54 protein-coding genes (2 of these 54 running past the window's edge) are annotated in these 57,671 nt (G+C 38.1%); 43 read left to right on the top strand and 11 right to left on the bottom strand.

Annotation, left to right across the window (positions count from 1 at the left end):
• The 4 genes from BMSHG_RS12805 to rarD form a co-directional block, all read left to right on the top strand.
• A protein-coding gene (locus tag BMSHG_RS12805; protein WP_019154859.1) for an alpha/beta-type small acid-soluble spore protein crosses the window boundary here: on the top strand, positions 1-174 show its 3' portion. It extends 30 nt beyond the left edge of the window; the window shows 174 of its 204 coding nt (coding positions 31-204); its start codon lies beyond the left edge, outside the window; the stop codon is at positions 172-174.
• 262 nt (positions 175-436) lie between these two features.
• The gene (gene mbcS, locus BMSHG_RS12800) at positions 437-2,023 is read left to right on the top strand and encodes an acyl-CoA synthetase MbcS (protein WP_019154858.1); all 1,587 of its coding nucleotides are present in this window, start codon (positions 437-439) and stop codon (positions 2,021-2,023) included.
• 276 nt (positions 2,024-2,299) lie between these two features.
• Positions 2,300-3,922, top strand: coding sequence for an amidohydrolase (locus tag BMSHG_RS12795; protein ID WP_019154857.1), 1,623 nt, complete (start codon positions 2,300-2,302; stop codon positions 3,920-3,922).
• 87 nt (positions 3,923-4,009) lie between these two features.
• Positions 4,010-4,939, top strand: a complete 930-nt coding sequence (gene rarD, locus BMSHG_RS12790) for an EamA family transporter RarD (protein WP_019154856.1) — start codon at positions 4,010-4,012, stop codon at positions 4,937-4,939.
• A gap of 230 nt (positions 4,940-5,169) precedes the next feature.
• Here rarD and BMSHG_RS12785 read toward each other — a convergent pair whose 3' ends face one another.
• The gene (locus BMSHG_RS12785; protein WP_019154855.1) at positions 5,170-5,970 is read right to left on the bottom strand and encodes an NAD kinase; all 801 of its coding nucleotides are present in this window, start codon (positions 5,968-5,970) and stop codon (positions 5,170-5,172) included.
• 289 nt (positions 5,971-6,259) lie between these two features.
• On the opposite strand from BMSHG_RS12785, the gene sppA reads away from it, so the two are divergent.
• The 7 genes from sppA (at position 6,260) to BMSHG_RS12750 (ending at position 12,749) form a co-directional block, all read left to right on the top strand.
• Entirely contained in the window at positions 6,260-7,270 is a 1,011-nt protein-coding gene (gene sppA / locus BMSHG_RS12780; RefSeq protein ID WP_019154854.1) for a signal peptide peptidase SppA, read from the top strand.
• Positions 7,271-7,314: 44 nt separating this feature from the next.
• Complete coding sequence (locus tag BMSHG_RS12775) at positions 7,315-7,773, top strand: RDD family protein (protein WP_051030935.1); 459 nt, start codon at positions 7,315-7,317, stop codon at positions 7,771-7,773.
• Between the two features lie 94 nt (positions 7,774-7,867).
• Positions 7,868-8,563: a DUF2953 domain-containing protein gene (locus BMSHG_RS12770; RefSeq protein ID WP_019154852.1), complete on the top strand. Its 696-nt coding sequence runs from the start codon at positions 7,868-7,870 to the stop codon at positions 8,561-8,563.
• Between the two features lie 15 nt (positions 8,564-8,578).
• Complete coding sequence (gene ytfJ / locus BMSHG_RS12765; protein ID WP_019154851.1) at positions 8,579-9,046, top strand: GerW family sporulation protein; 468 nt, start codon at positions 8,579-8,581, stop codon at positions 9,044-9,046.
• A gap of 143 nt (positions 9,047-9,189) precedes the next feature.
• Positions 9,190-9,690, top strand: a complete 501-nt coding sequence (gene tpx / locus BMSHG_RS12760; protein WP_019154850.1) for a thiol peroxidase — start codon at positions 9,190-9,192, stop codon at positions 9,688-9,690.
• 155 nt (positions 9,691-9,845) lie between these two features.
• A complete protein-coding gene (locus BMSHG_RS12755) occupies positions 9,846-10,832 on the top strand; it encodes a class I SAM-dependent methyltransferase (protein ID WP_019154849.1) in 987 nt (328 codons plus the stop codon).
• Positions 10,833-11,561: 729 nt separating this feature from the next.
• Positions 11,562-12,749, top strand: coding sequence for an acetate kinase (locus tag BMSHG_RS12750; protein WP_019154848.1), 1,188 nt, complete (start codon positions 11,562-11,564; stop codon positions 12,747-12,749).
• A 47-nt stretch (positions 12,750-12,796) separates the two neighbouring features.
• Here the strand turns inward: BMSHG_RS12750 and BMSHG_RS12745 are convergent, their stop codons facing one another.
• From BMSHG_RS12745 to modA, 3 genes are all read right to left on the bottom strand, one after another.
• Positions 12,797-13,426, bottom strand: a complete 630-nt coding sequence (locus tag BMSHG_RS12745; protein ID WP_019154847.1) for an ATP-binding cassette domain-containing protein — start codon at positions 13,424-13,426, stop codon at positions 12,797-12,799.
• Between the two features lie 15 nt (positions 13,427-13,441).
• The gene (gene modB, locus BMSHG_RS12740) at positions 13,442-14,119 is read right to left on the bottom strand and encodes a molybdate ABC transporter permease subunit (protein ID WP_019154846.1); all 678 of its coding nucleotides are present in this window, start codon (positions 14,117-14,119) and stop codon (positions 13,442-13,444) included.
• Positions 14,120-14,282: 163 nt separating this feature from the next.
• Positions 14,283-15,068, bottom strand: a complete 786-nt coding sequence (modA, locus tag BMSHG_RS12730; RefSeq protein WP_019154844.1) for a molybdate ABC transporter substrate-binding protein — start codon at positions 15,066-15,068, stop codon at positions 14,283-14,285.
• Between the two features lie 202 nt (positions 15,069-15,270).
• Between modA and BMSHG_RS12725 the strand changes: the two genes are divergently transcribed.
• From BMSHG_RS12725 to BMSHG_RS12715, 3 genes are all read left to right on the top strand, one after another.
• Positions 15,271-16,203 carry a helix-turn-helix transcriptional regulator gene (locus BMSHG_RS12725; protein WP_019154843.1) on the top strand — a complete coding sequence of 311 codons (933 nt, stop codon included), beginning with the start codon at positions 15,271-15,273 and terminating at the stop codon, positions 16,201-16,203.
• A gap of 81 nt (positions 16,204-16,284) precedes the next feature.
• Positions 16,285-17,121: an EcsC family protein gene (locus BMSHG_RS12720; protein WP_019154842.1), complete on the top strand. Its 837-nt coding sequence runs from the start codon at positions 16,285-16,287 to the stop codon at positions 17,119-17,121.
• Positions 17,118-17,630 (top strand): MogA/MoaB family molybdenum cofactor biosynthesis protein, encoded by a 513-nt coding sequence (locus BMSHG_RS12715; RefSeq protein ID WP_019154841.1) that lies wholly within the window; start codon positions 17,118-17,120, stop codon positions 17,628-17,630. The genes BMSHG_RS12720 and BMSHG_RS12715 overlap by 4 nt, the downstream gene beginning before the upstream one ends.
• Positions 17,631-17,674: 44 nt before the next feature.
• Here BMSHG_RS12715 and BMSHG_RS12710 read toward each other — a convergent pair whose 3' ends face one another.
• Positions 17,675-17,989 (bottom strand): hypothetical protein, encoded by a 315-nt coding sequence (locus BMSHG_RS12710; RefSeq protein WP_019154840.1) that lies wholly within the window; start codon positions 17,987-17,989, stop codon positions 17,675-17,677.
• A gap of 250 nt (positions 17,990-18,239) precedes the next feature.
• Here BMSHG_RS12710 and BMSHG_RS12705 point away from each other — a divergent pair, with 250 nt between their 5' ends.
• Positions 18,240-19,445 (top strand): argininosuccinate synthase, encoded by a 1,206-nt coding sequence (locus tag BMSHG_RS12705; protein WP_019154839.1) that lies wholly within the window; start codon positions 18,240-18,242, stop codon positions 19,443-19,445.
• A complete protein-coding gene (gene argH / locus BMSHG_RS12700; RefSeq protein WP_019154838.1) occupies positions 19,442-20,821 on the top strand; it encodes an argininosuccinate lyase in 1,380 nt (459 codons plus the stop codon). Before BMSHG_RS12705 ends, argH begins: the two co-directional genes overlap by 4 nt.
• Before the next feature lie 24 nt (positions 20,822-20,845).
• Here the strand turns inward: argH and BMSHG_RS12695 are convergent, their stop codons facing one another.
• Complete coding sequence (locus tag BMSHG_RS12695; protein ID WP_019154837.1) at positions 20,846-21,295, bottom strand: universal stress protein; 450 nt, start codon at positions 21,293-21,295, stop codon at positions 20,846-20,848.
• 112 nt (positions 21,296-21,407) lie between these two features.
• On the opposite strand from BMSHG_RS12695, the gene BMSHG_RS28690 reads away from it, so the two are divergent.
• A complete protein-coding gene (locus BMSHG_RS28690; RefSeq protein ID WP_173391063.1) occupies positions 21,408-21,575 on the top strand; it encodes a hypothetical protein in 168 nt (55 codons plus the stop codon).
• A gap of 296 nt (positions 21,576-21,871) precedes the next feature.
• Complete coding sequence (ald, locus tag BMSHG_RS12685; RefSeq protein ID WP_019154835.1) at positions 21,872-22,990, top strand: alanine dehydrogenase; 1,119 nt, start codon at positions 21,872-21,874, stop codon at positions 22,988-22,990.
• Between the two features lie 41 nt (positions 22,991-23,031).
• On the opposite strand, the gene BMSHG_RS12680 is transcribed toward ald, so the two are convergent.
• Complete coding sequence (locus BMSHG_RS12680) at positions 23,032-24,126, bottom strand: M24 family metallopeptidase (protein WP_019154834.1); 1,095 nt, start codon at positions 24,124-24,126, stop codon at positions 23,032-23,034.
• Between the two features lie 171 nt (positions 24,127-24,297).
• Here BMSHG_RS12680 and BMSHG_RS12675 point away from each other — a divergent pair, with 171 nt between their 5' ends.
• From BMSHG_RS12675 to BMSHG_RS12665, 3 genes are all read left to right on the top strand, one after another.
• Positions 24,298-24,978 carry a metal-dependent hydrolase gene (locus tag BMSHG_RS12675; protein WP_019154833.1) on the top strand — a complete coding sequence of 227 codons (681 nt, stop codon included), beginning with the start codon at positions 24,298-24,300 and terminating at the stop codon, positions 24,976-24,978.
• 214 nt (positions 24,979-25,192) lie between these two features.
• Positions 25,193-25,429: a hypothetical protein gene (locus BMSHG_RS12670; RefSeq protein ID WP_019154832.1), complete on the top strand. Its 237-nt coding sequence runs from the start codon at positions 25,193-25,195 to the stop codon at positions 25,427-25,429.
• A gap of 105 nt (positions 25,430-25,534) precedes the next feature.
• Positions 25,535-26,854 (top strand): CBS domain-containing protein, encoded by a 1,320-nt coding sequence (locus BMSHG_RS12665; RefSeq protein ID WP_019154831.1) that lies wholly within the window; start codon positions 25,535-25,537, stop codon positions 26,852-26,854.
• Positions 26,855-26,905: 51 nt separating this feature from the next.
• Here the strand turns inward: BMSHG_RS12665 and BMSHG_RS12660 are convergent, their stop codons facing one another.
• A complete protein-coding gene (locus tag BMSHG_RS12660) occupies positions 26,906-27,208 on the bottom strand; it encodes a YtpI family protein (protein ID WP_019154830.1) in 303 nt (100 codons plus the stop codon).
• Positions 27,209-27,419: 211 nt separating this feature from the next.
• On the opposite strand from BMSHG_RS12660, the gene BMSHG_RS12655 reads away from it, so the two are divergent.
• Positions 27,420-28,361 carry a DHH family phosphoesterase gene (locus tag BMSHG_RS12655; RefSeq protein ID WP_019154829.1) on the top strand — a complete coding sequence of 314 codons (942 nt, stop codon included), beginning with the start codon at positions 27,420-27,422 and terminating at the stop codon, positions 28,359-28,361.
• Between the two features lie 43 nt (positions 28,362-28,404).
• Here BMSHG_RS12655 and ytrI read toward each other — a convergent pair whose 3' ends face one another.
• Together ytrI and BMSHG_RS12645 are read right to left on the bottom strand one after the other, a co-directional pair.
• Positions 28,405-28,908, bottom strand: a complete 504-nt coding sequence (gene ytrI / locus BMSHG_RS12650; RefSeq protein ID WP_019154828.1) for a sporulation membrane protein YtrI — start codon at positions 28,906-28,908, stop codon at positions 28,405-28,407.
• Positions 28,905-29,243: a YtrH family sporulation protein gene (locus BMSHG_RS12645; protein WP_019154827.1), complete on the bottom strand. Its 339-nt coding sequence runs from the start codon at positions 29,241-29,243 to the stop codon at positions 28,905-28,907. Before BMSHG_RS12645 ends, ytrI begins: the two co-directional genes overlap by 4 nt.
• Positions 29,244-29,506: 263 nt before the next feature.
• Between BMSHG_RS12645 and dnaE the strand changes: the two genes are divergently transcribed.
• From dnaE to BMSHG_RS12605, 8 genes are all read left to right on the top strand, one after another.
• The gene (gene dnaE / locus BMSHG_RS12640) at positions 29,507-32,875 is read left to right on the top strand and encodes a DNA polymerase III subunit alpha (protein WP_019154826.1); all 3,369 of its coding nucleotides are present in this window, start codon (positions 29,507-29,509) and stop codon (positions 32,873-32,875) included.
• A 142-nt stretch (positions 32,876-33,017) separates the two neighbouring features.
• The gene (locus tag BMSHG_RS12635) at positions 33,018-34,256 is read left to right on the top strand and encodes an NAD(P)-dependent malic enzyme (RefSeq protein ID WP_019154825.1); all 1,239 of its coding nucleotides are present in this window, start codon (positions 33,018-33,020) and stop codon (positions 34,254-34,256) included.
• Between the two features lie 9 nt (positions 34,257-34,265).
• Positions 34,266-34,883 carry a FadR/GntR family transcriptional regulator gene (locus BMSHG_RS12630; protein WP_019154824.1) on the top strand — a complete coding sequence of 206 codons (618 nt, stop codon included), beginning with the start codon at positions 34,266-34,268 and terminating at the stop codon, positions 34,881-34,883.
• Positions 34,884-35,031: 148 nt separating this feature from the next.
• Positions 35,032-35,910 (top strand): acetyl-CoA carboxylase, carboxyltransferase subunit beta, encoded by an 879-nt coding sequence (gene accD / locus BMSHG_RS12625; RefSeq protein WP_019154823.1) that lies wholly within the window; start codon positions 35,032-35,034, stop codon positions 35,908-35,910.
• Entirely contained in the window at positions 35,895-36,872 is a 978-nt protein-coding gene (gene accA / locus BMSHG_RS12620) for an acetyl-CoA carboxylase carboxyl transferase subunit alpha (RefSeq protein WP_019154822.1), read from the top strand. Before accD ends, accA begins: the two co-directional genes overlap by 16 nt.
• A 286-nt stretch (positions 36,873-37,158) precedes the next feature.
• Entirely contained in the window at positions 37,159-38,121 is a 963-nt protein-coding gene (gene pfkA, locus BMSHG_RS12615) for a 6-phosphofructokinase (protein ID WP_019154821.1), read from the top strand.
• Positions 38,122-38,400: 279 nt separating this feature from the next.
• The gene (gene pyk, locus BMSHG_RS12610) at positions 38,401-40,161 is read left to right on the top strand and encodes a pyruvate kinase (RefSeq protein ID WP_019154820.1); all 1,761 of its coding nucleotides are present in this window, start codon (positions 38,401-38,403) and stop codon (positions 40,159-40,161) included.
• 105 nt (positions 40,162-40,266) lie between these two features.
• Positions 40,267-40,653 carry an FxsA family protein gene (locus BMSHG_RS12605; RefSeq protein ID WP_019154819.1) on the top strand — a complete coding sequence of 129 codons (387 nt, stop codon included), beginning with the start codon at positions 40,267-40,269 and terminating at the stop codon, positions 40,651-40,653.
• A 35-nt stretch (positions 40,654-40,688) separates the two neighbouring features.
• On the opposite strand, the gene ytvI is transcribed toward BMSHG_RS12605, so the two are convergent.
• Positions 40,689-41,804: a sporulation integral membrane protein YtvI gene (ytvI, locus tag BMSHG_RS12600; protein ID WP_019154818.1), complete on the bottom strand. Its 1,116-nt coding sequence runs from the start codon at positions 41,802-41,804 to the stop codon at positions 40,689-40,691.
• A 203-nt stretch (positions 41,805-42,007) separates the two neighbouring features.
• Here ytvI and BMSHG_RS12595 point away from each other — a divergent pair, with 203 nt between their 5' ends.
• The 13 genes from BMSHG_RS12595 to coaE all read left to right on the top strand — a co-directional run.
• On the top strand, positions 42,008-42,469 hold the full coding sequence (locus BMSHG_RS12595) for a DUF441 domain-containing protein (RefSeq protein ID WP_019154817.1): 462 nt from the start codon (positions 42,008-42,010) through the stop codon (positions 42,467-42,469).
• A 523-nt stretch (positions 42,470-42,992) separates the two neighbouring features.
• A complete protein-coding gene (citZ, locus tag BMSHG_RS12590) occupies positions 42,993-44,111 on the top strand; it encodes a citrate synthase (protein ID WP_019154816.1) in 1,119 nt (372 codons plus the stop codon).
• Positions 44,112-44,432: 321 nt separating this feature from the next.
• Positions 44,433-45,698, top strand: coding sequence for an NADP-dependent isocitrate dehydrogenase (icd, locus tag BMSHG_RS12585; RefSeq protein ID WP_019154815.1), 1,266 nt, complete (start codon positions 44,433-44,435; stop codon positions 45,696-45,698).
• A gap of 80 nt (positions 45,699-45,778) precedes the next feature.
• On the top strand, positions 45,779-46,717 hold the full coding sequence (mdh, locus tag BMSHG_RS12580; protein ID WP_019154814.1) for a malate dehydrogenase: 939 nt from the start codon (positions 45,779-45,781) through the stop codon (positions 46,715-46,717).
• 631 nt (positions 46,718-47,348) lie between these two features.
• A complete protein-coding gene (locus BMSHG_RS12575) occupies positions 47,349-47,825 on the top strand; it encodes a MaoC/PaaZ C-terminal domain-containing protein (RefSeq protein ID WP_019154813.1) in 477 nt (158 codons plus the stop codon).
• Between the two features lie 252 nt (positions 47,826-48,077).
• Positions 48,078-48,830, top strand: coding sequence for a response regulator transcription factor (locus BMSHG_RS12570; RefSeq protein ID WP_051030934.1), 753 nt, complete (start codon positions 48,078-48,080; stop codon positions 48,828-48,830).
• On the top strand, positions 48,827-50,614 hold the full coding sequence (pnpS, locus tag BMSHG_RS12565) for a two-component system histidine kinase PnpS (protein WP_019154811.1): 1,788 nt from the start codon (positions 48,827-48,829) through the stop codon (positions 50,612-50,614). The genes BMSHG_RS12570 and pnpS overlap by 4 nt, the downstream gene beginning before the upstream one ends.
• Positions 50,615-50,742: 128 nt before the next feature.
• Positions 50,743-51,723 carry an FtsH protease activity modulator HflK gene (hflK, locus tag BMSHG_RS12560; RefSeq protein ID WP_019154810.1) on the top strand — a complete coding sequence of 327 codons (981 nt, stop codon included), beginning with the start codon at positions 50,743-50,745 and terminating at the stop codon, positions 51,721-51,723.
• On the top strand, positions 51,723-52,661 hold the full coding sequence (gene hflC / locus BMSHG_RS12555) for a protease modulator HflC (protein WP_019154809.1): 939 nt from the start codon (positions 51,723-51,725) through the stop codon (positions 52,659-52,661). Before hflK ends, hflC begins: the two co-directional genes overlap by 1 nt.
• A 193-nt stretch (positions 52,662-52,854) precedes the next feature.
• Positions 52,855-55,479, top strand: a complete 2,625-nt coding sequence (polA, locus tag BMSHG_RS12550) for a DNA polymerase I (protein WP_019154808.1) — start codon at positions 52,855-52,857, stop codon at positions 55,477-55,479.
• Between the two features lie 20 nt (positions 55,480-55,499).
• A complete protein-coding gene (mutM, locus tag BMSHG_RS12545) occupies positions 55,500-56,351 on the top strand; it encodes a DNA-formamidopyrimidine glycosylase (RefSeq protein ID WP_019154807.1) in 852 nt (283 codons plus the stop codon).
• Between the two features lie 131 nt (positions 56,352-56,482).
• A complete protein-coding gene (gene ytaF, locus BMSHG_RS12540; protein WP_019154806.1) occupies positions 56,483-57,115 on the top strand; it encodes a sporulation membrane protein YtaF in 633 nt (210 codons plus the stop codon).
• Between the two features lie 43 nt (positions 57,116-57,158).
• Positions 57,159-57,671, top strand: the 5' portion of a protein-coding gene (coaE, locus tag BMSHG_RS12535; protein ID WP_019154805.1) for a dephospho-CoA kinase. It continues 93 nt past the right edge of the window; the window shows 513 of its 606 coding nt (coding positions 1-513); its start codon is at positions 57,159-57,161; its stop codon lies off the right edge, out of view.

Here is a 57,671-nt window from a genome sequence, read left to right as displayed (position 1 = left end):
GTTGTATCAGGTGCTCAGCAAGCTTTAGATCAAATGAAGTATGAGATTGCTACAGAATTTGGCGTAAATCTTGGTGCTGACACAACTTCTCGTGCTAACGGTTCAGTTGGTGGAGAAATCACAAAACGCCTTGTATCTATGGCAGAATCACAATTAGGCGGAGGATTCAAATAAAAATTAAATAAAAATGGCTACGAGGAGTAAGCTTCGGCTTGCTCCTTTTTTTCGTGTCTTAAGCATGGTCAAATAAAAGATAAAATACTATATTATAAGTAAATTTTGAAAATTTCATCTAGTATTTTTAAAAGAGACAAGGTAAAATATGATTGACACTAACTATTATGACTAGATAATAAAAAACATTGTATGTAGATCCCTTCCTAGTCGGTTGTTCGAAATTCGTCTGTGAAATAATTTTATTTTAGGGGGAGTTAGGATGAAAAGAGAAGATCTTTTGGCACCAAATCATTATAACTTAGTTTCAGAAATGGAAAAGTACGCAGAAGAACCAAATAGGCTTGCTCTTAAATGGGAATCGGAGGAAGGTGAGACAAGGGAAATTACGTACAAGGATTTACTTAAAAATGCTAATAAGATTGGAAACGTTTTCTTGGGGAGCGGTCTTGAAAAAGGAGACGTCGTCTTAATTATTGTTCCAAGATTAATTGAAGCTTATCAGGTGTACGTTGCTGCACTAAAGGCGGGTCTTGTCGTCATTCCAAGTTCTGAAATGCTTAGAACAAAGGATCTCAAATATCGAATAACCCATGGAGATGTGAAGGCAATTGTAAGCTATTATCAGTATGTAGACCAGTTTGAAGGCATAGATGAAATTGAACAACTTCCGAAATTTGTTGTAGGGGATGAAGCGAAAGGATGGATTCATCTTGATAAAGAAATGAACCTTGCTCCAGATGAATTTCCTTTGGCAAATACGGATAAAGACGATATGGCGTTTCTATCTTATACTTCTGGAACAACCGGAAATCCGAAGGGCGTCGTACATACACATGGATGGGCGTATGCTCATTTACGTGCAGCTGCTCCAAATTGGCTCAGTATTGAAGATGGAGATACGGTTTGGGCTACGGCAGGTCCTGGATGGCAAAAATGGATATGGAGTCCATTCCTTTCCGTGTTAGGGACTGGTGCTACAGGAATCGTCTATAACGGTAAATTTGAACCACAAAAATATTTAGCGTTGCTTGATAAATATTCTGTCAATGTCCTTTGCTGTACACCGACTGAATATCGATTAATGGCAAAAGTAGAGAATCTTCCAGATTACTCATTGGCTCATTTACGTAGTGCTGTATCAGCTGGAGAGCCGCTAAATAGAAATGTCATTGATACGTTCAAGAAGTACTTCAATGTGGAAGTTCGAGATGGTTACGGACAAACAGAGAATACATTGCTAGTGGGAATTACGAAGGGAATGGAACTTAAAGCTGGTTCAATGGGGAAACCGATTCCAGGTAATCGAGTAGAGATTATAAATGAAGAAGGTGAACTTTGCGCACCTGGAGAGGTAGGAGATATTGCTGTTCATATCGATACACCTGCGTTATTTAAACATTATTACAAGGACCCTGAAAGGACAGCGATGCAGTTCCGTGGCGATTACTACATCACAGGAGATAGAGCGAAGAAGGATGAAGAAGGATACTTCTGGTTTGAAGGTAGAGGAGACGACATCATCATTAGCTCTGGTTATACAATCGGTCCATTTGAAGTGGAGGATGCCCTCGTAAAACATCCTTCAGTGAAAGAATGTGCGGTTGTAGCAAGTCCTGATGAGACAAGGGGCCATGTTGTGAAAGCCTTTATTGTATTGAAAGAAGGAATGGATACAGAGGAATCGAAGTTAGTTAAGGAACTTCAAGATCATGTCAAAGCGTTAACGGCTCCTTATAAATACCCTCGTAAAATTGAATTTGTTTCCGAACTACCAAAGACAACTTCAGGAAAAATTCGTAGGGTTGAGTTGAGACAAAAAGAGTTAGAGAAGGCGACAACGAATTAAAATATTTGGTGGCGAACTCTTTTAATATCATATATTGTGATGCAGGCGACTTGTGTTCGTCTGCCTTTTTTTATCGGAAATCAATTGAGTCGATTTCATAATGTATGAAGGGAACTTAAAAAGTGAACATTTCTCGCATTATTCATTTGAACCACCTTAAAACTCTAATAATTTTCGTTCGCTGTTTTATTTGAGAAACACAATTGAGTTTCATTATTTAGGAAATCGAAAATAAATGATAAAATGGATCAAATGGAAGGAAAAGGAGAATGACGGATGGGAACGCTTTGGTATGGAGGTTTAATTTATACGCTTCAAGCAGAGGGACATATGGTCGAAGCAATTTTAACAGAAAATGATCGCATTGTGGCAATGGGAGATGTGGAGAGATTACAACAGGATTTTTCCCATATGATACATCATACATTTCATCTACATGGACGCACACTGCTTCCAGGATTTGTCGATAGTCATATTCACTTAATTGGTCATGGTGAAAAGCTGATGCGGCTTGATCTATCCACATATACCTCAAAAGCTGCCGTTTTAGAGGCCATTAAAGGTTATGCCTCATCTCTCAATGAAGGGGAATGGCTCATTGGCGAAGGCTGGAATGAAAATCTTTGGGAAGATGCCAAGACAATTGTTCGCAACGACTTGGATGCGGTCGTGCCCCATCATCCAGTGTTATTAAAGAGAATTTGTAGACATGTAGTAGTAGTCAATTCATTTGCTTTAAAGGAAGCAGCGATTCAAGACGAAATGGATTCTCCCCAAGGCGGAGTGATGGATAAAGATGAACATGGAAGGCTTACTGGAGTATTTAAAGAAAAAGCTCAAGATATCATGTTAGACGCCGTTCCGAAGGCATCTGAAAAGCAATTAAAGAAAGCTTTGAGAATGGCGATAAAAGATGCATATGAAAAGGGATTAACAGGCGTACATACGGAGGATCTATCCTACTATAATGGTTTTGAAAATACCTATCAGTTATTTAAAGAAGTTATTGAAAAGGAAGAGCATTATTTTCGGGCACATCTGCTTGTTCATTACTCTGTCCTTGAAGATTTTAAGCGATCAGGCGGGCAGTTTTTACAAGGAAATCAGTGGATTGAGTTTGGAGCCATGAAAATTTTTGCAGATGGTTCATTAGGAGGCAGAACAGCTCTTTTAAGCCATCCGTATGCGGATGATCCAACAACATCCGGTGTCGCCATCTTCACGCAGGAAGAATTAAATAAGCTTGTGGCAAAGGCGAGAGAAATAAGGATGCCAGTGGCGATTCATGCAATTGGTGATAAGGCTTTTGATATGGTTGTTCAAGCTATTGAAGCACATCCGTTAGTAGGGAAGGGGAAGGACCGTATCATCCATGCACAAATTTTAAGAAAAGAACTGATTGATAGAGTGAAAGATCTTCCTCTCATATTGGATATTCAACCGAGCTTCTTAGCTTCTGATTTTCCTTGGGTGATCGATAGAATTGGAGAAGATCAATTAGATGATTGCTATGCTTGGAAAACACTGTTATCAGAACATATCACATGTGCTGGCGGTTCAGATGCTCCTATTGAAGAGATAAGCCCGCTGTTAGGGATTCACGCTGCAGTTGCCCGGGTAAGCCAGCAAACGCAAGAGGTTTATCAACCTGAAGAAGCATTATCCACTTATGAGGCGGTATGTTTATATACAAAGGGAAGCGCAAGTGCTGCTTGTCATGAAGCAGACCGTGGCATGATCAAGGAAGGTTTTTTAGCCGATTTCACGATACTGGATCAAGATATTTTTCATTGTACACCGCATGAAATACGCCATATCAATGTCGAAAGCACGGTTATAGGTGGCAAACCTGTTTATACAAAAATCGTTGAGGATACTTCTCCAACACAAGCAATTTAAATTCCATTAAGTTAAATAGTTAGAAGAATCGATGAATTGCCTTTATAATGATATTATTTCGAGACTAGAAGAATCGAGGCAAAAAGAATGAAAGATAACGAAGTGAAAGTTGGAGCTATTCAAGCAGCCTTTTCTTATTTCTTGTGGGGACTCTTGCCGATTTATTGGAAACTGCTTGAGCAAGTGAATGCGGATGAAATTTTGGCTAGTCGGGTAATTTGGTCCTTTGTTTTAATGCTCTTATTACTTATTGCAACAAGAAAATGGGCACCTTTTGTGGAGACGCTAAAGGGATTAAGAAAAAATCAGAAACGACTTTGGGCGTTAGTGATCGCCTCTTTATTGATCAGTGGAAACTGGTTCGTATACATATGGGCGGTTAATCATGATCAAATGATCCAAGCAAGTCTAGGCTATTATATTAATCCTCTTGTTAGCCTCCTTTTAGGAGTTATATTTTTACGGGAAAAATTATCACCGCTACAGTATGTGTCCTTTGCAATGGCCACAGTAGGAGTCTTGATATTAAGTGTATCTTACGGGCAAATTCCGTGGATTGCGTTAGCGTTGGCTTTCTCATTTGGGTTATACGGGTTAGCGAAAAAATTAATCAAAGTGGATTCATCCATTGGTTTAACACTTGAAACGATGGTTGTAACCCCGCTTGCATTAGGGTATGTTGTTTATTTATTTGCAGCAGGCAAAAATATGTTTCTATCCTCGTCCCTTTCGACAGACTTACTACTCATTGGGGCTGGGGCTGCAACGGCGTTACCGCTCTTGTATTTTGGAAAAGGAGCACAAAAAATCCCATTATCGATGTTAGGATTTATTCAATATATAGCGCCAACCTTAACGTTGATTTTAGGCGTCTTTTTCTATGGAGAGCATTTTTCAAAAACTCATTTACTATCCTTTATTTTCATATGGGGAGCACTAACCCTTTATTCTTTGTCAAAAACGAAAGTAATGAACCGCGAACTGAAGCTAAGAAAAGGAAGAGGCTTAGGTGTGTAAGGAAAACAACCTCGAGACAGGTGCTCGAGGTTGTCAGTTGTTTTTGTAAATGTAAAAACCTAGACATTTACTCCTTGATTAAAGAACGCGGTTTTCGTAAATGTCCACAGGCCGACATTTACGCTCAAATGAGGTTTTAGAACACATATTAATTTCGACTTAACGAGTAATAATAGGGCTTTATTCTCCTATCTATGACTAAAATAGCAACAATGTTTGCGAAAAGTGCCTTAAAGAAAGGTTCTTTGGACCTTTTCCCAGAAAGAGTTGTCCTTTAATTTAACGGTTTTGATTCTTTTTTCACTGAGTTGGATAGATATATCCTCCACATGCTGAATGCTAAGTGCTTCATTATCCATCCCCATTGTTGGATAATCATTTCCGTCTTGAACGACCTTAATGGTCAGCTTTCGGTCACCACTTAAAATAAACGGGGAGCCGAGTGTTCGGTAAAGATTATTATTCAGGGATGCAATTTCACTAACTTGCATCGATGGCAGTAAAGGATCGACGACAGCGCCATGCACCGATTTATTGTAGGCAGTGCTTCCAGTTGGGGTTGCAACAATGATTCCGTCCCCACGGAAAGTTTCAAAATGGAATTGATCAATAAATACTTCCATCACAATCGTTTGGATAATGGAAGAACGGACACTAAACTCATTCAAGCATTGAAAGGAAAATTGATTATCAATCGTTACTTCGATGGTTGGATAGCGACGAATTTCAATTTGTTCTTTCGTAACAGCTTCAATAATTTTTGCTGTATCCTCAATATAAAAATCACAGTAAATATTTAATTTCTCTTTCGTAGATATTCCTGCATAAAGACAATCTTCACGGAATCCGGTTTTTCTAACTGCTTGTAAAAAGGCACCATCATCACCAAAGCTGACAATGATATTGGCGATTTTATGGTCATTCACGATCGTAAATCCATAATCTTTAGCGTGATCATAAAAAGGCTGAACTTTTTGCATCATATCCGCATCTTTTTTGTGAAAGAAATAAACATTATTTCTGTTTTCCATATAAAACCCCTCCATCCAAAATAAATAGACGTACCTATAGTATCGTGCATCCACATCCTAATATGAGCCCTAGATCTTCGGATCATTTTTTGTCATAATTGGAAAGGGATTGGGATTGTTTTAGACTGAAATAGTGAACTCTAAGGTGCTTATCTAGTTTTAAGTCTACATATTTTTGAAACATTTTTGAAGGGATAACGTAAATAAATATTGGAAATACGTCCATTTTGTGGCGATTATTTTTTGGATAAAAGGGTGCAACTAAGAAGGAAAAAGGAGGATGAAAAATATGACAGGGAAACGTTGGGCTGCGTTGGCTATAGCGGCAGTATTGCTTTTTTTCTCAATCGCGATTAATGCATTTTCTATTTTTGCATCGACTAATTTCGAAAGTAACTTTAATGAATTGTTTGGCGCAACAGATGAACTTTTTGCAGAAGAAGTGATTGAATCAGGAAGTGCGACGAATCAAATTGCCGTACTCGATTTAAATGGAACAATTCAAGATACTGGTGGAACTACTTCTTTTTTTACAACGGAGGGTTATCATCACCAGACATTTATGAAAAAGCTTGATTATGTGAAAGAAAATAACTCAGTTAAGGCGGTTATCCTACGCGTAAATACACCAGGTGGTGGCGTTGTAGAAAGTGCTGAAATCCACGATAAAATAGTGGAAATTCAATCTGAAGCAAATAAGCCAGTCTATATTTCGATGGGCTCGATGGCTGCATCAGGGGGATATTACATAGCAGCACCGGCACATAAGATATTTGCAACTCCGGAGACACTAACAGGTTCATTGGGGGTTATTATGCAAGGCTATAATTTTGCCGGTCTTGCTGAAAAATACGGAGTCGAATTCATCACAATTAAGAGTGGACCTTACAAGGATATTATGAGTCCTACAAGAGAAATGGCAGAGGAAGAACGTGAGATCCTGCAGTCGATGATTGACAATTCTTATGAAGGGTTTGTGAAGGTCATTGCCGAAGGAAGAGGAATGTCTGAAGCAGAAGTAAGGCAAATTGCAGACGGACGAATTTATGACGGAAGACAGGCAAAAGAAATTGGCTTAATTGATGACTTTGGTTATTTTAGCGATGTCGTGGAAGCTGTGAAAGAAGAGCAAAACATTGGCAATGCCCAAGTGGTGAAATATACGGAAAGCTTCGGTTTAGGATCGTTGTTTAGCTTAGGGGCACAGAAATTAAAAGGGGGAGATCATGAACTAACTAGTTTGCTCAATCTTTTATCGCAAACACACTCTCCCCGTCTAATGTATTTGTATGCAGAATAGGGGGGAGAACATTGGAATCTAAAGATAATCAAAGAGAAGAACAGTTGATTCAAGAAAAAGATGTTATCCCTCATGTCGGTTTTAAAGAAGAGCGTCGATTTGCTGGTTTTTGGATGAGATTTTGGGCTTATCTCCTTGATTTATTGGTGATTGGCAGCATTGAACGTATCCTGATTTATCCGCTATTCCGTAGCCTTGATCTCAGTTTACATGAATCAAGTATGTTTGCTCCCATATCGATTTTAACGGCGGTCATTTTCTATGCCTATTTTGTTTTAATGACAAAATTTTTAGGGCAGACATTAGGTAAAATGGCATTTGGGTTAAAAGTCGTTGATTTAAATGGGAAAAAACTTACTTGGGGAACGATTCTGTTTAGAGAATGGATTGGGCGCTTTATTTCAACGACAGTGTGGATTTCGTATGTAATTGTCGCTTTTCTACCAAAAAAGCAAGGCTTGCATGATTTATTCACTGAGACATCAGTAATTCATGAACGATAGAGCTTCATTTATACTTTTGAAAAATAAACCTGCGAATGCAGGTTTATTTTTTGTGTGTTCGTCGATAATGGTAGGCTGAAAGGTTGTGAAGGTGATGATGTGGGTTTTCATTGCTTTAGCGGTAATTGTCGTACTAATAATCTCTGTCATGCTCCTAAAATTAATCGTGATCATTGATTATTACCACAATAAGGACGATGACCGTCTTAAAATTACATTCAAAACATTTTTTGGACTTATAAAATATAAAATCAATGTTCCTGTCATTAAAATTGCGGAAGATTCTCCTGAAATTGTCGTCAAAGAAAAAGTAGAAACAGGCCCACAAGAAAAAGATAAAAAACAGGATACGAAAAAATTTTCAGCAAAAGATATATTACAAAGCATCCAGGACATGGATCAATTCGTCAAACATGTGGTGGGGCTACATCATATTATTCGTTCTTTTTTAAACAAAGTGACAATGAAGAATTTGGAGTGGAGGACGACCATTGGAGTAAGTGACGCCGCTTTTACAGGGATGATCACAGGTGCATTTTGGGCGGTGAAAGGGAGTTTAGTTGGTTTCCTCACATCGTTAATGAAAGTGAAAACCATGCCAAATTTAATGATCACACCAGAGTTTAATCGGACGATAAATGAAACTTCATTTCGATGTATGTTTCATTTTCGGATCGGGCATGCTATTTTTGCAGGAATTAAACTACTTAAATTTTGGAAAGGCGGAAAACCGCATTTCAAAACAAAGCCATTATCTATTTTGTCTGGTAATAAGACAAAATCCGTATAAAAGGGAGGAAGTAAAATGTCCGATCATCCAATTCAAGGCTTGATGACAACTGCAATGGAAAACCTTAAAGAAATGATTGATGTGAACACCATTATCGGTGACCCTGTTGAAACTCCTGATGGAAGTGTCATACTAACAGTGTCAAAGGTTGGGTTTGGCTTTGCGGCTGGAGGTAGTGAGTTTATTCTTGATAACAGTTCCAAAGATGAAAACCAGTCTAAGCACCCATTTGGTGGTGGTAGTGGTGGAGGTGTATCCATTACTCCGATTGCTTTCTTAATTGTAAATGCAAAAGAAGTAAAAATGGTTCATTTAGATGAAAGCACACATCTCTACGAGAAGATTTTAGATTTGGCTCCACAGGCTGTAGATAAAATACAGCAAATGCTTTCCAATAAAAATGATTCGAAGCAAAATTCTGGGCAACAAGGAGAATACCAAAACCCAGAATATGGCGGTCCGAAAAAAGACTTAGAACTTTAAAAGGAAAATGATCGAAAATCAAAGTTAGCTCTCATTTATAGGGAGTTAACTTTTTCTTTTTAGCAATAGTAAATATTTGCAAAAATGTTCCTAAATCGGTATGATTTACACTGTACATACGTTGTTAAGGAGGATGAGCCCATATGGCATCAGTCACTTTTAAAGGAAACCCAGTTACACTTGTTGGAACAGAAGTAAAGGTTGGCGACAAAGCACCAAGTTTTACCGTGTTAGCAAATGATTTATCTCCTGTAACACTAGAGGACTCAAAAGGACATGTTCGTTTAATCAGTGTGGTACCTTCCATTGATACAGGAGTGTGTGATGCTCAAACTCGTCGTTTTAACGAAGAGGCAGCAAAGCTTGACAATGTAAAGGTATTAACAGTAAGCGTTGATTTACCTTTCGCTCAAAAGCGTTGGTGTGCAGCAGCTGGAATTGATAATGTTCAAACGGTTTCTGATCATCGTGATCTTTCTTTCGGAGAAGCGTACGGTGTGGTCATGCAAGAATTAAGATTATTAGCACGTTCTGTTTTTGTTATTGATGCGAATGATACGGTTACTTATGTAGAATATGTTAGCGAAGGAACCGATCATCCGAACTATGAAGCAGCAATTGAAGCAGCAAAAGCAGCGAAGTAATTTTAAGGGACAAGACCTCAAGGTAAATAGTGGGGTCTTGCCTTCTTTTTATCTTCTGTTTTTCTAGTCCCCCTTTTCCTACATTCCACTTTTCTTGTACAAGTAGTATAATCCCGAGTAGAATAGAAAAATAACATGTCGAGGAGGAATGCATTGTGAAAATCTCTCCCGTAGAGGATTTATTTTCTGTAATTAATGATACGGCGACCATTTTACAGGAAGAGTTATCAATTACCTTTTTAGAAGCATTAGCAGAAACAGGTGAAAATATATTTCAAGAGGCCATTTTACAAGATGAAGAAATTAGTGAATTAAGTAAGAAGAGGCTAAAAAAGAGTTATGAGTCTCTAAAATTAGATCGATTCACCGTTGAAGAGATACGAAAGTCTTTTCAATTGGCGATTTTAAAAGGAATGAAGGAAAGTGTACAACCTAATCATCAAATGACCCCAGATGCAGTAGGGATGCTTGTTGGTTACTTGGTAAATAAGTTTGTGACGAAGACATCTTATCGTTTATTCGATCCAGCAATTGGAACAGGAAATTTACTGACCACAGTAATCAATCAGCAGGCAGGTAAACAGATCGAAGGGATGGGGATTGATGTGGATGATCTCCTTATTAAACTGGCCTTCATTAATGCTAATTTACAGCAACATCCGATTGAATTGTATAATCAGGATAGTCTTGAACCACTTTTTATTGAATTAGCTGATGCGGTTGTAAGTGATTTACCTGTTGGCTATTATCCGAATGATGTAAGAGCTGCTGAATTTCAATTGAAATCAGATAAAGGACACTCTTATGCACATCATCTCTTTATTGAACAAAGCATCAAGTATACAAAAGATGGTGGATATTTATTTTTTATCATTCCCAATGGATTATTTGAAAGCGAAGAAGCTCCAAAGCTACATGAGTTCTTGAAGGAGCATGCATATATCCAATCGATTTTACAACTTCCATTAACCATGTTTCGCCATGAAAATGCCGCAAAGAGCGTGTTAATTTTACAGAAAAAAGGAGAGGAAGTAAAAGCGCCAAAACAGGTACTTTTAGTTAATCTTCCAAGTCTATCAAACGGACATCAAGTTGAAAAGACCTTGAAAAAAATCGATCAATGGATAAAAGAAAATAAATAAACGTCATCGGCCACTGAAAATATCAGTGGTCTTATATTATGGCAGGGGGATTCGGACTTAGTTATAGGGATGAATCGGCGATGTTGTCCGAATCCGCTTGGTATTCGGACAGAGAAGCAGGATGAATCGGCAATGTTGTCCGAATCCGCTTGATATTCGGACAGAGAAGCAGGATGAATAGGCGATGTTGTCCGAATCCGCTTGATATTCGGACAGAGAAGCAGGGTGAACCGGCGATGTTGTCCGAATCCGCTTGATATTCGGACAGAGAAGCAGGATGAACCGGCAATGTTGTCCGAATCCGCTTGATATTCGGACAGAGAAGCAGGATGAACCGGCGATGTTGTCCGAATCCGCTTGATATTCGGACAGAGAAGCAGGGTGAACCGCTAATGTTGTCCGAATCCACCAGATATTCGGACAGAGAAGCAGGGTGAACCGCTAATGTTGTCCGAATCAGATTAAGTCTTGTATATTAAGAGTCATTATCTTTTCAGTCCCAAAATTGAAGCGCTCACGGAGCTTTTTGTGAAAAGTTCACAATATATACAGATTTATTAATAAAATCAGAATATATTTACTTTATAGTGAAAACGATACCATTTTATCCTCGTTCTTGAATTGTTTAATTGACAATGATTAAATGAGAAATTGAGAGATAGAAATAAGCTTACTTGAACAAAATAAGTAAGAAATACATATTTACGTTAAGTTAAAGGAGCGGAAACGATGGCAAAAGTAATCGCAATCAATGCAGGCAGTTCATCTTTAAAGTTTCAATTATTTGAAATGCCTTCTGAAGAAGTTATTACAAAAGGATTAATTGAAAGAATCGGACTTAAAGATTCTATTTTCAATATAACCGTTAATGGTGAGAAGCAAACAGAAACAACGGATATTCCTGATCACAGTGTTGCTGTAAAAATGTTATTAAATAAATTAACTGAAACGGGTATCATTCAATCGTTAGACGAGATTGAAGGAATCGGTCATCGTGTCGTACATGGTGGAGAAGAATTTGCAGACTCTGTTCTTATTACAGATGAAGTACTTCAAAAAATCGAAGAGCTTTCAGAACTAGCTCCTCTTCACAACCCAGCGAATGCAACAGGAATTAAAGCATTTAAAGAAGTGCTTCCGAATGTTCCAGCTATTGCTGTTTTCGATACGGCTTTCCATCAAACCATGCCAGAAAACTCTTTTCTTTACAGCCTACCATATGAGTATTATGAGAAGTATGGTATTCGTAAATATGGTTTCCATGGTACTTCACATAAATATGTTTCAGAACGTGCGGCGGAAATGTTAGGTCGTCCGCTTGAGCAATTACGCTTGCTTTCTTGTCATCTCGGGAATGGTGCAAGTATCGCTGCGATTGAAGGTGGAAAATCAATTGATACATCAATGGGATTCACGCCACTTGCAGGTGTTACAATGGGAACTCGTTCAGGGAATATTGATCCAGCCCTAATCCCATATATTATGGAAAAAACAAATAAAACAGCTGAAGAAGTATTAGATGTTTTAAATAAAGAAAGTGGTATGCTCGCAGTTTCTGGTTTTTCTAGCGATTTACGTGATATCGAAGTAGAAGCAGAAAAAGGAAACGAGCGTGCAGAATTAGCTTTAAAAGTATTTGCAGACCGTATTCATAAATATATCGGTTCTTATTCTGCCAAAATGTATGGTGTAGATGCGATTATCTTTACAGCAGGAATTGGTGAAAATAGTGCTTCTATTCGGGAAAGAGTCCTTAGAGGACTAGAGTTTATGGGTGTTTATTTTGACCCAGCGCTGAACAAGGTTCGTGGAGAAGAGGCATTTATTAGTTTCCCACATTCTCCTGTAAAAGTTATGATCATTCCAACAAATGAAGAAGTTATGATTGCTCGTGACGTAGTGAGATTATCTCACTAAGGAAAAATGAAAAAGCAACTTTTCAAATTAAATGAAAAGTTGCTTTTTTATTTAGATATTTCTTCCAATATCTCACCTTTATTTATTTTATAGATTCGATGGGCAAGCTTTTCCGCTTCTTGAAAGTCGTGGGTAACCATAATGACAGGTATATTCCATTTTTCGTGTAGTCGTAAGAGTTCATCCTGGCATTCCTGTCGAATCTCTTGGTCTAATGCGGAGAAAGGTTCATCTAACAAGAGGAGTTGAGGCTTTGTTGCTAAGGCCCTTGCAAGTGCAACTCTCTGTTTTTCTCCACCAGAGATCTGCCTTGGATATTTCTCCATGAGATGCTCAATTCCTAATACCTCAACTAATTCGTGAACGAACTCCTTATCTTTCGCCCCGTAAAGAATATTCTTCTTAGCAGTCATATGAGGAAAAAGGGCGTAATCTTGAAATAAATAGCCAATATTTCTTTTTTGGATTGGAACAGACTCTTTTTTGCTTTTAAAAAGAGGAACATCGTTTAAGGTGATCGTTCCAGAGTCAGGGGAAACAAGTCCAGCAATACAATTCAAAATCGTTGTTTTCCCTGAACCAGATGGTCCAAATAAGATGACAATTTCATCTTCAACTTTTAATTTTACATCAAGTTCATAAGAAGCCAATGTTTTTCTAATGTCTAAAAAGAGCATTTCAATTACCTCGTATTATTTATTTTTCGAAAATCGTAAAATATTTCGTTTTGTCCACCAATTTAGCCAAAGGATGGAGCAAAAACCGAGGAGAACGATGATCACTACCCAAAAAGTAGCGGCTTCCATATTTCCAGACTCTACGGCAAAATAAATCGCTAGTGGAATCGTTTCGGTTTTATTCGGAATATATCCAGCGAGCATTAACGTTGCTCCGAATTCACCTAATGCTCTTGCGAAAGTTAGGACCGTTCCAGCGAGTAGACCAGGAAAAGCAAGTGGAAATGATATCGTCCAAAATACTCTCCATTTAGAAGCACCCATTGTCAAGGCGGCATTTTCAATATTAATATCAAAATTTTGAAATGAAGCGGATGCACTTTGATACATTAAGGGGAAGGAAACGACGATTGAAGCGATCACTGCTCCCACCCAGGTGAATACGATTTGAATGTCAAACCATTCTAATAGGAAACTGCCAATTATCCCGTTCTTACCAAATAAGTATAATAATCCGAAACCGACAACCGTTGGGGGTAAAACCATTGGTAAGAGAATAATCGATTCAATTATATTTTTTCCAGGAAACGAATTCCGAGCAATCATTCTTGCTAAAAAGATACCGACTACGAATACAACCAAGGTTGCAATGCTGGCAATCTTTAAAGATAAAAATAATGGAGTATAGTTCATTTCATGCATTCCTTTTATTTATTCGCTGTTTTCGCATACATTGTTTTTTTTGTGAAAATCAAGAATACTAATAATATGATGGGTACTGCCATCCATGAAATTCGCAACGGCACTTTTCGCTTCCTCTTTATCATTTCAAGTTTACTATCCAAAAGAAAAGAGCCTATTTTTTAAACCCAAATTGATTGAGGATTGCCTGTGCCTCATCTGTTTGCAAAAATTCAATAAATAATTTTGCGCTATCGCTCTTTTGGCTATCTGCTGTTACTGCAGCAGGATAGATGATTGGTGTGTGCAAATCGGTTGAGGCTTCTGCCATTACTTTTACTTTATCAGAAATGAGTGCATCACTGGAATAGACAATTCCTAAATCTGTATTTCCAGATTCTACATAGGACAGTACTTGGCGAACATCCTTCGCAAGGATAAAGTGGCCATCTAACCCTTCCCATTTTTCAAGCTTCGTAAGTACCTCTTTTGCATACGTGCCTGCAGGGACACTGTCAGGATTGCCGATAGCTAACTCTCCTATTTCATCTGGATTTACATCTTCGAATGAGGAAATATTCAACGCAGTATCCTTATGACCAATTAAAACAATTTTATTCCCAGTAAAGTCAACTCTTGTTTCTGGAATGATCGCACCCTCTTCTTCAAGTGTATCCATCCATTTCTGATCAGCAGAAAGAAATGCATCGGTAGGGGCTCCCTGTTGAATTTGCTGAGCGAGTGTTCCCGAACTTCCAAAATTGAAGGAAACATCAATGTTTGAATATGTATCTTCAAATGCTTTTTCAATTTCCGCCATAGCATCTGTTAAACTAGCGGCAGTTGATATTAAAATCTCCGTTTTTTCGGTTGCTTGATCAGCATTGTCTTGATTATTACAACCGCTCGCAAAAATAAGAAGGGCAAGTACGATCATTCCAATCTTCCATTTGTTTTTCATTGTTAAATCCTCCTAAAAATCTTAAATTTAAAATAAGGGTTATATCTATTTATATTCTATTTGAAGATCAACGTAGTTGAAACGGCCTTCAAATATAACTAATTATAACTAGTTATAATTAGTTATATTAAGTGTAGATCTGAAACTTGCGAGAGTAAATGGTAAAATAAGAACAAATAATGAATTTCTCGGAGGAAATATCATGCCATTAGAAGAATCCTATACGACGGAACAGATTGCTCAAATATTAAAGGTGTCTAAATTAACGGTCTATGACTTAATCAAGAAGGGGAAGCTACCGGCTTATCGTGTTGGTAGACAAATGAGAGTGGATGCATCTGATTTAGAAAGCTATAAGAATAAGGCAAAGGGAGTGATTGTACCTGAGCGTGCTACTGGAATAGAAGCGAGTACAAGTACGATTCAGACTTCCAACCGCTCAATAATTATTAGTGGTCAGGATAATAGCTTAGATTTACTGACGAAATATATTGAAAAAGAAACGAATCTCGTTCGCCCTCTTCGTTCATATGTAGGCAGTTTAGAAAGCTTAATTTCTATGTATAAAGGTGAAGCTGATATCGTCAGTACGCATTTATTTGACGGTGATACGGGTGAGTATAATATCCCCTACATTCGAAGAATTCTTGTAAGTAATTCTTTTATCGTGGTCAATTTAATATGTCGCCAAGCTGGATTTTATGTGGCGAAAGGAAACCCGAAGAACATTACTGATTTTCAAGATTTACTTCGGAGTGATGTGAAAATGATTAATAGAGAAAAAGGATCGGGAGCAAGAGTTTTACTAGATGAGAAGTTGAGAGTCGCTAGCATTAGCAAGGATAAAATAAGAGGGTATGGTGATGAAGAAACGAGTCATCTAGGAGTTGCGGGTGTGATCTCTAAGCAGTTTGCAGATGTAGGAATTGGAATTGAAAAAGTGGCAAATTTAGTTGGCCTTGATTTTGTACCATTGACAAAAGAAAGATATGACCTCGTTATTCTGAAAACAGAAACAAATAAAGAAATCATTTCAATGATCTTAGCTATTCTTCAATCAGCTAGTTTGAAGGAAGAGTTACTATCGATTGGTTATGATGTTTCTTACACAGGCGATATTGTTTATGAGCAGTAGAGATCATTTGTACGTGTGAAGTGACCGCTGCACCTATGCTATACTAAACCATAATGACAGTGCTCCAAGGAGGTTCAATGAATGTTGTCCGATCGCGATCAAAAAGTAATGAATGATATTAAAAGTTGGGAGCAGAGCCTGTACCAATATGAAACCAATGATTTTGTATTAGCGTATGAGAGATACTTTGAACGAGCTTTTTCGTTACTTCCAGAGCAAACTCAAAAAGATTTCTTCTCCGTAGTGGATACATGGCTTTTTCATCTCCATGCACTTATTCAAGGAAGTCAGGTTCAACATGATGCGAAAGAACGAGTTTTATCGGCAGGACGCGTGTTTAATGAGGATATCCATCAAGTAGAGGATTTAAAGCAGTTATCGATTGATCAATTGCAATACATAGCTCAACAGCAAATAGCCAGACACCGACTTTATTCCTTTGCACAGGGGGGATTATCAGGAACAGGTGGGCCTGTCCTCCTTGGCACAGATATTCCTGCGATAGCGGTAATTAATATTCGTTCGGTTCAGTTAGTTGCGATGACTTATGGATATGAGGTGAATAATCCATTTGAAATGATGACGTCATTAAAGGTATTTCATGCTGCTACCCTTCCAGCAAGATTACAAGGGCAAGGATGGAAACAGTTGATGGACGAACTGCAATCGACCAATGAATATTATTTTTACGAAGGTGAGGAGGATTTGACCAATACTTTATGGCTTGAACAGCCGTTAAGGCAAATTCTAAAAGCCGTTACGATCCTGTTATTGAAAAATAAAACTGTACAAGGGATCCCTTTTATTAGCATGGCGATAGGGGCAGGTGTGAATTACCAGCTTACAAGGAAAGTAACTGATTTTGCTCATAAATATTATCAAATACGGTATTTGATGGAGAAGGAGAAAGATGAATGAGTACGACTGAACATAAAAAAGAGGCGCCAAACAAGGTTCATTGTAAAGTCATTACGGTAAGTGATACGAGAACGAAAGAAACTGATAAAAGTGGGCAAACGATGATTTCTCTGTTAGAAGCTTCGGGTCATGCCATTGTCGATTATGTCATCGTCAAAGATGAAGCGGAAGCGATTCGTGAAGCAGTCCTACAAGGATGTGAAGCATCAAATATTGATGTTGTTTTAACAAACGGTGGAACAGGAATTGCCAAAAGAGATGTCACCATTGAAACGGTAAAAGCGATATTTGAAAAAGAGATTACAGGTTTCGGTGAGCTTTTTAGAATGCTGAGTTATCAAGAGGATATCGGCTCAGCAGCTATTTTATCACGTGCGATAGCAGGAGTGGTCAATAATAAGGCTGTTTTTTCAACACCTGGATCAACAGGAGCTGTAAAGCTTGCGATGAATCGCTTAATTCTTCCCGAAATCGGTCATGTTGTACGCGAACTTCGAAAAGACCTTTAAAAAATGAGGACAGCGCTTAAAAACGCTGTCCTTTTTAAAAGATATTATTGATGGACCTTAGTGCCGATATCCTGATGGGTTCGGTACCAGAGCCAAAGGTCATTAATAATGGATGCAAGTTCTGAGATTTCACTATTTAGCTGACAAGAACGTTCAAAATTCCCTTCATCTGAAAGCTCCGCTTGTTTTTGGTTTATGATCTTCTCAAGTTCGGCAATTCTATCAGGGATCTTCCCGCGGATTTTTTCCCAATAAAAAAGGATGGACTGCTGTTCTATCTCAGAGTATTCATCCCACCCAAGCTCCAGATTGGGTATAGGTATTCCTAAGCGTACGTCTTCTGAAAAAAACTCATTCATCAAAGCATGCCTCCAAAAACGCTGCATTTAATTTCTATTAATCTTTATTTTACATTATCTAGACGCAATCTTCCATCCGCATAATATGCACAAAAAATTTATTTTTATACAAAATGACGAATAAGTATTGAAATATATTGTGAATCTTGGTAAATTGGTAAGCAAGGAAAAGAATAAAAATATAATTGATTGAATATTTATTCGTTTTTAAAACAACGATGGAATTGTATCTAAAGGGAGGACATCTTAAATGACAAATCAAAAAGTAGTGTTAGCATATTCTGGAGGATTAGACACCTCTGTTGCAATTAAATGGTTACAGGATCAAGGTTATTCAGTTGTTGCTTGCTGTTTGGACGTTGGAGAAGGAAAGGACTTAGATTTTATTAAGGAAAAGGCACTTCAAGTCGGAGCGGTAAGCTCTTATGTTCTAGATGTAAAAGAAGAATTCGCCAATGAATATGCATTAGTTGCTCTTCAAGCACATGCTCTCTATGAAGGGAAGTATCCATTAGTTTCAGCATTATCTCGTCCGCTCATTGCCAAAAAACTGGTTGAGATCGCTGAAAAAGAATGTGCAGTGGCCGTTGCTCATGGCTGTACGGGTAAAGGAAACGATCAGGTCCGCTTTGAAGTAGCCATTCATGCATTAAATCCGGAATTGAAGGTACTTGCTCCAGTTCGTGAATGGAGTTGGTCACGTGAAGAAGAAATTGAATATGCAAAGGAAAACGGTATTCCGATTCCAATTAACCTTGATAGTCCATATTCAATTGACCAAAATCTTTGGGGAAGAAGTAATGAATGTGGAGTGTTAGAGGATCCGTGGGCAGCGCCACCAGAGGATGCTTACGAATTAACGGCAGGTCTAGAATATACACCAGAATCTCCGGATTATGTTGAAATCGAATTTGAGCAAGGCGTTCCTGTGAAATTAAATGGAAAGTCTTATCCACTTTCACAGTTAATATTAGAATTAAATATTGTTGCAGGGAAGCATGGAGTCGGTCGGATTGACCATGTCGAAAATCGTCTTGTGGGGATTAAATCTCGTGAGGTTTACGAGTGTCCTGGAGCGATGACGCTGATTAAAGCACATAAGGAGTTAGAGGATTTAACCCTTGTGAAAGAAGTAGCTCATTTTAAACCAGTGATCGAAAAGAAACTAACGGAAGTTATTTATGAGGCGTTATGGTTCTCTCCGTTAACTTCCGCTCTATTAGCCTTCTTAAAGGATACGCAAAAATATGTAACAGGTACTGTTAGAGTGAAGCTCTTTAAAGGGCATGCCATTGTCGAAGGAAGAAAGTCTCCTTACTCTTTATATGATGAAAAGTTAGCAACATATACAAAAGAAGATGAATTTGATCACAGTGCTGCTGTAGGATTCATTCAATTATACGGTTTACCAACAAAGGTACAAAGCATCGTACAAAACAAGAAGGTGACAGTGTGAAAAAACTTTGGGGTGGAAGATTTACGAAAACAGCAGAAGAATGGGTAGATGAGTTCGGAGCTTCCATTTCCTTTGATCAGGAACTTGTATTGGAAGATTTGGATGGCAGTTTGGCACATGTGAAGATGCTTTCCAAAAGTGGAATTATTACAGAGGAGGACGCAGCCCTAATTGTAAAAGGGCTGCAGTCCTTAAAGGAAAAAGCGACAAACAATCAATTAGAATTCTCCGTGAAATTAGAAGATATTCATTTAAACCTTGAAAGCCAGCTCACTGACATGATTGGCCCAGTAGGTGGAAAGCTACATACAGGCAGAAGCCGTAATGATCAAGTAGCTACCGATATGCATTTGTATTTGCGTAAACAGTCTGAGACGATTATCGCTTTAGTAGAAGAAATGCAAACGGCTTTATTAACACAAGCAAAAAATCATGTCGAAACGATTATGCCAGGATATACTCACTTACAACGAGCGCAACCTATTTCTTTTGCTCATCATTTAATGGCTTATTTTTGGATGCTTGAACGGGATAAGGAAAGATTTACAGAAGGGATCAAGAGAATTAATGTTTCACCACTTGGTGCTGGAGCACTAGCAGGTACGACTTTTCCAATTGACAGAGAACTTACAGCAGAATTGCTCGGCTTTAGTGGAATATACGAAAATAGTCTTGATGCAGTTAGTGATCGGGATTTTATTTTGGAGTTTCTATCGGCGAGCTCTATACTCATGATGCATCTTTCACGTTTAGGAGAAGAAGTGATTCTTTGGTCATCACAAGAATTCCGTTTTATTGAGTTGGATGATGCTTTTTCAACAGGTAGTAGCATCATGCCGCAAAAGAAAAACCCTGATATGGCCGAGTTAATTCGCGGAAAGACTGGCCGTGTTTACGGAAATCTGATGGGGCTTCTTACCGTATTGAAAGGACTGCCCCTTGCTTACAATAAAGACATGCAGGAAGATAAGGAAGGCATGTTTGATACTGTAAAAACGGTCACTGGTTCCTTGAAAATTTTCGCTGGTATGATTGAGACAATGAAAGTCAACAGTTCACAAATGGAGTCTGCAACTAAAAATGATTTCTCCAATGCTACTGAATTAGCTGATTACCTATCAGAGAAGGGAATTCCTTTTAGGGAAAGTCATGAAATCGTTGGACAACTTGTTTTAACATGTGTGAAAAAACATGTATTTTTAGCTGATTTGACATTAGAGGAGTTTAAAGACGCTCATCCTTTATTCGAAGATGATATTTATGAAGTATTAAATCCGGTAACGGCTGTTAAACGTAGAAATAGTGCAGGTGGTACTGGTTTTGAGCAAATTCGAATAGCACTTGAAAAGGCTGAAGGTAAATTAAAAGCACGCTAAGACTCACTTAGCGTGCTTAAAGCTCTATTCATCTTTTTCAGTGCGAATAATCATGACATCACATGATGCGTGTCTAGCGATATGTTCAGAGACGCTTCCAATTAGAAATCTTTCAACAGCATTTAGACCGGTCGCACCGCAAATGATTAAATCTACTTCATATTTTTTGGCGATATCTTTTGGTATTTTTACTTTAGGAGATCCATACTCGACAGTGAAGGATACGTCTTTTACACCAGCATCTAACGCTGTTTTTTTGTACTTTTCCATTAGCTCTGTTGCAAATTGGTCTGCTCTTTCAACAATGGTCCTATCGTATGCTTCTACTGTTGCAAAAGTACGTGTGTCGATAATATGTGCCAGAACAATTTTCGCATCATTTCTTTTCGCAATTTCAATCGCTTTCTTAAATGCCCATTCTGCTTCAGTTGAACCATCCACAGCAACTAATATGTTCTTATAAGTGAGACTCATAATTATCTCCTCCTTTACCTTTATTATACAACTCTCTTTTATGAATATCTGTAACAAAATTTCGAACACTATTCTTGTGACTGATTCTTTTTTTGAGGGGAGTGGAATGAAAATGGCAAAGGAGCCAAAAAAGAACGTGAGCTTTGATTATGATGAGCAAGGGACAAAGCAGGTTAGTGAGCAGATCATGAATGCTTATAACGGTGGTGTTATCGATCAAGCAGATGGGCAATATGATTCGTTAAAAGATCAATCAGAAGAAGCGGATGAAATGGAGTAAGTGTGATTTAGGCTGTTTTCGTAATGAATCTGGTGATGTTCAGATTTTTTCGATAAAAAATTGAAGCTGACTTGTACACTTCCACATTTTTTGTACGGCGCTTTTCGCTACTCATCACTAGGAAAATGCGCTCTTTATTAAAAAGCAATAATGTTTGAAAAAAAGAGCGATCCTTTAAGAAGAGGTGCAGAAACAGCACTTCTTCTTTTTTGCTAGAAAACTGAAAAGGACTTTATTCTTTACTTTGTTAGGTGTATAGTAGAATCGGATTTGTGAAATATCAGGAGGGGAAAAACATGCGTATTGGGATACCCAAAGAGATAAAGAACAATGAGAATCGTGTGGCTATGACACCAGCTGGCGTTGTCAATCTAGTAAACTATGGTCATGAGGTATATATAGAAACAGACGCTGGGCTTGGTTCTGGTTTCACTGACTCAGATTATATGAATGCGGGAGCTACTATTGTGAGTACTGCAGAGGAAGCATGGTCTAAGGAAATGGTCATGAAGGTAAAAGAACCTCTCCCAACTGAATATACGTATTTCCGTGAAGGATTAATTTTATTTACATATTTACATTTAGCAGCTGAACCAGAATTAACGAACGCCCTTTTAGAAAAGAAAGTTGTTGCAATTGCCTATGAAACAGTTCAATTATCAAATAAGTCATTACCACTTTTAACACCAATGAGTGAGGTAGCTGGTCGCATGGCAGCTCAAATTGGGGCTCAATATTTAGAGAAGGTTAATGGTGGAAAAGGAATCTTACTTTCAGGAGTTCCTGGAGTAAAAAGAGCAAAAGTTACCGTGATTGGTGGAGGTGTTGCAGGAACAAACGCTGCTAAAGTAGCTGTTGGTCTTGGTGCAAATGTGACTATCATCGACTTGAACCCTGAACGACTTCGCAAACTTGATGATATTTTTGGGAGTGATGTCACTACATTAATGTCGAATCCTTATAATATTGCTGAGGCAGTAAGAGATTCGGATCTGGTTATTGGGGCAGTTCTTATTCCTGGTGCCAAAGCTCCTAAACTAGTAACAGAAGAAATGATAGAGTCCATGTCTCCAGGCTCTGTTGTTGTCGATATTGCGATTGACCAAGGTGGTATTTTCGAAACGACAGACCGAATTACGACACATGATCAACCTACCTATAAGAAATATGATATCGTCCATTATGCAGTTGGGAATATGCCTGGTGCTGTTCCACGAACTTCGACGATTGCCTTAACGAATGTAACCGTTCCATATGCCATTCAAATTGCCAACAAAGGTTATCGCATGGCATGTCTAGAAAATGAGGCATTATTAAAAGGAATCAACACAATAGATGGTTTTGTCACTTATGAAGCAGTAGCCACATCATTAGATTTAAATTATGTGCCTATACAAGAACTTCTAAATAATTAAGGTAGAAAAAATCCTCTAGGATCGTCCTAGAGGATTTTTGGTTAGTTGATTATTTGTAATTCCTTCGGGAACTTCGTGAGAATTTCTAATCCATTTTCGGTTACGACGACATCATCCTCGATTCTCACGCCGGCAACACCCGGTACATAAATTCCTGGTTCAATCGTGTATACCATCCCTTTTTCCAATAAAAGGTCATTCGTTTCAGTTAAAGAAGGATATTCGTGGACGCTAATTCCAAGCCCGTGGCCAAGTCGATGTGGAAAATATTCTCCATAGCCAGCTTGTCCGATTGTGTTGCGTGCAGCTAAATCCACTTCGGAGCATTTTACGCCCGGTTTGCTTGCCGAAATGGCAGCTAATTGCGCTTTTAAAACGGTATCGTAAATTTCTTTTTGCTTATCATTGATCTCTCCATAAGCGACTGTTCTTGTAATATCTGAACAATAACCGTCAACGACAACACCCAAATCAAAGAGAACAAGATCACCCTTTTGGATTTTAGTGAGACCAGGATTTCCGTGCGGGGAGGCACCATTGGCACCAGTTAACACCATCGTTGAAAAAGACATTGCGGTCACGCCTTTTTTCTTTAAGGCAAATTCAATTGCAGCGAGAACATCTAATTCTGTTTTGCCTTCCTTGATTTCGGAGCAACCAACTTCAATCGCGTAATCTGCTAAAGCACATGCTTCACGAATTGTTGCAAGCTCCTTTTCATCCTTGATCATTCGAAGCTTTCGTAATTTTTCTTCAGCGGAAATAAAGGTTCCATCGGGGAAAAGATTAGTTAGAATTTCAAATCGTTCTACATTAAGATGCTCTTTTTCAATTCCAATTCGATTAATTTTCTCGACTCGTTTTAAGACCGCCTGTTTGACAAGTTCCCATGGATTTTCAATATCACTGTAACCGATAATTTCATCGTTCCAGCCTGATTTTTTAGCATCCTCCTTTTCCATCGCAGGACAGATTAAGAACGGCTCTGCATCTTGGAAAATCGCGACTCCAAGTAGTCTTTCATGAGGGTCACTATAAAATTGACTTAAATAAAATACGCTCTCTGTTGAAGTGAGAAAAGAAAACTGGATATCTTCTTCCTTCATCCAAGCAGAAAACTTATGTATACGTTCCATGAAAACATCTCCCTTAGTTTTATCTAATTTAAAGGTAGCAACTTCTAAGAGGATTGTAAACTTTTTAAGCGCATTCGAATCTTTCGAAAATATTTTGGCGATAGCTAGAAGGAATGTACTAAAGTTTGTTGAAGTATGAATATATGTGTAAAAAGGAAGGAGCGAGTATAAATGAAAATTACCTATCACGGACATGCTGTGGTGAAAATTGAGACAAATGGAAAGACGATTTTAATGGATCCTTTTATTAATGGAAATGGATTAACAGACTTAAAGGTGGAGGAGTTAAGTCCTGACTACATTGTCCTTACCCATGGACATAACGATCATGTTGGGGATACGGTAGAAATTGCGAAAAAGAGTGAAGCACTTGTCATTGCAAGCCCTGAGCTAGAATCCTTTTTAAGTTGGAAAGGGCTAAAGACACACGGCATGAATATCGGTGGAAGCTATGAATTTGAATTTGGGCGTGTGAAATTTACACAAGCATTTCATTCTTCCAGTTTTGAAACCGTGGACCAACAAATTATTTATTTAGGAATGCCAATGGGCGTTCTTTTTACGATTGAAGGAAAAACGATTTACCACGCAGGAGACACTGCTCTTTTCTCAGATATGAAGCTAATTGGGGAAAGACATCCAATTGATGTAGCGTTTTTACCGATTGGCGATAATTATACAATGGGACCAGAAGACGCAGCCTATGCAGCACAGCTATTAGGTGCGAAAACCGTTGTTCCGATTCACTACAATACTTTCCCTGTGATTGAGCAGGATCCACATCAATTTGTGAGCCTATTACCGGCTGGTCAAGGGAAGGTACTCGAACCAGGAGAAACGATTGAATTGTAATGTTTGTAGCGCAGCGAAGATGCTGCGCTTTTATTTTGGTTTCGCCGATAAAATCAAATAAACGCCGATATATCGTGAAAAACGCCGATATATCGTGAAAAACGCCGATAAATCCTAATTTTCGCCGATATAGGGTATTTGGACAAATTATCACGACTTTTTTTGGACCTTCTAGCATACATATTAGATAAAAATATAAAGGAGGAATATGTATATGGCTAAAAATCGTTATTTACTTTGTTTGTTAGCGGCTGCAGCAATGCTTTACTTTGCTCTCCCCAAATTGCCTATTCATGACAGTGGGCTAGCTGGTCTTTTTGCTATTTCTTGGCTAGCATTATGTCTTATTGTCATTGCTGGAAACTTATCGGGATTACTCTATTCACCGAAAAAAGCAAAAGGTAGAAAAAACCCGCAAAAGTATCAAAAACGCCTTCGTTCATACAATTGATTGAATCTATAACCAACTTCACCTTATAATAAGAGAAAAGAAGAGGAAGTTTCATCATGGTGGGAAATGTATGATGGAGCATACTTTAAATAAAGGGTGAAGGTCTTGGCTACTAAGCATGAACAAATATTAGATTATATTGATCAACTACCGGTTGGAGAAAAAATATCCGTACGACAAATCGCCAAGGCATTAAATGTAAGTGAAGGTACTGCATATAGAGCGATTAAAGACGCTGAAAATAAAGGTTATGTAAGTACGATTGAACGGGTTGGAACGATTCGAATTGAACGGAAGAAAAAAGAAAATATCGAAAAGCTAACCTATGCTGAGGTTGTCAATATTGTGGAAGGGCAAGTGCTGGGTGGACGTGCTGGATTACATAAAACGCTTAATAAATTCGTTATTGGTGCCATGAAACTAGACGCCATGATGCGTTATACAGGGGCGGGCAATTTATTAATTGTGGGGAATCGTGACAAAGCCCATGAGCATGCTTTAAAAGCTGGAGCGGCTGTTTTAATAACGGGCGGATTTGATACAGAAGACGAGGTGAAAAAACTCGCCGATGAGCTTCAACTCCCCATTATTTCGACAAGCTATGATACATTTACTGTCGCGGCAATGATTAATCGGGCAATCTATGACCAGTTAATTAAAAAGGAAATTGTACTAGTTGAAGATATTTTAACTCCAGTCTCAGATACGATCTATTTAAAGACGACTGATAAGGTTGCGAAGTGGTATGAATACAACCGTGAAACGACACATGGCCGCTATCCTGTCGTAGACGAAAATATGAAAGTTCAAGGAATGGTTACTTCGAAGGATGTCATCGGCGCAGAGCGTGAACAGCTGATCGAAAAAATCATGACGAAGAACCCAATGACTGTCAGTGGGCAAACAAGTGTGGCATCATCGGCACATATGATGGTTTGGGAAGGGATCGAGTTATTACCTGTTACAGACAATAGCAATAAGCTATTAGGAATCATTAGCCGCCAAGATGTGCTAAAAGCATTACAAATGATACAGCGCCAACCACAAGTAGGTGAAACACTTGATGACATCGTTACAAGTCAATTAGTTTTATCAAAGGGTAAAATGAAAAATGAAGAAACCTATCGTTGTGAGATTACTCCGCAAATGACGAACCATTTAGGGACAATTTCTTATGGGGTGTTCACTACACTTGTAACAGAAGCAGCAAATGGTGTTTTACGTGGATTTAAAAAAGGGGATTTAGTCGTTGAAAATATGACGATTTACTTTTTAAAACCTGTTCAAATTGATAGTACTCTTGAAATTCATCCGAAAGTATTAGAAGTAGGGCGTAAATTTGGAAAAGTTGACGTCGAGGTCTTTAACGAAGGGGTATTAGTAGGGAAAGCAATGATGATGTGTCAGTTATTAGACCGACAATAATGAATAAGAAAAAGGCCGCTTTTTGTATAAATGCGGCCTTAAAACACTCCATTATTTCTTTAATTGCTCTGCTTCCTCAATTGCATGCGGTAAGTAAAATTTATAAGACTTCATTCCACCCCATATATTGATTGCACCTAAAAGGAGAAAGATACTCCCAACAATATATCCAACCGTTGTTTGATTAATGAAGTATTGGTTTACTCCGAAAAGGGCGACAAATAGTCCTAATGCAACACTTGCTTTTGCTGAAATCCATTTTTTCTCTGCTGGTTTTTGTGTTCTGAAATATTTCACTTTGTAAAAAATGTAAAAAGAGAAAGCAAACACAAATAAAATGACGAGTACTGGCATTTGAAAATTCCTCCAAGCTTGAACAACTTCACTTTATTTTACCGATTTTCTTATAAAAAAGCCACCGTCACCATTGTCTGACATATATTTGTCATTGAATGAGAGAAAATTTTTAAGCAAATGTTCTTTTCTTTTCAATTTTTTATGGTAAAAATGGAGGTATATAGCTTTTCATATGGAACACATCCTTAAAACGAACAAGGAGTAAACAATGAGAGATAAAATACTAGAAACCATTCAAAAGTACGATACTATTATTATCCATCGTCACGTTCGTCCAGATCCGGATGCTTACGGCTCTCAAGGGGGATTAGCTGAACTTCTTAAGGCATCATTCCCAGATAAATCGATCTATATGGTCGGGAAAGAAGAACCGTCTCTAAATTACTTATCGAGATTGGATCAAATTTCCGATGATACATATAATGGAGCGTTAGTGATTGTGACAGATACGGCGAATGAAGCGAGAATTTGTGATGAGCGCTACAAGCTTGGGGATTATGTTATTAAGATCGACCATCATCCGAATGAGGAGCCATATGGGGATATGATTTGGGTCGATACAGATGCGAGTTCATGTAGTGAAATGATTTATGACTTGTACCTTGAAGGGAAGAATTCAGGCTTAAAAATGTCGGACACTGCTGCAAGACTTCTATATGCAGGAATTGTTGGAGATACTGGGAGATTTCTTTATCCTAGTACGACAGAGAAGACATTTGCTTATGCTAGTGAACTAATTAAGTATAAGTTTGATCGGACAGAGCTTTTCGACCGCATGTATGAACTTCCACCTAATCTTGTTAAATTAAATGGCTATGTTCTGCAAAATTTTAACATGAATGAGCATGGTGTTGCTTCGATGATTTTAAATAAAGAATTATTAAAAGAATTTGGCACGGTCCCTTCAGAAGCATCTCTTCTTGTGAGTATCCTCGGGAATGTGAAGGGGATTCTTGCTTGGGTCTTCTTTATTGAGGAAGCGGATCAGATTCGTGTCAGACTTCGCTCTAAAGGACCTGTCATTAATACGATTGCAAGAAATTATAATGGTGGTGGACATCCACTTGCAGCAGGAGCCTCTATTTATTCATGGGATGAAGTAGCTAATGTGATGAAAGAGCTAGAAGAAGCGTGTATTAATTTCAACTAAGCGATTTAGAGGGATTTTTATAGAAAAATCCCTCTCCTATCTATTATTCATCAAATTGAAGCTCAACTTGAATCGTGAGTGTCGTATAAAAGACAATATCTTTAATTTTAAGACGGTACCGTTTTTCGTGGGCTTTAAATGTTCGATTTTCTATCGCTCTTAGTATGAGATCTCTACTTTTAAAAGCTGTTTCAATGTTTTGTGTTAAGAGCGTGCGAATATCTTCTTTGGCAGATTCCTCTATTTCATGGACACTAAAAAGGTCAAGCTTATATCTTTCATGATTAAGAATCTTAACCTCTATCTTCTGGATCGTTAGCTTTTCTTCGTTGTCCTTATTGATTTTTTCAACATCTTCTTGCCAAATTTTTTTTTCCTCTTGAAGTTCATTAATTTCTTCTTCTTGAAGTTTGATTTTCATACTATATTCCTCTTGCCAATCTCCAAAAATAAAAAGGAAGATGAGCCAGCTCATCACTGCTCCAATCGCCATTCCGGCGAATAGTCTTCGCCACTCCTGAAATTGTTGAGACGATGGGATTCTCATTCAGACACATGCTCCCCTGTTAATAACGTAATGAAAAAGGAGCCTGTATGTGCACCGCCAAGAGCCGCTAAAATTAGCATGAAGGTTTTGAAAATATCTTTTGTATCACCGGTAAAGAGTCCTCGCTCAAAACTGTATACTGCATCAAAAGTACCACCAATGGCAGCAACGATCGCCCAAATCCTAATTTGTGATGATATCCGAAAAATCTCTGTCATCAACGGTTTACCGCTCAAAAAGGCACCAATGCCACCAATTAGTGCTCCCCCTAGCAATACACCTAATGCAATAAAGTAACTATCAATCAATAGAGAAAAAAAAGGTTGTTCTTTCATGAACGTTCATCCTCACTACGGTAATTTGAATTACTTCCATATTATGAAACCGACTCGAACGTCTATCTATTCGTTCCTATTACATTCATATGGACAAACGTTTCAAATTATGTTTTTGAAAGAAAGTTTCTGTTTAAGAGATGATGGAAAGAAAAATGTTGTTCAAAGGAGAACATCTTTTCTTTTTTTCACTAGAGGTTCTATAATAAAAGGAAGATAACGAAAGAAGCACAATGAAGTTTTATAAGAAAGGTGGGATAGCATTGTCATTTGTTCACCTTCATGTATATAGCTCATACAGTCTTTTATCTAGTACGGCGAGCATTGCCGATTTGGTTCAGGACGCCAAACAAAAAGGCTTCTCTGCCATCGCCTTAACGGATCAAAATGTCATGTATGGAACGATCGCTTTTTATAAGGAATGTTTGAAGGCATCAATTAAACCGATTATCGGTCTAACCGTCATGGTTCAAAGCGAAAGAAAAGATCAATCGTATCCCCTTGTACTTTTAGCAAAGAACCAAAAGGGATTTCATCACCTTCTCAAAATATCAAGTGTTGTCCAAACAAATTCGCCGTCAGGAATTCCGATGAAGTGGCTACGCGGTTATGCTGAAGGCATAATTGCCATATCTCCTGGAATGAAAGGAGAAATCGAGCAAAGCCTTTTATCTGCAGACTATGAAGAGGCGTTTGCATGTGCCCGAATGTATAAAAATATCTTTCCGAATGGTCATTTTTATTTAGGAATTCAGGATCATGGATTGGTGATGGAAGAAACGCTCCATAACGGGATTGTGAAACTTTCAAAGGACTTACAACTGGCGCTTGTTGCGACGAATGAAGTCTATTATACCAACAAAGAAGATTCATTTGCCCATGAATGCCTCCTCGCCATTAAAAATGGACAGAAATTAGCAGATGAAACGAGAGAAAAACTAGATAATGATCAGTACTATTTAAAAACAGCCACTGAGATGGTCAATGTTTTTTCTCACATTCCAGAAGCACTAGAGAATTCTCTCCGAATTGCAGATGCATGTAATGTCATGATTGAGTTAAATCAAATGAATTTACCTAAATACCCGTCCAATGGGGTAAAAAGCTCTGAGGAACTTTTAGAAGAGCTATGTTATAAAGGGTTTCAAGAGAGGTATCAAAACGGAACAGACGAACATCGGACACGATTAGAATATGAGTTAAGCATCATAAAAAATATGAAATTCGCAGATTATTTTTTAATTGTTTGGGATTTTATGAGGTTTTCGCGGGAAAACGGAATATTAACAGGACCAGGAAGGGGTTCGGCAGCCGGTTCAATGGTCGCCTATGTTCTCTATATAACAGATGTAGACCCGATTGAGCACCAGCTATTATTTGAACGTTTTCTAAATCCTGAACGAATTTCAATGCCGGATATTGATATTGACTTTCCTGATCATCGTAGAGATGAAGTAATTGAGTATGTTTCGGAGAAATATGGAAGAATCCATGTAGCGCAAATTATTACATTCGGGACTCTTGCAGCAAAGGCAGTAATGAGGGATGTTGGCAAGATTTTTGGCCTCAATGGAAAAGAGCTTGATCAAGTATCAAGATGGATTCCATCTCGTCCCGGTACAAGCCTTTCCACTGCGTTGAAAGAATCGCAAGGGTTAAGGAATTTTGTGAAAGAATCTACACTTCATCAACGCCTATTTGAGGTGGCAACGAAATTAGAAGGGTTGCCACGACATACGTCAACCCACGCGGCTGGTGTAGTGCTAACAGAGCGACCTTTAGTCGAATCGATTCCGATCCAAGCAGGACACAATGAAATTTACTTAACGCAGTACACGATGGATCATCTAGAAGAAATTGGTCTATTAAAAATGGATTTCTTAGGATTAAGAAATCTCTCCCTCATTGAAACCGTTCTCGACTCTATCTTTCGAAAAACGGGGAAAAGAATAAATATAAAAGAAATTCCACTAGAGGATGAAGCGACCTTCAAACTCCTATCACGTGGGGAAACAACAGGTGTCTTTCAGCTTGAATCCGATGGGATGCGAAATGTTTTAAAAAGATTACAGCCAAGTCGTTTTGAGGACATCGTCGCCGTCAATGCCTTGTATCGTCCAGGACCCATGGAGAATATTCCACTCTATATCGACAGAAAACATGGGAAAGCATCGGTAACTTATCCTCATCCTGATTTAATCCCGATTTTAGAACGTACTTATGGCGTCATCGTCTATCAGGAACAAATCATGCAAATCGCCGCCAAAATGGCTGGATTTTCTTTAGGAGAAGCAGATCTTTTAAGGAGAGCTGTATCAAAGAAGAAAAAAGAGGTGCTCAATAAGGAAAGAGACCATTTCGTTCAAGGTTCACTCGCAAAAGGATATGATAAGGCTACGGCGAATGATATCTATGATTTAATCGTTAAATTTGCCAATTATGGCTTTAATCGCAGTCATGCAGTTGCTTATAGTGTTATAGCTTACCAATTGGCGTATTTAAAGACGCACTATCCAGTCCATTTCATGGCTGCTCTGCTATCTTCAGTGAGTAATAGTGAAACAAAGATTGCTCAATATATTCGAGAAATCAAACAGATGGAGATTCAGCTTTTGCCCCCTTCTATTAATCAAAGCGGCTATTCCTTTCTCGTTGATCAAAATGGCATACGTTATAGCTTAGCTGCCATAAAAGGAGTTGGTATTGCAGCCCTGAAGGAAATTTTTCATGCGAGAAAGAAGAGAAAGTTTGCCGATTTATTCGATTTTTGTATTCGAGTATCGTCTCGAGTGGTTAATCGTAAGGTGTTGGAAGCATTAGTTCATTCAGGCAGTTTTGATGAGTTTGGAGAAGATCGAGCGGTCCTTTTAGCGAGCATTGATGTTGCGATTGAGCATGCCCAACTGATCAACCCGAATGAGGATGGGGAAGGCGATTTATTTGCTGAGGAAGAGACGTTCTTTCTCAAGCCGAAATATGTCGAAGTAGACGAGATCGAGGTTGAACAAAAGCTTCATTTTGAAAAGGAAGTCCTTGGGTTTTATTTATCAGACCATCCGGTTTCAATTTATAATGCGTTTATGTCTCCGTTAGGAATTTCTGAAATTGCCTTTGCTGAGCCGAATCAAAAGATGATAAAGGCGATGATCAATATTACAGAATTTAAAAGAATCCGCACGAAAAAAGGTGAAGAAATGGCGTTTTTAGCAATTTCTGACCAGAGTGGGGATATGGATGCTGTCGTCTTTCCGGCTGTATATAAGCGTTTTGCGCATGTTCTACAAAAAGGGAATATCGTCCTAGTTGAGGGAAAAATGGATCTTCGAGATGGAAACAAACAGTTTATTATCCAAACAGTCTATGATGTGAGGAAGGCAGTTGAGGAGATCAAGGATAAGCTCGGTACCTTATATTTAAAAGTTGAAAAAGAAAAAGAATCAGCTCTTATTTTAACTAGACTGAAAGAAATGATGAAAAAGAACAAAGGCACGGTTGAGGTCGTATTATTTTATGAAAGCAAAGAGCAGTCAATTCGGTTAGGAAAGGATGACAGAGTGAACCCAAGTGAGACTTGTTTGAATGAGTTAAAATTATTGCTAGGGGAAAACAACGTCATTTTAAAAAAAGAGTAAGATAAATATCCATTATTAAACAATCATTCAAAATTTTAATCTTTACAATTCAAATGAATATGGTATATTGTTCTAATATACAGCGTGGTCAGACCACTTACGGAATTTAGAGGGGGATAATCCTAAAGGGAGTGAATGTCGCTTGACTTTACGTGAAGAAGCATTGCATATGCATAAAATGAACAAAGGGAAATTGGAATCAAAATCGAAAATACCTGTAAGAAACGCTAAGGATCTAAGTTTGGCCTATTCACCAGGAGTGGCAGAACCATGTAAAGAAATTTATGATAAGCCTGAAAGTGTATATGACTATACGATGAAGGGAAATATGGTTGCAGTCGTATCAGATGGAACAGCCGTGCTTGGTTTGGGGAATATCGGTCCAGCCGCTGCATTGCCAGTTATGGAAGGAAAGGCTGTATTATTCAAAAGTTTTGCCGGAGTAGATGCTTTTCCAATCTGTTTAAATACGTCTGATGTCGACAAAATCGTAGAAACAGTTAAGCTTCTTGAGCCGACTTTTGGTGGTGTGAATTTAGAGGATATTGCTGCACCAAAATGCTTTGAGATAGAAGAAAGATTGAAAAAAGAGACATCCATCCCTGTTTTTCACGATGATCAGCACGGCACCGCAATCGTCACGGTAGCAGGTCTTGTTAATGCACTTAAACTTGTAGGCAAGAAAATGACAGAAATTAAAGTTGTTGCGAGTGGGGCAGGAGCTGCGGGAATCGCTATTATAAAATTATTATATCATTACGGTGTACGGGATATTGTTATGTGTGACACGAAAGGAGCTATCTATGAAGGTCGTTCCTTTGGTATGAATGCGATTAAAGATGAAGTGTCAAAATTCACCAATCGCAATAATGAGGAAGGCAGCCTTGCCGATGTTATCAAAGGCGCAGATGTCTTTATCGGTGTTTCGGTAGAGGGAGCCCTGACTTCGGAAATGGTTCGTTCTATGAATCCAGATCCGATTATTTTTGCGATGGCCAATCCGAATCCAGAAATTATGCCAGATGAAGCGAAGGATGCTGGAGCAAAGGTTGTAGGAACTGGACGTTCTGATTTCCCAAACCAGGTTAATAATGTCCTTGCTTTTCCAGGGATTTTTCGCGGGGCATTAGATGTCCGTGCAACACATATAAATGAAAAAATGAAGGTTGCAGCTGTTGAAGCAATCGCAAGTCTTGTTGGAGATGATGAATTATCAGCAGATTATGTGATACCGGCTCCATTTGACCCGAGAGTTGCGCCGGAAGTCGCGGCAGCTGTTGCTAAGGCAGCGATGGAGACAGGTGTTGCCCGTATTAAAGTTGATCCAGACGAGGTAAAACGGAAAACGAGCACACTTGCAATCATTGGAAAAAGTGAGTGATGAGGAAATTTGAATTCAGAAGCTGCAAGCCAAAAGGTTTATATTGAAATCGTTAAGAAAATTAGAAAGATGATCGATGAGGACGGTCTTAAACCTGGTGATAAAATACCTTCAGAACGTGAGCTTTCGGAGCGCCTTCAAGTTGGGCGCTCTTCCGTTCGAGAAGCATTAAGAGCAATTGAGCTTTTAGGATTAATTGAGACTCGTAGAGGAGAAGGAACGTTTCTGCGTGATTCTCGTGGGAATCAAATGGTGCAAATAATAAGCACTTTCATTTTACAAGATCAAAAAGTAGTAAAAGATTTAAAGGGAACCATTCAATATATTGAAATGGATGGTTTAAGAGCCGTACTGCAAAGGAATAATGATGAACAGATTCATCAATTTCGTCACAATGTAGAGACGATGGAAATAACGGATGATGAATTCTTTTTAAAGATTATCGAATTAACGGATAATCATTTACTCTATCGAATATGGGTAATACTGAATGAATTTTATTGCTCGTTAGACCTGAAGAAAGAGACGAGCTCAAAATCAGCTTATATAATATTATTAGATGCCCTATTAGATGGGGATGAACAAGAAGTTTTAGAGAAATACAAGAAGCTTAGAAAGTTATTGTAAAAATCACATATCGACAACATATGAGGAGCATTCACACATAATGTTGTAGGACAACATTTGCCTTTTCAAGGCATTTCTTTATCCGTTAGTGGTCAGACCACTAGGGCGAAAGATACAAATTGTGTGAAATGGGGAGGTTAGAGAGACCGTGATCAAGGATTTATTTTCAAAACCAAAAAAGAAAAAATATGCAACGATCCCTTCTGAAGCAGCTAAGCATGATGTACCTGAAGGAATTATGACGAAATGTCCAAACTGTAAAAAAATCATGTATTCAAAGGAATTAACGAAAAATCTAAAAGTTTGTTTTCACTGTCAATATCATCATCCAATGAATGCAAATGAGAGAATTGCCAGTTTTTTAGATCAGGGAAGCTTTGTGGAAATGGATCAACAGTTGGCGTCTAGTAATCCACTTCAATTTCCTGAATACCTTGAGAAGCTTGAGAAGGACCAGAAGAAAACGAAACTAAATGAAGCGGTTGTAACCGGCACGGGGCGTGTTAATGAGCACGAGGTAGTTGTTGCTATTATGGACTCCACATTTCGAATGGGAAGTATGGGCTCTGTAGTAGGTGAGAAAATTACCCGAGCAATTGAAAAAGCAGACGAACTTTCCGTCCCTTTTATCATCTTTACTGCCTCAGGTGGCGCTAGAATGCAAGAAGGTGTACTAAGCCTTATGCAGATGGCCAAAACAAGTGTGGCATTAAAGCGATTTAGTGATCATGGTGGCTTAATTATTTCGATTATGACTCATCCAACAACAGGAGGGGTTTCAGCAAGTTTTGCCTCATTAGGAGATTATAATTTTGCTGAGCCAGGGGCATTAATTGGTTTTGCAGGTAGAAGAATTATTGAGCAAACGATTCGTGAGGAATTGCCAGAGGACTTTCAAACTGCAGAATTTCTTTTAGAGAAAGGTCAGCTAGATGCTGTTATATCTAGGCTTGATTTAAAGGAAAAAATGACGACAATACTGGATATTCATCAGCCGGGAGGTGACCTCAATTGGTTGGAGAACTAGAATTTGAAAAGCCAGTCATAGAATTACGGAAAAAAATATCAGAATTAAGAGAGATCACAAAAGAAGCAGATGTTGATCTTACTGATGAAATTGAAAAGCTGGAAATTCGTCTTGGAAGATTAGAAAAAGAGATTTACGAAAATATGAACCCTTGGGATCGGGTCCAAATTGCTCGTCACCCAAATCGTCCTACTACTTTGGACTATATCTCTCTTCTTTTTACTGATTTCTTTGAATGTCACGGTGATCGTAGTTTTGGTGATGATGAAGCAATTGTTTCTGGGATTGGGAAATTTCAAGGACTACCTGTCACAATCATTGGACATCAAAGAGGAAAAGATACGAAGGAAAATATTCGCCGGAATTTTGGAATGCCTCATCCAGAGGGGTATCGAAAGGCACTTCGTATGATGAAGCAGGCAGATAAGTTCCGAAGACCGATTATTTGTTTTATTGATACGAAGGGTGCATATCCGGGTAAAGCCGCTGAAGAAAGAGGGCAAAGTGAAGCGATTGCTCGTAATCTTTTTGAAATGGCGGGTCTTCGCGTGCCAATTATTTGCATTGTCATTGGGGAAGGTGGAAGTGGAGGTGCCTTAGCATTAGGAGTGGGAAACCATCTCCATATGTTAGAGAATTCCACGTACTCTGTTATTTCTCCTGAAGGCGCTGCGTCTATTTTGTGGAAGGATGCTTCAAAAGCAAAGCTTGCAGCTGAGAAAATGAGAATAACGGCTCCTGATTTAAAAGAACTTAACGTGATCGATGAAATTATTCCAGAAGTCAAAGGTGGAGCACATAAGGATATGGCAGAGCAGGCAGAAGCGATTCATCATGCTCTTGTTCACTCTTTAAAGGAATTAATGCCTTTATCAGAAGAGGAATTGATTGCGACAAGATATGAAAAATATAAAAATATTGGCGAGTATGCGGTTCAGAATGAATATATAAGCACAACTTAATTAGCCAAGCAAAAAAACGTACTCATTTACAAAAAGTACGTTTTTTTGCTTAAAATTCCAGTATTAAGCGTTTGCATTTTACCAATTATTCTGCCTATTGATGAAAGCACTCCCATAAGTTGTGAACCTATATTCTTCATGGTATTTTAGAAGTAAATAATACAGGGTAATCTGTTTATAATAAGAAAGTAAAATGATGGAATTGTAAAAGTATAAGAACTTTTTATATGTGATAGGGTGTAAAGTATTTAACACATAGGAAGTCATTAAGTATGAGGTGATTAATATGAAAAGAATTGGTGTTTTAACAAGTGGGGGAGATGCCCCAGGAATGAATGCCGCTGTTCGTGCGGTTGTTCGGAAAGGGATTTATCACGACCTAGAAGTTTACGGGATCTATGGAGGCTATTCTGGCTTGATAACTGGAAATATTAAAAAATTAGAGCTTGGTTCTGTAGGAGACATTATACATAGAGGTGGTACTGTTCTTTATTCTGCTCGTTGCGAAGAGTTTAAGACAAAAGAGGGACAGCAACAAGGAATTGAACAGTTAAAGAAATTTGGCATTGACGGTCTAGTTGTTATTGGCGGAGACGGTTCTTATCGTGGAGCTAAAGCTCTTACGGAACAAGGCTTTCCTTGTGTAGGTGTACCCGGAACAATCGATAATGATATCCCTGGAACGGACTTTACAATTGGCTTTGATACAGCGTTAAACACGGTTATAGATGCCATTGATAAAATTCGTGATACAGCAACATCACATGAAAGAACGTTCATTATCGAAGTAATGGGTCGTGATGCTGGAGATATTGCGTTATGGTCCGGATTAGCAGGTGGTGCGGAAACGATTCTTATTCCTGAAGAAAACTATTCTATGGATGATATTGTTGCCCGTTTAAGAAAGGGTAGTGATCGTGGCAAGAAGCATAGTATTATTATCGTTGCTGAAGGTGTAGGAAGCGGAGTAGAGATCGCGAAGCAAATTAAAGAATCAACGAATTATGATACTCGAGTGTCCGTGTTAGGTCATATGCAACGCGGGGGAACACCAACAGCTAACGATCGTGTGTTAGCAAGCCGTCTAGGCGCACGTGCAGTAGAATTGTTATTAGAGAAAAAAGGTGGACGTGCAGTAGGGATCGTTAAAAATGAGTTAGTAGATTATGATATCATTGAAGCATTAGAAACAATGAAGCACCAAATTGACAAGGGAATGTTAAAGCTTTCTAAAGAGCTATCTATCTAATCTAGAATTCGCTTATGATCAACTTGAAACTCTAAGAAAGCTGCAATAGATCATTTAGGCTTTTTTCGCAAACAATGTTGCATTTGGATGCTAGATGGGATAATCACTCCCATTTAGCCACTAAAAGAGGGGGAAGCGGAAAAATCCGTGCAAAAGAATGTGTACCTATACAACCCCATAGGCGGGTAAATGTCAGTTCTTGAACATTTACAAATAGACATATTCACTGCAAAAACTGTATAAAAAAACAATGATTTTTTCAGGAGGGTTACACGTTAAATGCGTAAAACAAAAATAGTTTGTACAATTGGTCCAGCTAGTGAAAGTGTGGAAAAGCTTACGCAACTTATGGAAGCTGGTATGAATGTTGCTCGTTTGAATTTCTCTCACGGAGATCACAATGAGCACGGTCAACGGATTATCAACATCCGCGAAGCTTCAAAAAAAGCAAACAAAAATGTCGCAATCTTATTAGATACAAAAGGTCCCGAAATTCGTACGCATAACATGGTTGATGGAGCGATTGAATTAGAAGCTGGTAAAACCGTTATCATTTCCATGAATGAAGTAGAAGGTACTGTCGACAAATTCTCAGTTACATACGAAGGTCTAATTGATGATGTTCATCCTGGTTCAAAAATTTTATTAGATGATGGACTAATCGGACTTGAAGTTCTTGAAATTGATCGTGCTTCTAAAGAAATTCAGACAAAAATTTTAAACGGCGGAACGTTAAAAAACAAAAAAGGGGTCAATGTACCAGGCGTTTCTGTCAACTTACCTGGAATTACCGAAAAGGATGCGAAGGACATTCTCTTTGGAATTGAGCAAGATGTTGATTTCATTGCTGCTTCTTTCGTTCGTCGTGCATCAGATGTCATGGAGATTCGCAAGCTGCTGGAAGAAAATAACGGCACTCAAATTCACATTATCCCTAAAATTGAAAACCAAGAAGGCGTTGATAATATTGACGAAATCTTGGAAGTATCGGATGGCTTAATGGTTGCTCGTGGAGACTTAGGTGTTGAAATACCTGCTGAAGAAGTACCACTTGTTCAGAAAGAATTGATCAAGAAATGTAATGATTTAGGGAAACCAGTTATTACAGCGACTCAAATGCTTGATTCGATGCAAAGAAATCCACGTCCAACAAGAGCAGAGGCAAGTGACGTGGCGAATGCCATTTTTGATGGCACCGATGCGATTATGCTATCTGGAGAAACGGCTGCTGGAATGTACCCAATTGAAGCAGTTCAAACGATGCATAATATTGCTTCCCGGGCAGAATCAGCACTTGATCATAAACGTCTTTTAACAAAAAGAACGAAAGCAATCGAAACAAATATTACCGATGCGATTGGTCAATCTGTCGCCCATACTGCCTTAAATCTTTCTGTTAATGCAATTATAACGCCAACAGAAAGTGGTCATACAGCAAGAATGATTTCGAAGTATCGTCCACAAGCTCCAATTATTGCAGTAACGTACCATCCATCTGTTTATCGTCGTTTAGCTCTTGTGTGGGGAGTATATCCACAATTAGGGGAAAGTGCGAATACAACAGATGATATGCTTGATATCGCTGTCCAAGAAAGCCTTAATAGCAAACTAGTGAAGCATGGCGACCTTGTTGTCATTACAGCTGGTGTGCCAGTAGGTGAATCAGGTACAACAAACCTCATGAAAATTCATGTAGTTGGGGATGTTCTTGTAAAAGCACAAGGCATTGGTCGTAAATCTGCTTATGGAAAAGTGGTTGTTGCTAAAAATGCGTCTGAAGCATTAGCAAAGGTCACAGAAGGTTCTGTATTAGTGACAATTGGTTCAGATGCTGAAATGATGGCAGCTATTGAGAAGAGCTCTGCCCTTATTACAGAAGAAGGTGGCTTAACAAGCCATGCGGCAGTAGTTGGATTGAGCTTAGGAATCCCAGTTATTGTCGGTGCAGAAAATGCAACTTCGCTTTTAAAAGATGGACAAGAAGTAACTGTTGATGCAACGAGAGGCGTTATCTATAACGGTCATGCAAGTGTCCTTTAAAGATGAATGAGGAAGGGGAGGTCCCCTTCCTTTTCTAATTTTCATACATATGAATATAATAGAAGTACAAGGTACGAGTCATTGGCTTGAAAAAGGGGGATGACGATGAGATATATACTGCTATTTTTACTCATCATACCAGCGGGAGAAATTTTCGTCCTGCTCCTTTCTGGAAAAATAATAGGCGTCTGGGCAACCATATCAATTATTATTTTGACTGGGATTCTTGGAGCATATTTAGCGAAACAGCAAGGGCTGGAGACTTTGAGAAGGGCTCAGCTTGAGATGCAATATGGAAGAGTGCCAGGTGAGGCAATTGTTGACGGAATATGTATACTAGTGGGAGGAGTTCTCCTTCTAACCCCTGGATTTATTACAGATACAATGGGCTTTTTATTACTTCTCCCACAAACACGTGTATTTTTTAAAGGACGAATGAAAAAATGGCTCAAAAAATGGATCGACAATGGAAATGTTACGATCATAAGATAAAAAGAAGACGTCACCTTTTGGATGACGTCTTCTTTTTACGCTTCTTTCCCCTTAATAAATGCCCAAATATCTCTAAAAACATTGGCTCTATGTAGAGTAGTAAGAAGAACTAATGTGACGGGACCAACAATTAGACCGAGGAATCCAATGAGCTTAAAGCCTACAAATAACGAAATTAAAGTAGCAAGTGGATCCAATCCGATATTCGAAGAGAGGACTTTCGGCTCCATAACTTGTCTTTGCACCAAAACAATAATATAAAGCACTCCAAGACCAATCGCCATTGAAATTTCCCCAGCTACCGCTTCGTAAATAATCCACGGAACAAAGATTAAGCCTGTCCCTAAATAAGGAATAATATCGACTAAGCCCGTAACGAGAGCAATGGTAATGGCATAATCAACCCGTAGAATGATCAGTCCAATTAAAATGATCATCGTTGTTAATGAAACAAGTGTTAGTTGTGCCTTAACGAAGCCAAACATGGCCTTTTTTAAATCTAAAAACACTGTACGAGAGCTTGATTTAGCTTTCGAAGGAATGAGTTTTCCTGCCGAAGTAGACAATCGATACCAATCCTTACTAATAAAAAATGTCGCTAATAAGGAAAAAATAACAACAGTCGCTGCATTTGGGAACCATGAAACGATGTTCGGGATTTTCTCAAAAAAACCTTGAATAAAGTTCCCTAACGTTGTTCCAATTGTTCTTCCAACATTTTCAATATTCTCAAGAATCGTATTTTGTTGGCCAGTATCAAGGCTGTTGAACATGCTTGTAATTTGATTATATAAAGGGATAATTTGTGCTGCAAAGAAATGCTCAATATAATCAATTAACGTTTCTAGATGGGTTGGAACAACTTGAGCTAAATAATCTGCACCTGAAACAATTTCAGCAATGAGCAATGTAATTAGACCTGCAAAAAAGGCAAAAATGATCACAAGACTTATAAGAACAGCGAGAAATCTAGGCATTTTTGCTTTTTTCTCAAAAAAATTCACCAAAGGATTCATGAAAAAGGCAATCATTAACCCAATAATAAATGGATACGTAACCTTTGAAAGAAAATATAATGAGAGAAAACCAAGAACAATGATTCCAACAACAACAACAAATCGAACAGTGCGATGCAAGTATGTAATGTTCAAAGTGAACCTCCTTATTTAGTTCATTTTTATTTAAAACTTAAATGGTCGACTTCGTTGATTTTGTCATAAAAACTATTTCTAATGAGTACGTATGAAAATTAAAAAAGATTCTCATCCTCACAAAAATTGTAAAAGCCATCAAAGACATGAAATCAAGACGCTATGTTACAATAGCATAGAAGGATGAAAGGATGTATTTTATAATGTTTTCTCAACCAATGCTCTTTTTAATTTTATTACTGGTCATTGGATTAATTGCAAAAAATAGCTCCCTTATTATTGCGGTGGCTTTTCTCCTTATTATGAAGGTATTTGGTGTAGATTCAAAGTTTTTTGCCATTTTACAATCAAAAGGAATAAACTGGGGCGTAATTGTTATTACCATTGCCGTTTTAGCTCCAATTGCTAGTGGGGATATTGGATTTAAGGATTTATCAGGGGCATTTAAATCCCCTTATGCGTGGATCGCCCTACTTTCTGGAATTTCTGTTGCGTTATTGGCAAAAGGGGGAGTTTCGTTGCTAGCAGCAGACCCTCATATTACGACAGCACTTGTGCTAGGAACGATTATTGCTGTATCTGTATTTAAAGGAATTGCTGTCGGTCCATTAATTGGAGCAGGTATCGCCTATATGGCAATGAAGGTATTCGACCTATTTAAATAGGTCGAAATTCCTTCTTACACGGGATTAAAGAAGGAATTTCGAGGAATATTTACGTTATATTTTTCTAATAAAATATTTGTTTTTTCACATTTTGGATACTTTTCATTCACAAATGTCAGATAATTGTTTATAATAGGACTTGTAAGCGTATCCGTATTGTGATGCGCAACAATGAACAAAGGGATTTCGTATAAGCTACATCATTTTAGCAGTAAACTCAATTAGAATGAAAGCAGTTTCTTTTTGGGTATAATTGAGCAACCGCTCAGGGGATGACATAACTTTTTATTGTTCAGACGAAGTTGTCTGACTTAATGATCTTTGTTAGATCATTTATTTGTGAAGTGAATCAATTTCATAATGGCGATGTTTAAAGGCCGAATCGAAATCGTTACATTTCTTTATAGATACCATATTCATTATTAATCGTTTTGTGTAAAGACCTTTGCAAATTGTGGAATCGATTCAAGGAACAGAGAAAAGGATACGGGGAAATTTTAAAAGGTAAAGGAGAGGTTTTAGCATGACAGTGACACGTGGACTTGAAGGGGTAGTAGCAACATCATCGTCAATTAGTTCAATTATTGATGATACACTAACATATGTTGGGTATAACATTGATGATCTTGCCGAGAATGCTAGTTTTGAAGAAGTGATTTACTTACTTTGGCACAGAAAGCTTCCAACACTATCTGAACTAGAGACACTAAATAAAGAGCTAGCTGCTAACGCAGATCTACCTAAAGAAGTAATCGAACATTTTAAATTGTATCCCATTGATAAAGTTCATCCAATGGGTGCCCTCCGATCAGCTGTATCGTTGTTAGGTCTTTATGATGAAGAGGCGGATTTAATGGAGCCAGAAGCGAACTATCGTAAAGCGATTCGCTTACAAGCAAAAATGCCTGCAATTGTTACGGCATTTGCACGTATTAGAAAAGGACTTGAGCCGATTGCACCAAGAAAAGATCTAGGTTTTGCAGCAAATTTTCTTTATATGCTTTCAGGGAAAGAGCCTGAGCCAATAGCAGTTGAAGCATTTAATAAGGCACTTGTTCTTCATGCGGACCATGAGCTAAATGCATCTACTTTTACAGCACGCGTCTGTGTGGCGACCTTATCCGATGTATATTCTGGTATTACGTCAGCTATCGGTGCTCTTAAAGGTCCACTTCACGGTGGTGCCAATGAAGCCGTTATGAAAATGCTCACCGAAATCGGTTCTGTCGATAATGTAGATTCCTATGTTCGTGAAAAACTAACAAAGAAAGAAAAGATCATGGGCTTTGGTCATCGTGTGTATCGCCAAGGAGACCCTCGTGCGAAACATTTAAAGGAAATGTCTGAAAAACTTACAAACTTGACAGGTAAACCGGAATATTACGAAATGTCCATTCAAATTGAAGCGATTGTTACAGGAGAAAAGAATCTACCACCAAATGTAGATTTCTATTCTGCATCTGTTTATGATAGTCTTGGGATCGATCATGATCTATTTACACCTATTTTTGCCGTAAGTCGTGTGTCTGGTTGGCTGGCACATATTCTTGAGCAATATGAGAATAACCGCTTAATCCGTCCTCGTGCTGAATACACTGGGCCGGGAATGCAACAGTATGTTCCAGTTGAACAAAGAGGATAGATTTTTTACAACCTATTCATCAACTTGTGGTAGAATAAAAAAGTGAAAAGTGTTTATTATTGGAATTAATAGTATAAAATGAAAAAGTAAATTTACATTATCTTGCTACTTTATAAAAGTTGTTGCTTTGCGAAGGTGTATTGGGGTTATCCTTCTCACACAACTTTATATATAATAGCCAAGTAAAAATGACTGCGATAGGAATGAGGAAAGGTTAGTTGACAAAGGCCAATTTATAAAATGGCCTAGTCTCTAACCTTTGATTACGAATTTAGATGCAGCTTGTTTTACTAGGGTAGACGAATTTGGAGGGGAATAGAAATGGCAGGAGAAAAAATTACAGTTTCAAACGGAGTATTAAATGTACCAAATAATCCAATCGTACCTTTTATTGAGGGAGACGGAATTGGTCCAGATATTTGGGCAGCAGCATCAAGAGTGTTAGACGCAGCTGTTGAAAAATCTTATAACGGTGAACGTAAAATCGAATGGAAAGAAGTTTTAGCTGGGGAAAAAGCTTTTAACGAAACGGGTGAATGGTTACCAGCGGAAACGCTTGATGTGATTAGAGAATATCTAATTGCGATTAAAGGACCACTAACTACTCCAATCGGTGGTGGAATTCGTTCATTGAATGTTGCTCTTCGTCAAGAGCTTGATTTATTTGTTTGTTTACGTCCTGTACGTTGGTTTGAAGGAGTTCCTTCTCCAGTGAAGCGTCCTCAAGATACTGACATGGTTATTTTCCGTGAAAATACTGAAGATATTTATGCAGGGATTGAATATGCAAAAGGATCTGAAGAAGTTGAAAAGTTAATTTCGTTCTTGAAAAATGAATTAGGGGTTAATAAAATTCGTTTCCCTGAAACGTCAGGGATCGGGATTAAGCCTGTTTCTGAAGAAGGAACTAGCCGCTTAGTACGTTCAGCTATTGAGTATGCCCTTAAAGAAGGTCGCAAATCTGTTACGCTCGTACATAAAGGGAATATTATGAAATTTACAGAGGGTGCTTTCAAAAATTGGGGTTATGAACTTGCTGAAAGAGAATACGGTGATAAAGTATTCACTTGGGCTCAATATGATCGTATTAAGGATGCAGAAGGTGTCGATGCTGCTAATAAAGCTCAATCAGAAGCTGAAGCTGCAGGTAAAATTATCGTAAAAGATGCGATTGCGGACATTTTCTTACAACAAATTTTAACACGTCCTCGTGAGTTCGATGTTGTAGCAACAATGAACTTAAACGGAGACTATATTTCCGATGCGCTTGCTGCTCAAGTTGGTGGTATCGGTATCGCTCCAGGAGCAAATATCAACTATGAAACAGGACATGCGATTTTCGAAGCGACACACGGTACCGCTCCGAAGTATGCAGGTTTAGATAAAGTAAATCCATCTTCTGTTCTTCTTTCTGGTGTACTATTATTAGAACACTTAGGTTGGAATGAAGCAGCAGATCTGATTACAAAATCTGTAGAGAAAACCATTGCATCAAAAGTTGTAACATATGACTTTGCTCGCTTAATGGACGGTGCTACAGAGGTTAAGTGCTCTGAATTTGGAGATGAATTAATTAAGAATATGTAAGTTATTTTCTTCAGACTGACTCATCTAATGGGTCAGTCCTTTCCATCATAAAAGAGATAATCTTTAAGGAGGAAATACTGATGACTTTAAAGCGTAAAAAAGTATCTGTTATCGGTGGAGGATTTACAGGAGCTACTACAGCTTTTTTATTGGCACAAAAGGAACTTGGAGATGTAGTCCTTGTAGATATTCCGCAAATGGAGAATCCGACAAAAGGTAAGGCGTTGGATATGCTAGAAGCTAGTCCTGTTCAAGGGTTTGATGCAAACATTACGGGTACTGCAAACTATGAAGACACAAAGGACTCTGATATTGTTGTCATCACTGCAGGAATTGCTCGTAAGCCAGGAATGAGCAGAGATGATTTAGTACAAACGAATCAAAAAATTATGAAAAGCGTCACCCAAGAAATTGTCAAATATTCTCCTAATACCTTTATTGTTGTGTTAACAAATCCAGTCGATGCTATGACATACACCGTGTTTAAAGAATCTGGTTTCCCCAAAAATCGCGTCATTGGTCAATCAGGAGTACTTGATTCAGCTCGTTTCCGTACCTTTATCTCACAAGAATTAAACCTATCAGTTAAAGACATTACAGGATTTGTACTTGGTGGACATGGAGATGACATGGTTCCGCTAGTTCGTTATTCCTATGCTGGAGGAATTCCATTAGAAACGTTAATTCCGAAGGATCGTCTAGATGCTATTGTCGAGCGTACACGTAAAGGTGGCGGAGAAATCGTCAATTTATTAGGCAATGGAAGTGCCTATTATGCTCCAGCTGCTTCACTCGTGGAAATGTGTGAGGCTATTCTCAAAGATCAGCGTCGTGTCCTTCCAGCCATTGCCTACTTAGAAGGGGAATATGGTTATGATGGTATTTACCTTGGTGTCCCGACTATTTTGGGAGCTAACGGAATAGAAAAGGTCATTGAGCTAGAACTAAAGCCAGATGAAAAAGCAGCATTAGATAAGTCAGCAGAATCTGTTCGAAACGTAATGGCCGTTTTGGCATAATTTAACTGGGGGAGAGGCTGGGTCAAAAAGTCGGTGATAACGACTTTTTGATTCTAGTTTGGAATGTATAAATTCCCTCGACTTGTGGTCAAATTGTTCATATTAACAGTTGGCGGATCGGTATGAAAAATTAACAGGAAAAATTCCGCTTAATGAGCAAGCATCATGAAAAAGAGCCGGAATAACAGGAAAAATTCCTGCTATTCCCTCAAAAAATGCCAAAATAAACGATTTTGCCCTCCATAAGCGGAAAATCTTCCGTTATTTTCCCTAAAAGGGACTCTTTTGAGGAGATAACAGGAAAAATTCCGCTTAAGGGCGAGAGATGGTTGGAGCAAAATAGGGTCTTCGTAGTAGAAATTTAGACAAAGTGGAAATCGATTGGATTTTTGAAGGCTAATTTACGTTTCCCTCGATTTTTTGTACGAGGAAAATCGAAAATCTTGCGTTCATACAAAAATAGAGAAAGGTGAATTTGAGTTGAGTACTCTCAAATTCACCTTTCTCATGATTTGAAGCTAGTTATGTCCGAGCCTCTTTTCTTTTTATCTTTTCTTTATGGTAAAATTAGGTGAGGTTATTTTTATAAACAACAATGTATGCGTTTACAAAATAGATAGGGGTGGGGAATTTGTTGTTAGGAAGGAAACGGAAATTAGGAAGAATGATCGATGAAATAACGATTGGTGAGAAATTATCTTTAACAGAGAAAATTGAAGATAAGGATTTGCTCTTATATTTGGGGTTAACAGATGATGCGAACCCACTTTATATTCAGCATGATTATGCTTCGCAAACTTCATATAAAAAACCACTTGTACCAACGATTATGCTAACAGGAATCATCACTTCTGCCGTTTCAAAATATTTACCTGGTCCAGGAAGTCATGTTCATAAACAGGAAATTACTTTTTTAAAACCTGTCTATCATTATGGTACGATTGAACTGTTATTTGAAGTGACTGATGTCAATCGAAGCATGAATACGATCCAAATTCGAGTAGAAGGTACAAATGAAAAAGAAGAATTGGTCATCCAAGGACAATTAGCTGTTTCTCCACCAGAACGTCTCGCCAGAATGGAAGGGCAAGCGTTAGAGAATTTTTAAAGGTGCACATAACGTGCATCTTTTTTTAAAAAAAATATTTTTCAAAAAATCACTGTCTTGAGTCGTTTTCACCATGTACGAAGGAAATTAAAAAACGAATATATCTAACATGAATCATTTGAACTTATTCTAATATTTATCTTGTTTAGAGTTACATTCGTTCGTTTTTTAACTTGAGAAACACTATGATGAAATTGGTCCACTTTGTAAAAGAATTGTAAATTTCGTACTCGAATGCAAAATTATATTATAATGGACGTATGGACAACTGTAGGACAGGGGGATTTACTCGTGAAAAAAATACTTGTCGTTGATGATGAACAATCGATTGTTACGTTATTACAATATAATTTACAACAAGCAGGTTATGAAGTGATTACAGCAATGGATGGTGAAGAAGGGAAAAACTTAGCCATTTCTGAGCAGCCGGACTTTATTATTCTTGATTTAATGCTACCAAAAATGGACGGGATAGAAGTATGTAAGCATCTTAGACAGCAAAAGGTAACAACTCCTATTCTGATGTTAACAGCGAAAGACGAAGAATTTGATAAAGTTTTAGGATTAGAATTGGGTGCCGACGATTATATGACGAAGCCGTTTAGCCCTCGTGAGGTAGTGGCAAGGGTCAAAGCGATTCTTCGTAGAATTCAGGTTCAGCCTGTAGCAGAGGGACAAGAGGAAGAGAAGACGGATTATATAAAAGTAAAATCTTTAAAAATATTCCCAGAACATTATGAAGCCTATTTTGATGATGAGCAGTTAGAATTAACACCAAAGGAATTTGAACTCCTCCTTTATTTAGCCCAGCATAAAGGGCGAGTATTAACACGGGATCAGTTGTTAAGTGCTGTGTGGAATTATGACTTTGCTGGGGATACAAGAATTGTCGATGTTCATATTAGTCATCTTCGTGAAAAAATCGAAGAGGATTCTAAAAAACCAAGTTTTATTAAAACGATTCGTGGATTAGGTTATAAGATGGAGGAGCCTAAAGGAGAATGACAAAGTATAGAACGAGGCTCCTTTTCGGTTTAATCACCCTCATTTTTATCGTATTAATTGGTTTAGGGATATTGCTGGGCCAATTATTCAAAAATCATTTCATCAATACATATGATTCACGATTGAGTAAGGAAAGTAGCCTTATTGCCGCTTTTATAGAAGAAGGTGGAGGACTCCATCAGCTGAAAGAAAATGAATTGGAGTCATTTAGTAATACACTCAACAGTAGGATTTCTGTAGTAGACTTAAATGGGAAGCTTCTTTATGACAGTGGTAGCCTAGATAGTCAAGTTGATCAAAATAGGCACTTAACTATTGTTGAAAATATTATTGAAGAAAAGCTGGATGGAAGGGCTAATGTACAAGCGCTCGAAGTAGGGGGCGGTTTCAATCTACACTATTATTGGGATTCAATTGAAAGAAATGGCTCAGAAGAAGGATATATATTTTTAAGTTCAAGGTTAACAGAAATTCAAAAGGCTTATCAACAAATTTGGTGGGTCTTAATTATTTGTTTAGGATTAGCACTTGTCGTTATCCTCATATTAGGTTCACGGATTACTGCAAGATATACGAAGCCCATTGAATCGGCAACAAAGGTTGCGATTGAATTGGCAAAAGGGAATTATCGTGCTCGTACATATGAGGACCCTCTTGAAGAAACAGGTATGCTAAGTACGTCTATCAATATTTTAGCAAGAAATCTGCAAGGGATGGTCAAGGCAAACGAAATCCAACAAGGCCGGTTAAGTGCCCTCATTGAAAATATGGGTAGTGGACTTCTCCTTATCAATAGTAAAGGTCACATCAATTTAATCAATCGAACTTTTATTGAAATATTTCGTGTAGAAAAGCAAAATTATTTGAATAGACTTTATTATCATGTGATAGAGCATAAAGAAATTTCTGATATGATAGAAGAAATCTTTATGACTGAGCATAAAGCAAAAAAACAAATGCATCTGCCGATCGGGATTGAAAGACGCTATTTTGAAGTATATGGAGTGCCCATCTTAGGAACAAATGAAGAGTGGAAAGGGATTTTACTCGTTTTTCATGATATTACAGAAATTAAGAAACTGGAGCAAGTGAGAAAAGACTTTGTCGCAAATGTATCGCATGAACTGAAAACGCCTGTTACGTCCATTAAAGGATTTACAGAAACATTATTAGACGGTGCAAAGGAAGACAAGGAAACGCTAGAGCATTTTCTTCGCATTATTTTAGAGGAAAGTGATCGATTGCAGTCATTAATTCTCGATTTACTTGAGTTATCGAAAATCGAGCAGCAAGGCTATACCCTGGCTATTCGTGACGTTCATATGAACCAGCTATTAGAAGAAATGCTGCCGATATTATGTCAGAAAGCGGAAGAAAAAGAGATCGAATTAATTCTTGAACCATTGGAAAAAGAAATAACGATTGATGGCGATTACTATCGATTAAAACAAATATTTATCAATTTAATTAGTAACGCAATTTCTTATAGTCTACAAGGTGGTCGAGTAACGATTTCCATGAAGGAAGGACTCAATTCTGTCGCTGTTTCCATTTCAGATACGGGAATCGGAATCGCCCAAGAGGAAATCCCTCGAATTTTTGAACGATTCTATCGTGTTGATAAAGCGAGAAGCCGAAATTCAGGCGGTACAGGGTTGGGCCTTGCAATTGTTAAGCATTTGGTAGAAGCTCATAAAGGAAAAATTAGCGTGGAAAGTAAGTTAGGTAAAGGTACAACATTTACAATCGAACTTCATAAAACTTTTCCAAAAGAGAAAAGATAAAACGAATTGACGGTAAAGGTCTAAGGGCTTTTACCGTTTTTAATTTTATTATGTCAGAGAATTGAAACCTTTTTGTCATTGAATCGTAATAATGCTTAGGGAAATTTGTTTTGAAGAAAGGAGAACTTATGATTAGTTTAAAACGAATTTATACAATTGCTGGTCTTGTAATTGCCATTGCTGTATTAAGTATAGTGGCCTTTACAACTTGGTACACAGTAGATGAATCAGAGCAAGCCGTGATTCTAACCTTTGGAAAAGTAGAAGAAGGGATTACGGAGCCTGGGTTGAATTTTAAATTGCCTTGGCCAATCCAAAGTGTAGAAAAGCTCTCGAAAGAAACATTTAGTCTCCAATTTGGTTTCGAAGAGAAAGATGGAGAAATTGTTGAGTTTCCAGATGAAACAAAAATGATAACAGGGGATGAAAATATCGTCCTTGCAGATTTAGTTGTGCAATGGAAAATTATAGAACCTGGTAAGTACTTGTTTAATGCAGATAATCCTAGAGAAATCTTACGGGATGCCACTTCTGCATCGTTGAGAAGTATAATTGGAAGTTCAGAAATCGATGATGCATTAACTTCAGGAAAAGCGGAAATTGAAGGCGAAGTAAGGGAGTTGCTTTCAACCTTAATTACAAAATACGATATTGGAATTTCCATTCTTGGGGTCAAGTTGCAGGATGTAGAGCTTCCAAATGATGAAGTTCGTCAAGCGTTTACTCAAGTGACAGATGCCCGGGAAACGATGAATACGAAGCGAAACGAAGCTGAAAAATACAAGAATCAAAAGGAAAATGAAGCAAAAGGGGAAGTGAAGGCGATCGAATCTAGGGCACAGGGGGAAAAATCCGCTCGTATAGAAGCAGCCCGTGGTAGTGTCGCAGTCTTTAACGAATTATATAACGAATATAAAAACAACCCTGATATTACAAGACAACGATTAGTATTAGAAACGTTAGAAGAAGTACTGCCAGGTACCGAAATCTATATTATGAATGATGATGGGAATACAATGAAGTATTTCCCGATTCGTCCACTTGAGAATAATCAGCCAAAAGCACAAGAACAAGAACAAGCACCGGCAGAAGGGAGTGGAAATCAATAATGAGTGATCCAAATGTGATTGATATGAACGAACGTGGTGGCGGGAATGGTTTTAATGGCCGTTCGTATATTAAACTTGGCATCTTCGCAGTTATCATAATTGGTATTCTTGCTGTCGTATTAACAAACGTCTTTGTCGTAAAGGAAGGAGAATATAAAGTAGTCCGTCAATTCGGAGAGGTTGTTAGAATAGACGATTCCCCAGGAATATCTTTCAAGATTCCTTTCATCCAATCGGTCACTTCATTACCGAAGTATCAAATGACATATGATGTCAGTGAAGCGGAGATTAATACGAAAGATAAAAAGAGAATGTTGATCGATAATTACGCAGTTTGGCGAATTGAAGACCCGAAATTAATGATTTCTAATGCGAGAACGACTGTAGGTGCAGAATCACGGATGGAAGAATTTATCTATTCTGTTGTTCGTGCAGAATTAGGGCAACTTGATTACGATGAGATCATCAATGATGAAAAGTCCTCACGTGGTTCCTTAAATGACCGTATAACTGAGAAAGTAAATGAACTTCTAGCCAACGATAATTATGGAATTGTCGTTACAGATGTACGGATTAAGCGAACTGATTTACCTGTGGAAAATGAACAATCAGTTTTTACAAGAATGATCTCTGAACGTCATTCAACAGCACAAGATTATTTATCTAGAGGAGACGCAGATAAGAACCAGATTGAAGCAGAAACAGATAGAGTGGTTCGAGAAATGCTCTCCAAAGCTCAGGCAGAAGCTGAGATTATCAGAGCAGAAGGGGAAGCAGAAGCAGCGAGAATCTATAACGAAGCTTTTTCAAAGGACCCAGAATTCTACTCTTTATTTAGAACGCTCGAATCCTATAAGAAAACGATTAATGATCAAACGGTCATTGTGCTGCCATCAGATTCACCATATGCACGACTTTTAATGGGATATACTGAATAAAATTGGTTTTTCATATTCAAATGATTATAGAAAATGACCCTGATTTTTAGATAATCGATATCATTCAGTTTCGATAGCAACAAAGTTTATGAAATAAGCCTTAATTAAAAAGCCGTTATTTTTCCTTCTATATATTCTCATGATAGAATATAAGGAGGAAAATAACGGTTTTTTTGTGGAAGGTGTGGAATAAATGTCGAAAAAGTTAGTGTTAATTGATGGAAATAGTATTGCTTATCGAGCATTTTTTGCTTTGCCCTTATTAAACAATGAGAAGGGAATACATACAAACGCTGTTTATGGTTTTACAATGATGCTCATGAAAATACTTGAAGAAGAAAAACCAACCCATATTATGGTGGTTTTTGATGCGGGCAAAACAACGTTCAGACATAAAACATTTAGCGAATATAAAGGTGGAAGACAAAAAACACCACCAGAATTATCGGAGCAGTTTCCATATATTCGTGAGCTATTAGATGCTTACCGAATTCCTCGTTATGAGTTAGAGAATTTTGAAGCAGACGATATTATCGGTACCTTATCGTTGAAGGCAGAACAAGATGGTTTCGAAGTGAAGGTCATTTCTGGAGATAAAGACTTAACTCAATTGAGCTCTGACAAAACGACCGTTGCGATTACGCGCAAAGGAATAACTGATATTGAAGAATACACCCCTGATCATATAAAGGAAAAGTATGGCTTAACACCGGAGCAAATTATTGAAATGAAGGGATTAATGGGCGATAACTCAGATAATATCCCAGGTATTCCTGGAGTTGGAGAGAAGACCGCTATTAAACTTCTAAAAGAATTTCAGACGGTTGATAATCTGTTAAATTCAATCGATCAGGTCAATGGGAAAAAGCTAAAGGAAAAGATTGAAGAATTTCAAGATCAAGCACGAATGAGCAAGGACCTAGCAACGATCATTCGTGATGCACCTGTTAAGGTAGAATTAGGTGAAATTGAATATGAATCTTATGAACCAGAAAATGTCGTGAAACTTTTTAAAGAATTAGGATTTAATTCTCTTTTAGAAAAACTTGATGTGGTGGAAGAGACCAAACCTTTAGAGGATATCGAGTTTGAAATCGTGCAAGAAGTATCCGATGCGCTATTTATGGATGAATCAGCCTTATATGTGGAGATATTAGAGGACAATTATCATTACGCACCAATTATCGGCTTTGCTGTTGTAAATAAGCAAGGAAGTTACTTCATCTCAACTGAGCTAGCTTTAAAATCGGATGACTTTAAAAAATGGGCAGAGGACGAAACGAAAAAGAAGTGGGTCTATGATGCAAAGCGTTCTGAAGTATCTTTAAGACATCATGATCTTCATTTAAAAGGAATTGAATTTGATTTATTAATTGCCTCCTATTTATTAAATCCGTCTGAAACAATTGATGATATAGCTTCAATTGCTGATACATATGGTCATGGAAACGTCGAATCAAATGACGCTTTTTACGGGAAAGGGGCAAAGAGAAGTGTCCCTGAAGAAAATCAATTAGCAGAGCATTTGGTGAGAAAGGCCATTGTGTTATATGACTTAAAGCCTGTTTTGGAAGAAAAATTGGAAGAAAACGAGCAATCTGACCTCTTTTTTGAACTGGAAATGCCTTTATCCCTTATATTAGCGGACATGGAATCGACTGGGATTAAGATTGATTTAGAACGTCTACGTAAGATGGGACAGGATATCAATGAGCAATTAGTGCAAATCGAGAGACGGATATTTGAACTGGCTGGAGAGGCGTTTAACATTAACTCACCAAAACAGCTTGGGATTATCCTCTTTGAAAAATTACAGTTACCTGCGATCAAGAAAACAAAGACAGGTTATTCAACTTCCGCTGATGTATTAGAGAAACTCGAGGAAGAGCATGCGATCATCAGAGAAATCCTCCATTATCGACAATTAGGTAAGCTCCAGTCAACATATATTGAAGGATTACTGAAAGTCGTCAACCCTGAAAATGATAAGGTTCATACTCGTTATAACCAGGCACTTACACAGACTGGAAGATTAAGCTCGACCGATCCAAATTTGCAAAATATCCCTATTCGGTTAGAAGAAGGGAGAAAAATAAGACAAGCCTTTATCCCTTCTGAAAAAGATTGGGTGATTTTTGCCGCAGACTATTCGCAAATTGAGTTACGTGTATTAGCCCATATTGCTGAAGATGAAAAATTAATAGAAGCCTTTAGAGAAGGACTTGATATTCATACGAAAACGGCGATGGAAGTATTCCACGTTGCTCAAGATGAGGTCACTTCCAATATGCGTCGTCATGCCAAGGCTGTTAACTTTGGGATTGTGTATGGGATTAGTGACTATGGTCTTTCCCAAAGCCTAAATATTACGAGAAAAGAAGCGGGAACATTTATTGAGAAGTATTTAAAAAGCTATCCAGGTGTCCAAAACTACATGGAAGAAATTGTCCAAGATGCGAAACAAAAAGGATTTGTCTCGACTCTTCTACAACGGAGAAGGTACTTACCTGAGATTACAAGCCGAAATTTTAATATTCGTAGCTTTGCTGAAAGAACGGCAATGAATACACCGATTCAAGGAAGCGCTGCAGATATTATTAAAAAGGCGATGATCGATATGGCTGCACGATTAGAAAAGGAAGAACTAAAAACGAGATTATTGCTCCAAGTTCATGATGAATTGATTTTTGAAGCACCGAAGGATGAAATTGAACGATTAAAAGAAATTGTTCCAGATGTAATGGAGCATGCAGTTGAACTAAAAGTGCCACTTAAGGTCGATTTCTCCTATGGACCTACTTGGTTCGATGCAAAATAACGATACGAGGTGGGAGAAACATGCCTGAATTACCAGAGGTTGAAACGGTACGAAGAACACTTGAACAGCTCGTTAAAGGAAAGGAAATTGAACGAGTTTCGGTTACTTGGCCGAAAATCATTAAACAACCAGAAGAAGTAGAGCAGTTCAAGGATGCTCTAGTCGGACAGGTGATTGATCATATTGGCCGAAGAGGGAAATTCTTACTCATTTATACAACTGACTTTGCTCTTGTGTCCCATTTGCGGATGGAAGGAAGATACGGACTGTTTGCTCCAGATGAGCAACCTGATAAACATACCCATGTCATTTTTTATTTCACCGATGGAACGCAATTGCGGTACCGAGATGTTCGTAAATTTGGAACGATGCATCTCTTTAAAAAAGGGGAAGAACTTAATGCACTGCCACTATCTCAGCTAGGGCCTGAGCCTTTCTCTGAAGAATTTACGGTTAAGCGGATGAAAGAAATGCTCGCCAAAACGAATCGCAGTATAAAAACGGTTTTATTAGATCAAAAGCTTGTTGTTGGTCTAGGGAATATATATGTAGATGAATCTTTATTTAAAGCAGGTATTCATCCTGAAAGGGCAGCAAATTCCTTATCGCAAAAAGAGCTTGTTACATTACATGCTGAAATTGTGAAAACATTAGAGGAAGCAGTTGAAAAAGGGGGAAGCACCGTTCGCTCCTATGTGAATACGCAGGGAGAAATTGGAATGTTCCAATTGGAATTATATGTGTACGGACGAAAAGGTGAGGAATGTAAGGTTTGTTCGTCTGAACTTGAAAGAATCGTAGTTGGTGGCAGAGGTACGGTCTTTTGTCCAAAGTGTCAAAAATCAAAAAAGGCAAGTAAGATAAAAAAATAATCGACAGTAAAGACTGAACATTTTTGGCTGAACAAGCTCCTTTTTCGACATTCATTAAATCTAAATATTAACATTGGAATGGCTCCTTCCATATACTATCTTAGCTTTTTGATGGGAAGGAGCTAATACCAGTGTTTACATTTTCACTTATTCTACTTGCATTTGCGGTAAGCTTAGATAGCTTTAGTGTTGGATTTACTTATGGGCTTCGAAAAATGCGAATCCCTTTTAAATCGATTATCATTATTGCCTGTTGTTCAGCGATCACTTTAGTCGGAGCGATGGCTGTTGGAAAAATGGTTGAAGCCTTTCTTTCTCCTGATATGGCAGAGAAAATCGGGGGAATCGTACTTGTATTATTAGGTGGATGGATCTTGTATCAATTTTTTCGCTCGGAAAAATCGAAAGAAGCGCTCCCCCATGAAAAAATGATTGTTAATTTTGAAATTAAATCACTCGGGATTGTCATTAATATTTTAAAGAAGCCGATGTCAGCTGATTTCGATAAATCAGGAACGATTACGGGAATTGAGGCATTCATGCTAGGCTTTGCGTTATCTCTTGATGCCTTTGGAGCTGGAATTGGGGCAGCGATGTTAGGGTACTCACCAGTTGCATTAGCCATTGCAGTAGCAGTCATGAGTTCGCTCTTTGTGACAATCGGAATGAAAATCGGTGTTGTTCTTTCGAAAAATAGTGTCTTGCAAAAATTTTCGTTTATCCCTGGAATTTTACTCATTTTCATTGGGATATGGAAAATGTAACAATTCATTGAAGTAGCAATCGAAGTTAAAGTGAGGAATCGTGATGGCATTAGTTGTAGGATTAACCGGTGGAATTGCTAGTGGAAAAAGTACAGTTTCCAATTTACTGAAGGAAAAAGGATTTCCCGTTATTGATGCGGACCTAGAATCCCGTTTTGCTGTGGAAGTAGGGGAGCCAGCTTATCATGAAATTGTCACTTATTTTGGGCAAGAGGTTTTGTTAGAAAATAAGGAAATTGACCGGGCAAAGCTCGGAAACGTTGTCTTTCATGATGAAGAAAAAAGAATGAAGTTAAACAGCATTGTTCATCCAGATGTACGGAGAAGGATGAATGAAAAGCGCGAGCAGGCTATAAAAAATGGCGAAAAACTAATCGTTTTGGACATCCCCCTTTTATTTGAAAGCAAGTTAACTCATATGGTCGAAAAAACGTTATTGGTGTACGTCGATGAACAAACGCAACTAAAAAGACTTATGGCACGAAACCATTTTACAGAAGAAGAAGCACTTGCACGAGTTCACTCGCAAATGCCTTTAAAGGATAAAATTGAATTA

The sequence above is a fragment of the Robertmurraya massiliosenegalensis JC6 genome (assembly GCF_000311725.1).
In the GTDB taxonomy this organism is placed as follows: domain Bacteria; phylum Bacillota; class Bacilli; order Bacillales; family Cytobacillaceae; genus Robertmurraya; species Robertmurraya massiliosenegalensis.
Note: the sequence above shows the minus strand (reverse complement) of the source record. Positions and strands in the feature narration are given on the sequence as shown.

Bases quoted from the DNA above. Each gene is read 5' to 3' on its own strand.
- mbcS (WP_019154858.1), top strand. From the start codon at position 437: ATGAAAAGAGAAGATCTTTTGGCACCAAATCATTATAACTTAGTTTCA.
- BMSHG_RS12795 (WP_019154857.1), top strand. From the start codon at position 2,300: ATGGGAACGCTTTGGTATGGAGGTTTAATTTATACGCTTCAAGCAGAG.
- rarD (WP_019154856.1), top strand. From the start codon at position 4,010: ATGAAAGATAACGAAGTGAAAGTTGGAGCTATTCAAGCAGCCTTTTCT.
- BMSHG_RS12785 (WP_019154855.1), bottom strand. From the start codon at position 5,970: ATGGAAAACAGAAATAATGTTTATTTCTTTCACAAAAAAGATGCGGAT.
- sppA (WP_019154854.1), top strand. From the start codon at position 6,260: ATGACAGGGAAACGTTGGGCTGCGTTGGCTATAGCGGCAGTATTGCTT.
- BMSHG_RS12770 (WP_019154852.1), top strand. From the start codon at position 7,868: ATGATGTGGGTTTTCATTGCTTTAGCGGTAATTGTCGTACTAATAATC.
- ytfJ (WP_019154851.1), top strand. From the start codon at position 8,579: ATGTCCGATCATCCAATTCAAGGCTTGATGACAACTGCAATGGAAAAC.
- tpx (WP_019154850.1), top strand. From the start codon at position 9,190: ATGGCATCAGTCACTTTTAAAGGAAACCCAGTTACACTTGTTGGAACA.
- BMSHG_RS12750 (WP_019154848.1), top strand. From the start codon at position 11,562: ATGGCAAAAGTAATCGCAATCAATGCAGGCAGTTCATCTTTAAAGTTT.
- BMSHG_RS12745 (WP_019154847.1), bottom strand. From the start codon at position 13,426: ATGCTCTTTTTAGACATTAGAAAAACATTGGCTTCTTATGAACTTGAT.
- modB (WP_019154846.1), bottom strand. From the start codon at position 14,119: ATGAACTATACTCCATTATTTTTATCTTTAAAGATTGCCAGCATTGCA.
- modA (WP_019154844.1), bottom strand. From the start codon at position 15,068: ATGAAAAACAAATGGAAGATTGGAATGATCGTACTTGCCCTTCTTATT.
- BMSHG_RS12725 (WP_019154843.1), top strand. From the start codon at position 15,271: ATGCCATTAGAAGAATCCTATACGACGGAACAGATTGCTCAAATATTA.
- BMSHG_RS12720 (WP_019154842.1), top strand. From the start codon at position 16,285: ATGTTGTCCGATCGCGATCAAAAAGTAATGAATGATATTAAAAGTTGG.
- BMSHG_RS12715 (WP_019154841.1), top strand. From the start codon at position 17,118: ATGAGTACGACTGAACATAAAAAAGAGGCGCCAAACAAGGTTCATTGT.
- BMSHG_RS12710 (WP_019154840.1), bottom strand. From the start codon at position 17,989: ATGAATGAGTTTTTTTCAGAAGACGTACGCTTAGGAATACCTATACCC.
- BMSHG_RS12705 (WP_019154839.1), top strand. From the start codon at position 18,240: ATGACAAATCAAAAAGTAGTGTTAGCATATTCTGGAGGATTAGACACC.
- BMSHG_RS12695 (WP_019154837.1), bottom strand. From the start codon at position 21,295: ATGAGTCTCACTTATAAGAACATATTAGTTGCTGTGGATGGTTCAACT.
- BMSHG_RS28690 (WP_173391063.1), top strand. From the start codon at position 21,408: ATGGCAAAGGAGCCAAAAAAGAACGTGAGCTTTGATTATGATGAGCAA.
- ald (WP_019154835.1), top strand. From the start codon at position 21,872: ATGCGTATTGGGATACCCAAAGAGATAAAGAACAATGAGAATCGTGTG.
- BMSHG_RS12680 (WP_019154834.1), bottom strand. From the start codon at position 24,126: ATGGAACGTATACATAAGTTTTCTGCTTGGATGAAGGAAGAAGATATC.
- BMSHG_RS12675 (WP_019154833.1), top strand. From the start codon at position 24,298: ATGAAAATTACCTATCACGGACATGCTGTGGTGAAAATTGAGACAAAT.
- BMSHG_RS12670 (WP_019154832.1), top strand. From the start codon at position 25,193: ATGGCTAAAAATCGTTATTTACTTTGTTTGTTAGCGGCTGCAGCAATG.
- BMSHG_RS12660 (WP_019154830.1), bottom strand. From the start codon at position 27,208: ATGCCAGTACTCGTCATTTTATTTGTGTTTGCTTTCTCTTTTTACATT.
- BMSHG_RS12655 (WP_019154829.1), top strand. From the start codon at position 27,420: ATGAGAGATAAAATACTAGAAACCATTCAAAAGTACGATACTATTATT.
- ytrI (WP_019154828.1), bottom strand. From the start codon at position 28,908: ATGAGAATCCCATCGTCTCAACAATTTCAGGAGTGGCGAAGACTATTC.
- BMSHG_RS12645 (WP_019154827.1), bottom strand. From the start codon at position 29,243: ATGAAAGAACAACCTTTTTTTTCTCTATTGATTGATAGTTACTTTATT.
- pfkA (WP_019154821.1), top strand. From the start codon at position 37,159: ATGAAAAGAATTGGTGTTTTAACAAGTGGGGGAGATGCCCCAGGAATG.
- pyk (WP_019154820.1), top strand. From the start codon at position 38,401: ATGCGTAAAACAAAAATAGTTTGTACAATTGGTCCAGCTAGTGAAAGT.
- BMSHG_RS12605 (WP_019154819.1), top strand. From the start codon at position 40,267: ATGAGATATATACTGCTATTTTTACTCATCATACCAGCGGGAGAAATT.
- BMSHG_RS12595 (WP_019154817.1), top strand. From the start codon at position 42,008: ATGTTTTCTCAACCAATGCTCTTTTTAATTTTATTACTGGTCATTGGA.
- citZ (WP_019154816.1), top strand. From the start codon at position 42,993: ATGACAGTGACACGTGGACTTGAAGGGGTAGTAGCAACATCATCGTCA.
- icd (WP_019154815.1), top strand. From the start codon at position 44,433: ATGGCAGGAGAAAAAATTACAGTTTCAAACGGAGTATTAAATGTACCA.
- mdh (WP_019154814.1), top strand. From the start codon at position 45,779: ATGACTTTAAAGCGTAAAAAAGTATCTGTTATCGGTGGAGGATTTACA.
- BMSHG_RS12570 (WP_051030934.1), top strand. From the start codon at position 48,078: ATGGACGTATGGACAACTGTAGGACAGGGGGATTTACTCGTGAAAAAA.
- pnpS (WP_019154811.1), top strand. From the start codon at position 48,827: ATGACAAAGTATAGAACGAGGCTCCTTTTCGGTTTAATCACCCTCATT.
- hflK (WP_019154810.1), top strand. From the start codon at position 50,743: ATGATTAGTTTAAAACGAATTTATACAATTGCTGGTCTTGTAATTGCC.
- hflC (WP_019154809.1), top strand. From the start codon at position 51,723: ATGAGTGATCCAAATGTGATTGATATGAACGAACGTGGTGGCGGGAAT.
- polA (WP_019154808.1), top strand. From the start codon at position 52,855: ATGTCGAAAAAGTTAGTGTTAATTGATGGAAATAGTATTGCTTATCGA.
- mutM (WP_019154807.1), top strand. From the start codon at position 55,500: ATGCCTGAATTACCAGAGGTTGAAACGGTACGAAGAACACTTGAACAG.